Consider the following 48,304-nt stretch of genomic DNA (forward strand, 5'->3'; position numbering starts at 1 on the left):
TTGCGCTGACCGCGCAGAACCTGCTGGACCGCGGCCATGGCGAGTTCACCGAGGTCGAGACGCGCCAGCACATCGGCCGCAACCTGATGCTGCAGCTGAAGCTGCGCTTCCCCTGATGACGGCTCCCCTGCTCGACCGTCGCCGCTTGCTGCTTGCGGCCCTGGGCGCCGCGTCGGCCGGCGCGCGCGCGGCCGCCGACGATGGCCCGGGCGTCGAATACCAGGTCAAGGCGGCCTTTGTCTGCAAGTTCGGCAACTACATCGACTGGCCGCCGCAGGCGCTGGGCGCGGCCGGCGACCCGTTCCGCATCGGCGTGCTTGCGAGCGCCGCGGTGGCGGAGGAATTCCGCCGCACGGGCGCCGCGGCCTCGGTGGCGGGCCGGCAGATCGAGGTGCGGAAGCTGGCACGCGGTGACTCCCCCGACGGGCTGCAGCTGGTGTTCGTGTCGAAGGCGATGTCCGCGCACGCCGCCGAGCTGCTCGCGGCCTTGCAGGGGCGGCCGGTGCTGACCGTCACCGAGTTCGACCGCGGCGGCACCACCGGCATGATCAACTTCGTCGTCGTCGAGGACAAGGTGCGCTTCGACATCCTGTTACCGACGCTCGCGCAGAGCGGCCTCAAGATCAGCGTGCGCCTGCTCGGCGTGGCACGCCGGGTTGAAGGCGCGAGGACATAGCATGTTCAGGCTATCGCTCCAGCGCAGGCTGCTCGGCGTCACGATGCTGACGTCGCTGGTGGCGTTGCTCGTGGCGCTGGGCGCGATGGTGGCCTACGACCTGCGCGCCTACCACGAGGGATGGGTGGCCGACCTCAAGGCCCAGACCGAGCTGCTCGGCCGCGCCACGGCACCCGCGCTGGAGTTCGACGACCACAAGGTCGCCAGCGAGAACCTCGCGCTGCTGCGCCTGCAGCCCAAGATCAAGGCGGCGGCCGTCTACAGCGCCGACGGGGAGCGGTTTGCGTCCTATGTCGGAGCGGGCGTGGATGCCACACTGCCGGCGCACGCCGAGGACGCCGGCGTGCGCCGCACCGGCGGCGATCTGATCGTCGTGCAGGCGATCCAGCAGGATGGCCGAACCATAGGCAGCGTGCTGCTGCGCGCCGAGTACGCGCTCTACGACCGCGTGCTGACCTACATCGGCATCTCCGCCGCCGTCGCCGTCGTGGCACTGGGCATCGCGATGCTGTTGTCGCTGCGCCTGCAGCGCGCCGTGGTGCAGCCCATCCTGGCCATGAGCGACGTGGCGCGCGACGTCATGCAGCGCCAGGACTATTCGCGCCGCGCGCCCAAGGTGACCGATGACGAAGTCGGCGTGCTGGCCGAGTCCTTCAACGGCATGCTGGGCGAGATCGAGCGCCGCTCGCACGAGGTGCTGCGGCTCAACGAGGAGCTGGAGACGCGCGTGCGCGAGCGCACCGCCCAGCTGGAATGCTCCAACGAGGAGCTGAAGCACGCAACCGACGTCGCCGAGAAGGCCAACCGCGCCAAATCGGAGTTCCTGTCCAGCATGAGCCACGAGTTGCGCACGCCGCTGAACGCCATCATCGGCTTCGGGCAGCTGCTGGGCACCGACGTCACCGACGCCAACCCCGAGCGCCGGCGCGAGTTCGTCGACCACATCGTCGGCGCCGGCAAGCACCTGCTGACGCTGATCAACGAAATCCTGAACCTGGCCCGCATCGAGAGCGGCCATGTCGAGCTGTCGCTGGAGCCGGTGCTGATGGACGAGGTGCTGGCCGAATGCCGCAAGATGATCGAGCCGCTGGCCCAGCAGCGCGGCATTGCCACGCAGTTCTCGAGCGGCGGCGGCTGGGTCGCGCTGGCGGACCGCATGCGGCTCAAGCAGGTGCTGCTCAATCTTGTCAGCAATGCGATCAAGTACAACCGGCCGAACGGCTCGGTGTATGTGGGCTGCGATGCGCTCGGCCCGCACCAGCTGCGCATCACCGTGCAGGACACCGGCCGCGGGTTGCGGCCCGAGCAGGTGCAGGCGCTGTTCCAGCCCTTCAACCGCCTGGGCCAGGAGGCCGGCCCCGAGCAGGGCACCGGCATCGGCCTGGTCGTCACGCGCCGGCTCGTCGAGCTGATGGGCGGGCAGATCAGCGTGCACAGCAGCCCGGGAGAGGGCAGCGTGTTCACGGTCGACCTGCAGGCCAGCGAGATGCCCGTACTGCCGCGCGCCGAGACCGACTGGGGTGCGCTGACCGAGCTGGCAACGCCGCGCGGCGGGGCGCCGGTCGCCACGGTGCTCTACGTGGAGGACAACCCCGCCAGCCGCAAGCTGGTGGAGGAGCTGCTGCGGCCACGCACCGACCTGCGCCTGCTGTCGGCGGCCGACGGCCGCACGGGGGTGAACATCGCGCTGGCGGAGCGGCCCGACGTCATCCTGATGGACAACAACATGCCGCTGATGAGCGGCCGCGAGGCGCAGGCCCTCTTGAAGCGGGACCCGCGCACGGCCGACATCCCGGTCATCGCGCTGACGGCGAATGCGATGCCGGACGCCGCCGCCTCGGGGCTGGCGGCCGGTTTCTTCCGCTACCTGACCAAGCCGCTGGATGCGGGCCAGCTGATGAACGCGCTGGACAGCGCGCTGGACGTGACACGCCAGCGCCGCAGCTGAAGCCTCAGGCCCTGGCCAGCGCCTGCACCGCGGCCGCGTCCAGCGCGCCGCCATAGATGCGGAAGTCCTGCAGCCGGCCGTTGAAGTACGGGTCCGCGCCGTACTGCGCGCGGCCCAGCCAGTTGTGCGTCGTGTTGCCGAGCTGGTAGGGCGCCAGGTCCATCGTCGTGATCGAGGACGCAGCCAGACCGTCCACGTACAGCGTGCAGGTGCGGTCGCGCAGCGTGACGGCCAAGTGCACCCAGCGGCCTTTCGGCAGCGCACCGGTCGACACCGTCTGCTCGCCGAAATAGCTGGTGTTGGTGACGCTGACACGCATGGCGTCGGGACTGACCAGCAGCGCGAGGTAGGTGATGTCCGTCGATCCGAAGTCGAACACGCGCGCGTTGCCGCGGGTCACGCCGTTCCACCAGACCCAGGCGGTCAGCGTCACGTCGCCGGTGCGCGCCAGCAGGCCCACGGGCATTTCAAGGTGACCCGAGCTGCCGTCGAGCACCAGCGCCTGCCGGTTGGCCTGGCGGCCGGCGCCCCAGGATGCGCCGCCCTTCAGCGCGGCGTTCAGGCCGCGGCCGCTGGTGTCCCGCGCACCGGTGCCCTGGCCGTCGTCGAGCGGCAGGTTGATCAGCAGCGGTGCATCGAGGTCGACCGTCGATGTGGCGGATGTCGACAGCGTCGCACCGGCGCCGTCCAACGCGCGGATCTGGTACTGCCAGCGGCCGCCGGTGGCCGACGCGTCGGTCCATGTGTTCAGCTCGCCCGCCGGCACGCGGGCCAGCTCGGTGTAGGCGCTGGAGCCCGCAGCGACGCGCATGACGGCATGCACCGCCGCGTCGGCGCTGCCCCACCACGACAGCTGCGCCGCGCCGCCGCGCACGATGGCCTGCACCCCGCTGGGCGGCACGCGGGACTTCTCCGCATCGCGCGAATAGGTCAGCGTGCCGAAGCTGAGGTCGTCGCCGAGCCAGGTGTTGCCCTCGGGCCGCAGCTGCGCGGCCAGCGCCGTCACCGACGGCGCTGCCAGGCCCTTGCGCTTCACGTAGTGGTTGTAGATCGCCTCCCAGCAGGGGCGCAGGTTGGGCCGCCCACCGTCGGAGACGGCCGTGCGCGTGCCCTGCCGGTTGCTGTAGGTATAGAACGGCAGCGTGTAGAACGCACCCGCGGCGTCGCGCAACTGGGCCTTGGCGACGTACTCGGCACCGGCCAGCAGCCGGTTGTCATCCATGCCGTACAGGTCGTCGCCCTGGTTCCACGCCATCTCGCACAGGTAGCCCGCCATGCCCAGGCTCAGCGTTGCATGGCCCTGGTCGCGGCCGCTCTCCTGCCATTGGCCCATGTGGCCGGGGTGGCGGGCGTAGACCATGTGCTGCGACGCGCCGTTGCCACGGCCGTTGCTGACGAAGTAGTCGAGCGCCTCCTGGTAGACGTCCGCGCGGTCGCAGAAGACGCCGAACGACAGCATGCCCACCAGGCACACGAGGTCCCAGTTGGCCCAGTGGTTGGTGACGTTGGAGCCGGCGTGGGTCTTCAGGAAGGTGCTGGTCAGCGGGTAGAAATGCTTCAGCAGCCACTGCTGGCAGGCGGCGAGATCGCTGGCGCTCCAGCCGGGGTAGGTGCGCAGGATCTCCGCCGCGTTGGCCCACTGGTAGCCGTAGATGCCGGCGGCGAGGTAGTGGTCGTTGTTGCCGGTCAACGTCGTCATCGTCGAGACCCAGGCGTTGACATAACGCACCGCCTGATCGGCATAGGCCTTGTCGCCGGAGACCTTCCAGCGCAGCGCCAGCTGGTAGGCGCGCTGGGCATCCTCGACCATCGCGCGGAAGTTCTCGCCCTCGCCACCGCGCACCACGGTGGCCAGTGGCTGTGGGTCGCGGCCCAGCTGCGCGCGGCCGCTGGAGGTCAGCGCCCGGTAGCCGCCGACCCAGGGCTCGCGGCCGGCGTTGAGCTGGGTGCGCATGCGCGTGAAGTCGGCCTCGGTGTGCAGCAGGCCGGGGTGGACGAAGGTGCGTGCAGTGCTGGTGCTTGCGACGGCCGCCATGTCGGCCGTCGCGGGGGCCGCCACGGTCGCCGCGCTCGCGGCGCTGCCCGACGCCGTGGCCGCGCCATCGGCCGCGGCCACGGCGTCGGCACCCGCCCCACCGCTGCCACCGCCGCAGCCGGCCACGCCCAGCGTGCCACCGGTCAGGAGAGCCCGCTGCATCCATTGCCGGCGGTTGCCGGTGGCAGCGAGAAACGCATCAAGGTCGAAGTCCATCACGGTGAAACAGCCCAGGGCTAGGTTGACAGGCGCCGCGTTGGCGAGCGGCGCATTCTGTTGTCAATCCCTGCAACGGATGGGCACGGTTTCACTCTGTGACGCTTGGCGTGGTGCCGCATCAACGGCCCCGCCTGCCCCGCACCAAGGCCGTGCTACTTCGGCACCGCGTCGGCGCGCCGGGCCGCCTCTTCGCGCAGGCAGGTGAGCATCAGCTCGGCACCGGGCGAGAGCTGGTGGCCGCGTCGCGTGACGATGCCGTAGGCGTCCATGCGCAGGCCGAGCTCGATGTCCAGCACGGTCAGCAGGCCGGCGTCCAGATAAGGCTGCACCAGCTCCTCGGGCAGCGCAACGATCATGTCGGACTGCATCAGCAGCTTGGTGACGACGGGCAGCGACAGGGTCTCCACCGCCTGCTGCGGCTGGTCGAGGCCGGCGCTCAGGAACAGCGCCGTGAGGCGGTCGCGCAGGATGCTGCCGCTGGGCGGCAGGATCCAGGCCTGCGCGGCCAGCTCGGGCAGGCTGAGGTCGTTGCGGCCCGCCAGCGGGTGGCCGGCGCGCACGATGAGGCTGTGCGGCTCGTCGGTCAACGGCTCGAAGCTGAGTTGCGCGGCGGACTCGCTGTCCAGCACGCGGCCGATGACGAGGTCGAGGTCGCCGTTCTGCAGCTGCTGCGTCATCAACCGGCTGGTGTCCACCGTGATGGCGACATGCACGCGCGGCTGGCGGGCCTTCAGCGCAACGACGGCGGCCGGCAGCAGCGTTGTCGACGGCGTCAGCACCGAGCCGACGGCGACGCGGCCGGACAGGCCCGACAGCAGCTCCATGACCTCCTGGTGGCCGGCGTCCAGCTCGGCCAGCGCGGCGCCGGCGCGGCGGATCATGACCTCGCCATACCAGGTCGGCGCGACGCCGCGCGGCAGCCGCTCGAAGAGCTTCACGCCCAGCGCATGCTCCAGGTCGGCCAGCAGCTTGGACGCCGCCGGCTGCGTCAGGTTGGCGCCCTGCGCCGCATGCAGGATGGAGCCGTGTCGCCCCAGCTCCACCAACAGCACGAGCTGGCGGGTCTTGAGATGGGAACGGACGAAACGGTCTGAGCGGGGATCCGACATGCCGCAATGATGGCAGGTGCGCCTGGTGACGGCGGCGATGCTATTCGTGATAAAGCTGCGAGCGCCCGCCGTCGATGAGGATGTCGGTGGCGTTGATGAAGCGCGCCTCGTCGCTGGCCAGGAACAGCGCCGTGTAGGCCACCTCCTCGGGCGTGCCGATGCGCTTGCAGGGCAGCAGGTCGATCTGGCGCTGCGCCTCCTCGGGCGGCACGCTGGCCAGCCATTCGACGACGCGCTCGGACAGGATGAGCCCGGGCGAGATCGAGTTGACACGCACGTTGCGCGCGGCGTACTCGATGCCCAGCGCCTTGGTCATGCCGATCAGCGCATGCTTGGCGACCGGGTAGGGAAACGCGCCTGGAACGATGCGATGGCCGTGCACCGAGGCGATGTTGACGATGCTGCCGCCACCGCCGGCCAGCATGCCGGGCAGCACGGCGCGGCTGCAGTGCAGCGCGCCTTCGAGGTCCACCGCGAAGCAGCGCCGCCACTGCGCCGGCGTCATCGCGAGCGGCTCGGCGAAGACGTTCATGCCGGCGTTGTTGACGAGCACGTCGATGCGGCCGAAGCGCTCAGTGCCCGCGGCGGCCATCGCCGCCACCGCCGCCTCGTCGGCGATGTCTGCGGCAATGAACATCGCGTTCGCCTCGCCCAGCTCGGCCACCAGCGCCTGCCCGTCAGCGTCCGCATTCAGCCCGTTCAGGATGACCTTGGCGCCCTCGGCGATGAACAGCCGGGCGACGGCCTTGCCGATCCCCTGGGTGGATCCGGTCACCAGCGCGACCTTGCCCTGCAGGCGCATGGTCATCGCTCAGTTCCGGCGCTCGCCCCGGGTCTTCAACTGGTCGAGCAGGACAGCAGCCAGCAGGATCAGGCCGCGCACGAGGTACTGGTAGAAGGCGTCGACGTTGAGCAGGTTCATGACGTTCTCGACCGTGCCCATGATGAGCACGCCGATGACGACGCCGAAGATGCGCGCCTTGCCGCCCTGCAGGGACACGCCGCCCAGCACGCAGGCAGAGATGACGTCCAGCTCGAAGCCGGTGGCCGCGTTGGGCTGGCCGCTGGTGATGCGGGCCGACAGGATCAGGCCGGCCAGCGCGGTGACGACGCCTTGCAGCAGGAAGATCCACACGCGCAGCCGCTCCACGCGCACGCCGGCCAGGCGCGCGGCCTCGGGGTTGCCGCCAATGGCCAGCGTGTTGCGGCCGAACACCGTGTGGTTGAGCAGCACGCCGAAGATCAGGAAGCAGAAGGCTGTCATCCAGATCGGCAGCGGCAGGCCGAAGAAGGCGGTGTCGCCGAAGCTGATGAAGCCCTCGTCGGCGATGCCGACCGCCTGGCCCTGCGAGGCGATGAAGGCCAGGCCGCGCACCATCAGCATGGTCGCCAGCGTGGCGATCAGCGCGTTGACGCGCAGGTAGGCGATCAGCACGCCGTTGCCCGCGCCGATCAGCGCGCCGGCCATCAGCCCGCCGCCGATGGCCAGGCCCACGCTGCCGGTGCGCTCCAGCACCATCGCCCCCAGCACGCCAGCGAAGGCGATCGTGGAGCCGACGGACAGGTCGAAGTCACGCGAGGCCAGGCACAACATCATCGTGCAGGCGACCATGCCGATCTGCGCGACCGACAACAGCAGGCCCACGATGTTGGCCGACGAGAAGAAGTTCTCGACGCTGAAGGACAACACGACGAAGAGCAGCAGGTAGCCCAGCGTCATGCTGTGCTCCTTGAGCAGGGCACGGGCGGGAGAGGTCATGGCGGGGCGCGGGGCGGATTGGGGGAGGCTGGTCGTGTTCATGATCAATGCAGCGGTGCGGCGGGCACGCCGGAAATGCCATCGGGCAGGGCCAGCGCGAGGGCGGCGGTCTCGCTGGCGGTGTCGCGCGTGAGCTCGCCGCTGATGCGGCCGTCGCGCATGACGATGAGGCGGTCGGCGATGCCCAGCACCTCGGGCAGTTCGCTGGAGATGACGATGACGCAGCAGCCCGACGCGGCCACGTCGTGAATGATCTTGTAGATCTCGTTCTTGGCGCCCACGTCGATGCCGCGCGTGGGCTCGTCGAGGATGAGCACCTTCAGCCCCGGCTCGGCCAGCCAGCGCGCGAGGATGACCTTCTGCTGGTTGCCGCCCGACAGCAAGCGGATCTCCTGCTCGCGGCTGGGCGTCTTGATGCGCAGCTTCTTGATGAAGTCGTCGGCGCGCTGCGCCTCCTGGCCGTGGCGCAGGAACACGCCGCCCAGCAGGCCATGGCGGCGGCAGCTGATGTTGATGTTCTCGGCCACCGAGCTGTGCGCCAGAATGCCCTGCTCCTTGCGGTCCTCCGGGCAGAGCACGATGCCCGCGGCGATCGCGTCCGCGGGGCTGCTGGCGGCCACGGTATGGCCGTCCAGCAGCACCTCGCCGCCACGGCGCGCATCGGCGCCGTACAGCAGCCGCATCAGCTCGCTGCGGCCGGCGCCGACCAGGCCGAAGAAGCCCAGCACCTCGCCGCCGCGCATCGCGAAGCTCAGCGGTTCGGGCAGGCGCTCGCTGTGCAGGCCGCGCGCCTCCAGGCGCATGGGGCCGTGCTGGCGCGCGCGGTAGTCGTAGATGTCCTGCAGCTCGCGGCCCACCATGTCGGCGATCAGCCGCTCGCGCGGCACGTCGGCCATCACCTCGTGCGTGACGATCTTGCGGCCGTCGCGGAAGATGGTGCAGGCGTCGCACAGCTCGTACAGCTCTTCCAGCCGGTGCGAGATGTAGATCAGCGTGCGGCCCTCGGAGCGCAGGCGCTTGACCAGGCGGAACAGGATCTCGGTCTCGCGGTGCGACAGGCTGCTGGTCGGCTCGTCGAAGGCGATGACCTTGGCGTCCTGCATGACGGCCTTGCAGATCTCCACCATCTGGCGCTGCGCGATGGACAGCTCGGACAGCCGCATGGCCGGGTCCAGCTCCACGCCGATGGCGGCAAGCTGTTCGGCCACCATGCGGCGCGCGGCCTTGTGGTCGACGAACCCCATGCGCGTGGGCAGCCGGCCCAGCAGCACGTTCTCGGCCACGGTCAGCTCGGAGACGTACTGCAGCTCCTGGTGGATGATGGCCACGCCGGCGGCGATGGCGTCGCCCGCGGACGTGAAGTGGCGCTCCTGGCCGTCGATGAGCAGCCGGCCGCCGTCGGGCTTGTACTGGCCGCCGAGGATCTTCAGCAGCGTGCTCTTGCCGGCGCCGTTCTCGCCGAGCAGACCCATGACCTGGCCTGGCCGTGCCTCGAAGCTGACCCCGTTCAGCGCCTTGACGCCGGGGAACACCTTGCTGATGTTGTCGAACTGCAGGGAAGACATGTCAGTTTCTATTGCCGCAGCTGCGGCTCGTATGCCTGGAACTTGGGGGCCGAGCGTCGGGCCGCGCCCAAGCCGGCCCCGCGGGGGACCGGCCAAGGTACGCCTTGGACGAGGGGCTGGGTCACAACCCCATCTGCTTGCGCAGCTCGGCCTGGTTCTTGCGCGTCATCAGCGTGCCGCTGGTCAGCGTGACGGGCGGGGGCGCCTTGCCCTGGGTGGCCCATTCGAAGACCGCGACGGCCGTCTCGTAGCCGTGGCGCTTGGGGCTGATCAGCACCGTGCCGTAGAAGGCCGTCGGCGTGGGCTTGGTGAACTCGTTGAGCGCCGTCTGGCTGCCGCCGATGCCAATGGCCAGCATCGCGTCCTGCTTGATGCCACGGCCTTCGCCGGCGCGCACGGCGCCCAGCGCGGCTTCGTCGTTCAGCCCGAACGCCACCCAGCGCTTGAACTTGGCGTTCTTCGTGAACGCGATGTTGGCGGCGTTGAAGGCGCTCTCGGTGTCGGTCTTGGCCTGCGGCGCATCGACGATGTTGGCGACCGGCACGCCGGCGGCCTTCAGCGCGTCCACGGCACCCATGGTGCGGTCCTTGGCGGTGGGCAGCTGGTCGAAGGCCACGCGCAGCACGCCGACCTCGTCGAGCTTCCAGCCGCGCGCCTTCATCTCCTCCAGCAGGCCCACGCCCACCTGCTTGCCGATCTCGTAGCCCGAGATGCCCATGTGCGGGATGTCGGCGATGGGCTTGCCGGCGCCGTCGACGAGCTGGTCGTCCACCGACATGACCTTGAGGTTGTGACGCTTGGCGGCGCGGTTGACGGCCACGCCCAGCTTCACGTCGGGCGCGCAGATGACGAAGCCGGCGGCCTTCTGCGCGGCCAGGTTGTCGATGGCGGCCATCATCTTCTCGCCGTTGGGGATGCCGATCTTCACCAGCGTGAAGCCCTTGTCCTTGGCGGCCTGCTCGGCGAAGCGCCATTCGTCCTGGAACCAGGGCTCCTCGGCCTGCTTGACGAGGAAGCCGATCTTGACCGGCTCGGCGGCGTGCAGCGCGAAAGGCGTGGCCAGCAGGGCCAGGGTGAGGGCGCGTCGTTGCATCTTCATGGTGTGTCTCCTTGGTCTTCAAACAGGGCGTCCGCGACGCCTAGCGCCTGGGGCAGGCGCAGCCCGAACAGGCTGCCGGACAGCGGCTGCGCGGCGAGCGCATCGCGGCCCAGGTCCGTGCGGGCGGTGGTGAGCATCAATTGGTCGCCGCCCTCGCCGCCGATGGCGGGGCAGCTCGTGTGGGCGGCCGGCGCGGTGAACACCGCCATCAGCTGCCCCTCGGGGTCGTAGCGCGCCACGCGGCCCGCGCCCCATTGCGCGTTCCACAGGCAGCCTTGGGCGTCGATGACGGAGCCGTCGGGGGAGGCGCCGGCATGGTCGATCTGCGTGAACGGGCGGATGTTGGCGACCTGCGCGGTCTCGGCGTCGTAGTCGCACCGCTGGATGCGCCGGGACATCGAGTCGCAGAAGTACATCGTGCGACCGTCCAGGCTGAAGCAGATGCTGTTGGCGATGGCCACCGCCGGCAGAGCCAGGCGGCGCAGGCCGTGGTCCGTCGAGTACTGGTAGAAGCTGGCGATGGGGCGCTTTTCCTTCGCCTCGTTCAGCGTGCCGAAGACGAAGCGGCCGCTGCGGTCGGTGCGACCGTCGTTGATGCGGGTGCGTGGCTCGGCGGCGTCGACGGGTGCGAGGGTCTGCAGCTGGGTCAGCTCCAGGTTCTCCCCCAGCGTCGCGATGGCCACGCGCTTGGCCAGGCCCAGCAGCACGCGGCCGGAGCGGCAGTGGGCGAAGCTGCCGAGGCGATCCGGCAGGCGGCAGAACTGCGGCCCCGACGCGCCGGGCTTCCAGGCATGGAGCGTGGCGGCCTCGATGTCGGTCCACCACCAGCGGCCGCCGTGCCACAACAGGCCTTCGCCGAGCGTGGCGTTGTGGGCCAGCACGAGGTCGAGCCTCGCCTCCGTCACCACGACATTCATGGCGTGATGACCACGCGGCGCACCGGCAGCAGGCGGGCGCCGCGCAGCTCGGCCACCTGGGCCTGGCCGTCGGCGAACTTGGGGCGGTGCGCGGCGTCGATGTAGACCGGCGCGTCGGCTCGCAGCGGCAGCACGCCCAGGCTGAGCTTGGCGCCCGGCTTGAGCCCGAACTGGCGCAGGCCGATCTGCCAGCGCTGGCCGTTGTAGTACCAGTCGTCCAGCATCCGCGTGCCGGCGAAGACGCGGCCGATGTCGCCGACGAAGTCCAGCTCCAGCAGCACGTCCTCGGCCTTGGGGGCGAGTTGCTGGGGCAGCTTCAGCGACCAGGTCGCCGCCGCGGCGAAGGCCTCGGGGATGGGCTGCAGCGCCGCGCCGGCGAGGCCGCCCTTGAGGATGCGCGGCGCATTGCGGGCCTCGCGCGTGGCGCTGACCTGCAGCGCCGGCTCGCCGGTGTCGGCCTTGAACTCGAGGTGCTGCAGCGGGCCGTCCTCGCGCACCAGCAGGCCGTTCGCACGCGGCTTGGCGAGCGCGGGGAAGACGGCCGCATGCAGCGGCTCGGTGGCCAGGCCGCGCAACTGCAGCTTGCCATCGGCCACCCAGGCCTGCTGGTCGCTGAAGACCAGGCGGCGCTGGCCTGCAATGTCGAGGATCTGCAGCTTGGCGACTTCCTCATGCGACAGCAGCAGCACGCTGACGGCGCGCCCGCCCGCCTTGCCGATGGGCAGCAGCTGCCCGCCCTCCGACGACATCGCCTTGACGCCGTCGGCGAGCGCGAACTCGGCCTGAACACCCGCCGTCGGCGCGAACACATGGACGATGCCCTGCGTGCCTGCATCCAGCCGCGCAACCGGCTGGGCCGTCGCATAGCGCAGCTTCACGCCGTCGAGGTCGAGGTTGATCGGCCAGACGAAGTAGGCGCCGCTCGGGATGTCGATCGGCTGGCTCGGCAGCGTGACGGCGCCGCCGGGCAGTTGCACCTCGAAGCGCACGCCGGCCTGCGCCGGCATCGGGTACTGCCGCACATGGTTGTTGAAGAACAGGAAGCCGGCGTCGCCCTTGCTGCGCACGGACCAACGCGGCGTCTGCAGGTCGTTGAGCGAGGCCGGCACGCGCTCGGGCTGGCGCACCGTCATCGTCGCGAGCTGGGCGCCATGGTCGCGCAGGAAGTAGTGGAAGGGGCGCAGCTTGGCGAGCACCGGGCGCTGCTGGCCGTCGGGGCCCAGCGGCGCCTGGAAGTCGTAGCTGATGCGCGGCGTGTCGTTGTAGCCGCCGCTGAGCGAGCTTTCCTCCAGGCCCGTACCGCCGGCGCCCACTGGGTTGCGGCCGCCGTGGAACATGTAGTAGCCCAGCAGATTGACGCCCGAGCCCAGCTGCACCGGCAGCATGGACGCGATGTCGTCGGGCGAGACCAGCGTGCGGCGGCGGTACATGGCCGGCAGGCCCGCGCCGTATTCCGCGCCCAGGAAGGGCACCTTGTCCTTGTCGGTCTCGGCGGTGCCCCGACCATGGGCCTGGGTCTGCGCGCCGAGGTCGCCGCTGACACGGGTGTCGAAGCGGAAGGCGTAGGTCTCCTTGGCCGGCAGCTCGGTCGTGCTCCTGGCCCAGGGTTCGTCGGGGTAGCCGCCGAACACCGGCGTGACTTCGCCCGACGGGTAGACCGCGCCGTCCCAGCCGGTCACGGTGTACAGCGGCACATCCATGCCGGCCTTCACGGCCAGGCGCTTGAGGGCGGCGATGTGCGCCTCGCCCTGGCCGGGGCCGTTGAGGTTGTATTCGTTCTCCAGCTGCACGCCGATGACCGGGCCGCCGTCTTTCCACAGCAGGCCCTTGAGCTGGCTGCCGATCTCGGTGTACAGGCGCTCGACGTGGCCCATGTACTCGGCGTCATTGCCACGCGTGGGCATGGCGTCGACGATCCAGTCGGGGATGCCGCCATAGCGCGCCTCGCCGTGCGCCCACGGGCCCAGGCGCACCACCACCTGCAGGCCGGCGGCCTGGGCGAGCTGCACGAAGCGGCGCAGGTCGCGGTTGCCCTTCCAGTCGAAACCGCCCGGCTGCCCCTGGTGGTGGTTCCAGAACACATAGCTGGCGACGATGTCGATGCCGGCGGCCTTCATCAGGCGCAGCTGCGCGTCCCATTGGGACGCAGGTGCGCGGCTGTAGTGGTACTCGCCCATGACCGGCAACCAGGGCTTGCCGCCCTGCAGCAGGTACTGGCTGTTGGCGGCCAGCGTCCCGCCCTTGGGCGAGCGCGCCGTGCCCAGTTTGAGGTAGCCGGTCTGCGGCGCGGGCGCCTCGGCGCGCGCGTCGAGTTTGAGCAGCGTCTGTGCGCCCGCCGCGGTGCTCAGGGCCGCGGACAGCAGTGCTGCGCCGAACAAGCGGTTCATGCCGATCCCTGGCTCAGAGCGCGTGCCAAGCCTGCACGAAGGCGTGGGCACGCTGGCCCACCTCGGCAGCAGAGAGGCCGGGGCTGTAGAGCGCCGAGCCGAGGCCGAAGCCGGCCGCGCCGGCCTTGACGTAGACGGCCATCGTGTCGGGGGCGATGCCGCCCACCGGCAGCAGGCGCAGCTCGCGCGGCAGCACCGCGCGCATGGCCTTCATGACGGTCGGCGTGACCAGTTCGGCCGGGAACAGCTTGACCGCGTCCGCGCCGGCGGCGACGGCGGCGAAGGCTTCGGTCGGCGTGGCCGCACCCGGCACGCAGAACAGGCCGCGCGCCTTGGCTTCGCGGATGACCGCGACATCGGCATGCGGCATGACGATGAGCTTGCCGCCCACGGCCTGCACGTCGGCCACGGCCTGCGTGCTCAGCACGGTGCCGGCACCAACGACGGTGTCGGCCGGCATGCGGCGCGCCAGGCGGCCGATGGAATCGAGCGCGTCGGGCGAGTTCAGCGGCACCTCGATGACGCGAAAGCCTTCGCCGTGCAGGGCGTCGGCAATCGACTCGACCTCCTCGGGCTTGACGCCGCGCAGGATGGCGACGAGAGGCAGGGCTTGCAGGGCGGCGTTCAGCATCAGATCAACTTCATGGTTTGCGCCAGCCGCCACAGGCCGGCGGGCGCGGTGTTGTCCAGCAGCAGCGGCGCGGGCTGGCCGAAGCGCGTGAGCGCCTGCACATAACGCGCGCACAGGGCTGGGTCGCCGACAAGGGCGATGCGGCCGGGCGCGGCGCCGCGCAGCTCGCTGGCGATCTCATGGCCGATCAGCAGGCCCGACAGGTAGTCCGGCAGCTGCTCGGGCGCGAGCTGCTTGAAGAGGCCCAGCGTGCGCACGGCGAACAGCTGGTGGGCCAGGCCCCCCTCCTCCCGCGCCGCGTCCATGCCTTGCAGGAAGGCCTCGGGCGCCGTCGGCGAGGCGCCATCGGCCGGCATCAGCCGGGCCAGCACCGAATGCTGGCGCAGCAGCGCGAACAGCTCGCCCGTCATGTGGGTGGCAAAACCGGTCACCCGGCCGTCGCGCACGCGCGCCCACTTGGAATGGGTGCCCGGCAGCACCAGGCAGGCCTCGTCGGCGAGCTCGGGATGCAGCGCAAGCGCGCCGACGATCTGCGTCTCCTCGCCACGCATGACATCGGGCTGGGCCGCGTCGTCGACCAGGCCGGGGACGATGCTTAAGCGCTCGTCCAGCTTCAGCACCTGGCCGGCCAGCGCCGCGGCATCGGCGGGGCAGCGCACATAAGGCGCCTCGCGCCAGCCGTACTGGCTGCCCACCATGCCGCAGGCCAGCAGCTGCAGCGCAGGGTGGTCGGCGCGCCAGTCGCCGATGAGATCGCCCAGCGCGCGGGCATAGGCCTCCGCGCCGTGCAGCGTCGCGGCGCCGTCGTTGGACTGACGCGTGGCCAGCACCTTGCCGCCGTCACCCAGCAGGAAGGCACGCAGCCGCGTGCTGCCCCAGTCCAGCGCGATGAGTTTCGCGTCAGGCATCACCACTCTGCGACGCTGCCGTCCGCGTGGCGCCAGACCGGGTTGCGCCAGTCGGGCGGGTTCTTGGCGGCCTCGATGACGCGCTCCTCGTCGATTTCGACACCCAGGCCTGGCTTGCGCAACGGGTTGATGAAGCCGTTCTCGATGCGGAAGTCGTCGGCGTTCTTGACGAAGTCCAGCAGCTCGGCACCCTTGTTGTAGTGGATGCCCATGCTCTGCTCCTGCAGCACGGCGTTGTGGGACACGAAGTCCACCGCCAGGCAGGACGCCAGCGCCACCGGGCCCAACGGGCAGTGCGGCGCGAAGGCGACGTCGTGCGCCTCGGCCATGGACGCGATCTTGAAGCACTCGGTGATGCCGCCGGCATGCGACAGGTCGGGCTGGACGATGGAAATGCCGCCGGCCTGGAAGACGCGCTTGAAGTCGAAGCGCGAGAACATGCGCTCGCCGGCCGCCAGCGGGATGCTGGTGTATTCGGCCAGGCGCGGGTACTGCTCGGCCTGCTCGGCCAGCACCGGCTCCTCGACGAACAGCGGGCGGTAGGGCTCCAGCGCCTTCAGCAGCGGCTTGGCCATCGGCGCGGCGACACGGCCATGGAAGTCGATGCCGAACTCGATGTCGTTGCCGAAGGCCTCGCGGATCTCCGCGATGCGGGCCACGGCTTCGTCCACCTTGCGGGCGCTGTCGACGATGGCGAGTTCCTCGGTGCCATTCATCTTGAAGGTGTCGAAGCCGCCTTCGCGCAGCCGCTTGATGTCGCGGATGACGTCGGCCGGACGGTCGCCGCCGACCCAGGAATAGACCTTCATCTTGTCGCGTACCAGGCCGCCGAGCAGCTCGTAGACCGGCTGGCCCATGACCTTGCCCTTGATGTCCCACAGCGCCTGGTCGATGCCGGCGATCGCGCTCATCAGGATGGGGCCGCCGCGATAGAAGCCGGCGCGGTACATGACCTGCCACAGGTCGTTGATGCGGGACGGGTCCTGGCCGACGAGGTACTCGGACAACTCATGCACGGCCGCCTCGACAGTGCGCGCGCGGCCCTCGATGACGGGCTCACCCCAGCCGACGACGCCTTCGTCGGTTTCGATCTTCAGGAACATCCACCGCGGCGGGACGCGGTAGGTCGTCAGCTTCGTGATTCGCATGGCTCAAGGCTCGTTCAGGAACGGCCGCGAGCTTAGGAGGGGCTGCTAGTTCTGAAATATCGTTTCTTTGGCGGTTTCTATATGTAGTTCACATAGAAACCTATCTACTTGCTGGACGGGCCGCCCTGAGCGTGACAAGCGCCTCACTGCCATCGGGGTAAACCCTTGCGTATCCTGGTGTTAACCCTTAGAATGAACTCGTTTCAATAAAGACCAAAGGGAAAGAAATGGAACTGCTGCTTGTCACTCTCGCCTTCTCCGTTGTGGCCGTCGTGGCCCAACTCGGCGACGTCGCTACGACCAAGTTCGGCGCTCAAAACGCCTGATTCACGAGGAATAACGTCAGATAGCTGTTCAGGCCGGGTCCTCACCCGCTGTTTGGACGGTTGACGCATCACCACGTGATGCATTTTTTGCGATGTCGATAGGCGTTGATTTCTCAACGACGTGTCGGCAACGCCGAATGGGGAGTCGGATGCAAAGTCCGATGCAGGCCTAGCGCCTCCCCTGAGCCAGCCGGTTGATTCCTGACGGCGGGCCGCTCCGAACCCACCAGCATCCCGTGTTGCGGCGTTTCGCCGCCACACGGCCAATGTCGTTCGCGCGAGCCTGATCGTTAAGGCCGATTCATGTTCAAACGCAACTGAGAGTCATTCGCATTAGCGCTAAAGTCGAATTTTGACTTCCTCAGTGCCGTCTTCAGCGGCAGGCCTTTCGCATGAAGCACAAGACCCTCGCCGCCCTCCTCCCGCTGGCAGCGGCGACCGGCGCGGTGTTCGCCCAGGTGGACACCGTCGTAGAGCCCCGTCCCACCGCCGAAGCCACGCTGCCCGTCGTTCGCGTGACGGCCAAGGCCGCGGGGGCCCAAAGCAGCAGCGGCGCCGCACGCCTGGAGATGACGCTGCGCGACACGCCGCAGTCCATCACGGTCATCAGCGCCCAACAGATCCAGGATTTCGGCCTCACCGAGATCACCCGGCTGCTCGACCTGACGCCCGGCGTGCTCGTCGAGCGCGTCGAGACCGACCGCACCTATTTCAGCGCGCGCGGCTTCGACATCACCAACGTCCAGGTCGACGGCCTCGGCCTGCCCTTCGCCAACGGCGCGCAATGGGGTGCGCTGGACACCGCCGCCTTCGAGCGCGTGGAGGTGCTGCGTGGCGCCACGGGCCTGTTGGCGGGGACCGGCAACCCGTCGGCGACGGTCAACTTCATCCGCAAACGCGCCAGCGACAAGCGCTTCGCCGCCAGCGCCGCGCTGACGTTGGGCTCCTGGAACCAGCAACGCCTGCAGACCGACCTGAGCAGCGGCCTGAACGCCGACAGTTCGCTGCGCGGCCGCCTCGTGCTCGTCGACGAGGACAAGGACAGCCACCTCGACCGCTACGGCCAGCACCGCAGCGTCGCCTACGGCGTACTGGAGCTCGACCTCGGCACCAGCACGCAGCTGACCGCCGGCATCCACGCCCAGCGCAGCAAGGCGCGCAGCCCGATGTGGGGCGCCCTGCCGCTGGTGGACAGCACCGGCCGGCGCGTCGACTACCCGCGCAACACGAGCAGCGCCGCCGACTGGGCCTGGTGGACCAACCGCGACACCGAAGTCTTCGCCGAGCTCAGCCACGACCTCGGCAGCGGCTGGCAGACCCGCGCCACCGTCTCGCGCAAGCGCCGCAGCACGCCCAGCGAGCTGCTCTACGTCTATGGCGCGCCCGACACCGGCCTGATGGCCTACCCCTCGGCCTTCGACGGCAAGTACGTCGACACGGTGGCCGACCTGTTCGTCTCCGGCCCCTTCACGCTGGCCGGCCGCCGGCACCAGCTGATGTTCGGGCTGAATGCCGGCCGCCAGACGCTGGACGAGCTGTCGCGCTACGCCGCCAACATCGGCGCCCCGGTGCCGCCGCTGCAGGGCTGGGACGGCAGCTTTCCCAAACCGGCCTTCGGCGCCTCGACGGGCTACTCCGACACGACGCGCCGCCGCCAGAGCGCCTACGCCGCCACGCAGTTCAACGCGAGCGACGCGCTCAAGATAGTTGCCGGCTTCAACGCCACGCGCGTGAAGAGCAGCGGCATCAGCTACGGCGTCGCGCAGGACTACCAGCACGATGCCGTGAAGCCTTACCTCGGCGCCGTGCTGGACCTGAACGCCACCTACAGCGCCTACGCCAGCTATGCCGAGGTCTTCAACCCGCAGCTGGAGGCCGACATCAACCGCAATGCGCTGGACCCGCTGGAGGGCAGCAACCTCGAGGCCGGCCTGAAGGCCGCCTGGCTGGACGGCCAGCTGACCGGCGCGGCCGCGCTGTTCCGCACGCGCCAGCGCAACGTGCCCGTCATCGCCGGCCAGCACCCCGACTTCAGCAACTACTACACCGGCATCGCCGCCTCCAGCACCGGCTATGAACTGGAGCTGTCCGGCCGGCTGAGCCCCGATTGGAGCCTGTCCGGCGGCTGGACGCAGCTGCGCCTGAAGGGCAGCAACGGCGAGGACGTGAACCGCTACATCCCGCGCCGCGTGCTGCGCCTGGCCTCGACCTACCAGGCCCTGCCCCGGCTCAAGCTCGGCGCCGCGCTGCGCTGGCAAAGCGGCATCAGCGACGCCACCGGCGCCGTGCAGCAGAAGGCCTACGGCGTGCTGGACCTGAACGGCAGCTACGAGTTCAACCGGCAGTGGAGCGCCAGCCTGGCCGTCAACAACGTCAACGACGCGAACTACCTGGGCAGCCTGAAATGGGACCAGGCCTATTACGCCGCGCCGCGCAGCGTCAACGCGGCGCTCAGTTGGAAGTATTGAGCGGGGCGCTGTGCCGGTCGACCCACTGATACAGCGCACCGCGCGCCACCCCGCGCTGTAGCTTCACGCCCGCGCGGCCGGCGGCTGCAATGGCGGCATGAATGAGATGCTGCCGCTGCTGACCTACTGCGTGCTGATGTCCAGCACACCCGGGCCCAACAACATGATGATGGTCGCCTGCGGCGCCCACCACGGCTACCGGCGCACGCTGCCGGCCATCCTCGGCATCAACGCCGGCGGCGCGGTGCAGACCTTCGCCACCTGCATGGGCCTGGGCGCGTTGTTCACCGCCTGGCCGGCCCTGCATGTCGCGCTGAAGCTGGCCGGCACGCTCTACCTGCTGGTGCTGGCCTGGCGCCTCGTCGGCAGCCCGGTCGCCCAGGACCGCCCGCCCGAGCAGGTGAGCTTTGCGCAGGCGGCGATGTTCCAGGCTGTCAACCCCAAGAGCTGGGTCAAGGCGGTCACCATCGCGTCGGTCTTCATGCCCGTGCAACTCGGCGTGGTGCAAGGCGCGCTGCTCGTCAGCCTCGTCGGCGCGGTCATCGGCTTTCCCTGCATCTCGATGTGGGCGCTGTTCGGCGTGGGCATCGGCCGGGTGCTGTCCAGCCCGGTGCGGCGGCGCGTCTTCAATGCCATCATGGCCGCCTCCCTGGCCGTGCTCGCCTTGATGTTGATGCGCTGATGTTCTCGCTGGACCGCGATTCCCCCACCCCGCTGGCCGACCAGATCGAGCAGCGCCTGCATGCGTTGATCGCCAGCGCCCAGCTGCCGCCGGGCGCGCGGCTGAACTCCATCCGCCAGCTCGCGTCGCGCCTGGGCGTCAGCCCCAACACCGTCGTCATCGCCTACGACCGGCTGGTCGCCGCCGGCCTGATCGACTCGCGCGGCACGGCCGGCTTCTTCGTCGCCGAGGGCCCGGCCGATGCGATGCCCGACGCCGTGCGCGTGGAGGCCGGCGAGGAGCAGGAGGCCGTCTGGCTGGCCCAGCAGGCCAACGACCAGAAGGCCGGCGTGCTGCTGGCCAGCAGCGGCGCGCTGCCGGCCACCTGGCTGGAGGACGCCATCCCCGCGGCCGCCGTGCAGCGCGGCCTGGCCCGCGCCAGCGCCGGCATGGCCGCGCGCTGCCCGCCGCAGGGCCTGCCGGAGCTGCGCGAGCGCATTGCCACGCTGCTGCGCAGCCAGGGCATCGCCGTCGACGCCGGCCGCGTGCTGACGACCTACGGCGGCACGCATGCCATCGACCTGATCTGCCGCACGCTGCTGCGCCCGGGTGACGCCGTCGCCGTGGAGACGCCGGGCTATTTCCTGCTCTTCGACCGGCTGCGCCAGGCCGGCGTGAACATCATTCCCGTGGCGCGCCGGCCCGATGGCATCGACCTCGAGCAGCTCGACGCCGCCTGCACCCAGCACCGCCCGCGCCTGCTCTTCATCCAGAGCGTGCTGCACAACCCGACCGGCTGGGGCAGCAGCGCCGCCAACCTGCACCGCGTGCTGATGCTGGCACAGCGCCACGGCTTCCTGATCGCCGAGGACGACGTGCAAGGGCACTTCCACCCCCAGGTTCCGAACTCGCCGACGCGGCTGGCGCAGCTGTCGGGGCTGGACCGCGTCATCTACTACTCCAGCTTCTGCAAGGCCATGAGCCCGGCGCTGCGGCTGGGCTACATGGCCGCCGAGCCGGCGCTGATCAAGGCGCTGATGCGCGAGAAGATCGTCTCGGTGCTGACCACCTCCACGCTCAACGAGCTGGTGCTGCTGGAGGTGCTGGCCGCGGGCCGCTGGCGCAAGCACCTGGACCGCCTGCAGCAGCGCCTGAGCACCGCCCGCGCCGCCGCCACGCAGCAGCTGCGCCAGGCCGGCGTGCTGCTGGAGCACCCCGGCGAAGGCGGCCTCTTCCTTTGGGGCGCCGTACCGGCCGGCGTCGATGTGGACAGCGTCGTGAAGGGCGCCTTCCGCCAGGGCATCCTGCTCGTGGGCGGCGCCACCTTCGCCGCCGACGGCGCGCGCGACCCGCACATCCGCTTCAACGCCGCCTTCAGCCAACAACCGCGCCTGGCCGACTACCTGCGCGACCAGCTCAGCGCCGCGGCCAGTGCGCAGCGGGCGCTGGAGCGGGCCCGCGGCCAGCGCCTGCCCCTCTGACGCGCCGACCTCTGCCGCGCTTGCGCTCCATCAAGCCGCGCCGGCCGCGCGGGCCGAACAATGCGCGCATCTTCAAGAACAGCAGCCGCGGCCATGTCACAGGCCGTACTGGCGCCGCAGATGAGCATCGACACGCCCTTCCCCTATGACGGCCCCGCCGCGCTGCGCGAGCCCGTCGAGGCCGCGCTGCGCCGCGTCATCGACCCCGAGCTCGCGCTGACCATCGTCGACGTGGGCCTGATCTACGGCGTCGCCATCGACGCCGCGCAGGCGCGCGTCACGATGACCATGACGTCGCCGGCCTGCCCGGTGACCGACGTCATCCTCGACGATGTCCACGACGAACTCGCCCGGGTGCTGCCCGACGGCATGGCCATAGACACGCAGCTCGTCTGGGAGCCGGCCTGGAACTCCGACCGCCTGAGCCCGCGGGCCCGGCTGTTCATGGGCTGGTGATGCGAGCGCCGGCCCTGCTGCCTGCGCTCGCGGTGGCCGCGCTGCTGGGCGGCGTGGCCGGTGGCCTGGCGCGGCTGGGCCTGACACCCTTCGGGCATGGCGCCTGGTTGGGCCGTGCGGCCGAGATGCACGGCGCGCTGATGATCTGTGGCTTCCTCGCCAGCGTCATCGCGCTGGAGCGCGCCGTCGCGCTGAAGCAGCGCTGGGCCTTCGCCGTGCCGCTGCTGTCCGGCGGCGCGGGGCTGCTGCTGCTGGCGGGGCAGCGCGACATGGCCGCGGGGCTGGGCGTCATGGCTTCGCTCGGCTTCATCGGCGTCAACGTGCAGATCCTGCGCCGGCAGTGCGTGGCCCACACGCTGCTGCTGATGGCCGGCGCGCTGTGCTGGCTGGTCGGCAACCTCGCCTTCGCATTGCAGCGGCCCGGGTTCGACGCGTTGCCCTGGTGGTTCGCGCTGCTGGTGCTGACCATCGCCGCCGAGCGTTTGGAGATGACGCGCATGATGCGGCGCCGGCCGGCCGCCGAGATGCTGTTGTACGGCGTGCTGGCGCTGCTGCTCATCGGCGCCGCCGTCTCGGGTGCGCTGTACGGCGCGGCGCTGGCGGCGCTGGCCGCCTGGCTGCTGCGCCACGACATCGCGCGCCGCACCGTGCGCGCCGAGGGCCTGAGCCGCTACATGGCCGTCTGCCTGCTGGGCGGCTACGGCTGGCTGGCCGTCGCCGGCCTGGCCTGGGCCGCCACCAGCCTGGGCTGGCCGGCGCGCGACGCCGCGCTGCATGCGCTCGGCCTGGGCTTCGTGTTCAGCATGGTCATGGGCCATGCGCCGGTCATCCTGCCGGCCATTGCCGGCATCAAGCTGCGCTACGGCCCCTGGTTCTACGCGCCGCTGGCGCTGCTGCACCTGTCGCTGCTGCTGCGTCTGGTGCCGGGTCATGCCGATCCCGCGCTGCGAGCGCTCGGCGGGCTGCTGAACATGGCGGCGCTGGCCTTGTTCGCGCTGGTCCTGGTGGGCGCGGCGCTGGCATGGCGCCACCTTCGTCGAATGGCTTGACGTGCGTCAACCCCGCGGCGGCGCACCGGGCGCAATATGCATCTGCCGTGCCGGTTTGACAGTCGGTCACCCCACAGCCACAACCCCTCCGCCCCTTGATGGTCGCCCTAACCCACAAATCGTAGACGCGGGAGCACTCATGTCGGAACCCCACAGCGGCACCCTGCCGAGCAAGGCGCGAACGGAGGAGTGGCGCAGCTTCCTCTTCCTCTCGATCGTCATGGCGCCGGTGATCGCCGGCACGGTGATCGTCAGCTACGGCTTCGCCGTCTGGGTGTTCCAGATGTTCGCCGGCCCACCCACCAGCTGAACGCATCCCACCCATGAGCGACGAACTGCACATCACCAGCCTGGTGGTCCACGCCATGCCCAGCCACTGCACCGCGGTCGATGCGCTCATCAACGCACTGCCCGGCGCCCAGATCCACGGCGCGGACGCCAACGGCAAGCGGGTGGTCACGCTGGAAGCACCCACATCCGCCGAGATCCTGGACCAGGTGGCCACGATCCGGCAAGCACCCGGCGTGCTCAGCGTGGCCATGGTCTACCAGCACGCCGAATCGCTCGAATCCCTGAACACGGAGCTCCCCCATGTCCACCACACGACGTGACTTCGTCCGGCAGACCGCCGCCACCGCGGCCGGCACCGTCGCCGGCATCCCCATCGTGCAAGCCCAGAGCGGCAACGCGCTGGCCGATGCCTCGAAGCTGACCTGGTCCAAGGCGCCCTGCCGCTTCTGCGGCACCGGCTGCGGTGTCACAGTCGCCGTGAAGGACAACCGCGTCGTCGCCACGCAAGGCGACCCCGAGGCCGAGGTGAACCGCGGCCTGAACTGCATCAAGGGCTACTTCCTGTCCAAGATCATGTACGGCGAGGACCGGCTGACGACGCCGCTGCTGCGCATGAAGGACGGCCAGTACGCCAAGGACGGCGAGTTCCAGCCCGTGTCCTGGGACAAGGCCTTCGACGTGATGGCCGAGAAGTTCAAGGCCGCGCTGAAGGCCAAGGGCCCGACGTCGGTCGGCATGTTCGGCTCCGGCCAGTGGACGGTCTGGGAGGGCTATGCCGCCTCCAAGCTGATGAAGGCGGGCTTCCGCACCAACAACCTCGACCCCAACGCCCGCCACTGCATGGCCTCGGCGGTCACCGGCTTCATGCGCACCTTCGGCATGGACGAGCCGATGGGCTGCTACGACGACATCGAGGCCGCCACCGCCTTCGTGCTGTGGGGCTCCAACATGGCGGAGATGCACCCCGTCCTGTGGACGCGCGTGACCGACCGGCGCCTGTCCGGGCCCGACGTCAAGGTGGCCGTGCTGTCCACCTTCGAGCATCGCTCCTACGAGCTGGCCGACATCGAGCTGACCTTCAAGCCGCAGACCGACCTGGCGATCCTGAATTTCATCGCCCACCACATCATCTCGACGGGCCGCGTCAACAAGGACTTCGTCAACAAGCACACCAACTTCAAGCTGGGCAATGCCGACATCGGCTACGGCCTGCGGCCCGACCACCCGCTGCAGAAGGCCGCCAAGAACGCCGGTGACCCGACCGGCTCCAAGCCCATCAGCTTCGACGAGTACGCCAAGTTCGTCTCGACCTACACGCTGGACTACACGGCCAACCTGACCGGCGTGCCCAAGAACCGCCTGCTCGCGCTGGCCGAGCTGTACGCCGACCCCAAGGTCAAGGTCATGTCGTTCTGGACCATGGGCTTCAACCAGCACACCCGCGGCACCTGGGCCAACAACCTCGTCTACAACATCCACCTGCTGACCGGCAAGATCGCCACGCCCGGCAACAGCCCGTTCTCGCTGACCGGCCAGCCCTCGGCCTGCGGCACCGCGCGCGAGGTGGGTACCTTCTCGCACCGGCTGCCGGCCGACATGGTGGTGACCAACCCCAAGCACCGCGCCCATACCGAGGAACTCTGGAAGGTGCCCGCCGGCACCATCCCCGAGAAGCCCGGCTTCCATGCCGTGCTGCAGAACCGCATGCTCAAGGACGGCAAGCTCAATGCCTACTGGGTCATGGTCAACAACAACATGCAGGCGGCCGCCAACCTGATGCAGGAGGGCTACCCCGGCTACCGCAACCCCGAGAACTTCATCGTCGTCTCCGATGCCTATCCGACCGTCACGGCGGTCGCGGCCGACCTGATCCTGCCGACGGCGATGTGGGTCGAGAAGGAAGGCGCCTACGGCAACGCCGAGCGCCGCACGCACTTCTGGCACCAGCTCGTCAACGCCCCCGGCGACGCGCGCTCCGACCTGTGGCAGTTGATGGAGTTCTCCAAGCGCTTCAAGATCGAGGAGGTCTGGCCCGAGGAGCTGATCGCCAAGCAGCCGGCCGTGCGCGGCAAGACGCTGTTCGACGTGCTCTACCGCAACGGCCAGGTCGACAAGTTCCCGCTCGCCGACATGGACAAGGCCTACGAGAACGCCGAGTCCAAGGCCTTCGGCTTCTACGTGCAGAAGGGCCTGTTCGAGGAGTACGCCGCCTTCGGCCGCGGTCACGGGCATGACCTGGCCCCGTTCGACGACTATCACAAGGTGCGCGGCCTGCGCTGGCCGGTCGTCGACGGCAAGGAGACGCGGTGGCGCTATCGCGAGGGCACCGACCCTTATGTGAAGGCGGGCAGCGGCTACCAGTTCTACGGCCACCCCGACGGCAAGGCCGTGATCTTCGCGCTGCCCTACGAGCCGCCGGCCGAGTCGCCCGACAAGGAGTTCCCGTTCTGGCTGTCCACCGGCCGCGTGCTGGAGCACTGGCACTCGGGCTCGATGACGCGCCGTGTGCCCGAGCTGCACCGCGCCGTGCCCAACGCGCTGTGCTTCATGCACCCCGAGGATGCCAAGGCCCTCGGCGTGCGGCGCGGCAGCGAGGTCGAGGTGGCGTCACGCCGCGGCAAGATGCGCACGCGTGTCGAGACGCGCGGGCGCAACAAGCCGCCGCGAGGTCTCGTCTTCGTGCCCTGGTTCGACGCCAGCCAGCTGATCAACAAGGTCACGCTGGACGCCACCGATCCGATCTCGCTGCAGACCGACTTCAAGAAGTGCGCGGTCAAGATCACCAAGGTCTGAAGAGGCAAGAAGATCATGAACGTCCTCCGACACCTCACCCTGCTGCTGTGCCTGTGCGCCGGCCTGGCCTCGGCGCAAACGCAGCCGCCGGCCCGCAGCTTCACCGATGCGGCGCGCGGGCCCACGCCCATCACCGAGTCGACCAAGCCGCCGCCGCTGGCCAACGCCATCAACGACGACGTGCGCCGCACCCGCAACTACGCGATGCAGCCGCCCACCATCCCGCACCGCGTGGACGGCTACCAGATCGACAAGAACTTCAACAAGTGCCTGGACTGCCATGCGCGCGCCAGGACCGAGACGTCGCAGGCCGTCCCCGTCAGCATCACGCACTACATGGACCGCGACGGGCGCGTGCTGGGCCAGGTCTCGACGCGGCGCTACTTCTGCATGCAGTGCCACGTCGCACAGGACGCCGCCCGCCCGCTGGTGAACAACACCTTCCAGGACGTCGACACGGTGATCCAGCAGTCGCTGAAGAAGTCGCAGAGTGCCGACAAGGCACCCAAGAAGTAGGCGCATCGCGAAGGCAGCAGCATGTTGAAACTCCTCAAGCGCTACTGGGTGGTCATCCGCCGGCCCAGCGTCCATTTCAGCCTCGGTTTCCTGACCATCGGCGGCTTCATCGGCGGCGTGATGTTCTGGGGCGCCTTCAACACGGCGATGGAACTCACCAACACCGAGAAGTTCTGCACCGGCTGCCACGAGATGCGCGACAACGTGTTCGCCGAGCTGAAGAGCACCATCCACTACACCAACCGATCCGGTGTGCGCGCGGTCTGCTCCGACTGCCACGTGCCGCACAACTGGACCGACAAGATGGCGCGCAAGATGAAGGCCTCCAAGGAGGTCTGGGGCAAGATCTTCGGCACCATCGACACGCGCGAGAAGTTCCTGGACATGCGCCTGGAGCTGGCCCAGCACGAGTGGTCGCGGCTGAAGGCCAACGACTCACTGGAGTGCCGCAACTGCCACAACTACGACTCCATGGACTTCACGCGCCAGAGTGCGCGCGCCCAGGCCATGCACTCGACCTACCTGGCCAACAAAGAGAAGACCTGCATCGACTGCCACAAGGGCATCGCGCACCGGTTGCCGCACATCCCGCCGGGCGACGCGCCGAGCGACACGCCGGGCCAGAAGGTGCCCCACGGCGACGCGTCTGCCGGCTCCGGCGATGCCAAGCCCTGACGGCAGCATGCGCCTCAGCGCCCGCGAACTGCGCTGCCGGCGCGGGGGCCGGCGCGTGTTCGCCGGCCTGAGCTTCGAACTGCATCCCGGCGAGGTGCTGGAACTGCGCGGCGCCAACGGCAGCGGCAAGACCAGCCTGCTGCGCCTGCTCGCAGGCCTCGCGCAACCCAGCGGCGGCGAGCTGCACTGGCAGGGGCGGCCGCTGCTGCCGGGTGACGCCACCTACGCCTGCGACATGGCCTACCTCGGGCACCTGAACGGCGTCAACGCCGACCTCAGCGCCATCGAGAACCTGCGCTTCGCGCAACGCCTGGCCGGCCCGGCCGACACCGCCGCCGACCCGGCTGCGGCGCTGCAGGCCTGGGGTCTGGCCGCACTCGCAGCACAACCGGCACGCCGCCTGTCGCAAGGCCAGCGGCGGCGCCTGGCGCTGGCACGCGTCTGGATGGGCCGGCGCCGGTTGTGGCTGCTGGACGAACCCTGCGCCGCACTGGACACCGCCGGCGAACGCCTCTTCGACACGCGCTTGGCCGAGCACCTGCAGGCCGGCGGCGCGGCTGTCGTCGCCACCCACCACGACCTGACCCTGACAGCCGGCGTGCGCCGCCTCGACCTGGATGCCAGTGCCCCATGCTGACCGCAGTGTTCCTGCGCGAACTGCTGCTGGCGTTGCGGCGGCCGGCCGACGCGCTCGCGGCGCTGCTGTTCTTCGTGCTCGTGTGCAGCCTGTTTCCGCTGGCCATCGGCCCGGATGCGGCACTGCTGCGTGTCATCGGCCCGGGTGTCGTCTGGGTGAGCGCGCTGCTGGCGGTGCTGATCTCGCTGCAGCGCCTGTTCGAGCCCGACCTGGCCGACGGCGGCCTGGAGCAATGGCTGCTGTCGCCGCACCCGCTGACAGCGCTGGTCGCCGCCAAGGTGGCAGCGCACTGGTGCATCGCCTGCCTGCCGCTGGTACTGGCCGCGCCGCTGCTGGCGCTGCAGTACGGGCTGGGCGGCGATGCGGTCGGCCTGCTGGTCGTCGCGCTGCTGCTGGGCACGCCGACGCTGGTGCTGCTGGGTGCGCTCGGCGCGGCGTTGACGCTGGGCGTGCGCGGCCATGTGCTGCTCGCACTGGTGATGCTGCCGATGAGCGTGCCGCCACTCGTGTTCGGCTGCGCGGCGGTGTCGGCCGGGCAGCAGGGGCTGCCGGCCGGCGCGTCGCTGAGCCTGCTGGGCGCCTGCCTCGCGCTGGCGGCCTTCCTGTGCCCCTGGGCCAGCGCGGCCGCGCTGCGGCTGGCGCTGGAGTGACGACATGAACCACGACGTGACGACGGGCCGCCTGCCCCTCACCCCCCGCCGCCCAGCGCCGCGCTGGCGCCGCCTGGCCTCGCCGCCGGTGTTCCACGCCTTCGCCGGCCGGCTCGTGCCGTGGTGCGCCGGCCTCGCCGCGGTGCTGGCGCTGGCCGGCCTGTGGGTGGGCTTCGCCGTCGCGCCGACCGACCACCAGCAGGGCGAGGTCTACCGCATCATCTTCATCCACGTGCCCGCCGCGTGGATGTCCATGTTCATCTACCTCGTCGCGGCGCTGCATGCCGGCCTGGGCCTGGTGTTCGGCACGCGGCTGTCGCCGTTGATGTCGCGCGCGCTGGCGCCCACCGGCGCGCTCTTCACCGTCATCGCGCTGTGGAGCGGCGCCGCCTGGGGCAAGCCGACCTGGGGCGCCTGGTGGGTGTGGGACGCGCGGCTGACGTCGGAGCTGATCCTGCTGTTCCTCTACCTGGCCTACCTCGGCCTGGTGTCCGCCTTCGAGGATCCGCGCCGCGGCGACGGTGCCGGCGCCATCCTGCTGCTGGCCGGCGTCGTCAACGTGCCCATCATCTATTTCTCGGTGCGCTGGTGGAGCACGCTGCACCAGGGTTCGTCGATCCGCTTCGATGCCGCGCCGACGATGACGCACACGATGCTGGCCGGCATGCTCCTGATGGCGCTGGCCTGCTGGGCCTACACGATGGCCGTGGCGCTGGCGCGCGTGCGCTGCCTGATCACCGAACGTGCGGCGCTGGAGGCGCAGTCATGAACCACCCCGACCACGGCTTCTACCTGCTGCTGGCCTACGGCGCCAGCGGCCTGTTGCTGCTGGCCGAGGCGTTGCTGCTGTGGCGGCGCTGCCGCCGCGCCGCGGCGCTCGAAACCGGCGAGGCCGAATGACGCCGCGCCGCCGCCGCCTGCTGTTCGTCGGCCTGGGCCTGGCCGCCGTTGCCACCGCGACCGCCCTGGTGCTGAACGCGCTGAACAGCAACGTGATGTTCTTCTACAGCCCCACGCAAGTGCAGGCCGGCGAGGCGCCGCGCCTGGGCGCGTTCCGGCTCGGCGGGCTGGTCGAGTCCGGCTCGCTGCAGCGCGGCGCCGATGGGCTGGACCTGCGGTTCACCGTCACCGACGGTGCGCGCAGCATCCCGGTGCGCTACCGCGGCCTGCTGCCCGACCTGTTCCGCGAGGGCAAGGGCGTCATCGTCGCCGGCCGGCTGCAGGACGGCGCCGTCTTCACCGCCACCGAGGTGCTGGCCAAGCACGACGAGAACTACATGCCACCCGAGGCCGCCGCGGCGCTGAAGGCCGGCGCCAAGGCCGACGGGGCGCCGCGATGATCCCCGAGGTCGGCGTCTTCGCGCTGGTGCTGGCGCTGCTGGTCGCGACCGTGCAGGCCGTGCTGCCCATGGCGGGCGCGCACTGGGGCGTGGCCGGCTGGATGCGCGTCGCGCGGCCGGCCGCGGCGCTGCAATGCCTGTTCGCGTGGCTGGCCTTCGCCTGCCTGGCGCAGGCCTTCCTCACCGGCGACTTCTCGGTGCGCTACGTCGCCGCGAACTCGCACTCCGAACTGCCGGCCATCTACCGCTTCACGGCCGTGTGGGGCAGCCACGAGGGCTCCATGCTGCTGTGGCAATGCCTGCTGTCGGGCTGGACGCTGGCCGTTGCGCTGTGCAGCCGCCAGCTCCCTCCCGCCTACGTGGCGCGCGTGCTGGCCGTCATGGGCATGATCAGCGTCGGGCTGCTGGCCTTCCTGCTGTTCCTGTCCAACCCCTTCGAGCGGCTGCTGCCCGCCGCGGCCGAGGGGCGCGACCTGAACCCGCTGCTGCAGGACCCCGGCATGGTGCTGCACCCGCCGCTGCTCTACATGGGCTACGTCGGCTTCTCGGTGGCCTTCGCGTTCGGCATCGCGGCGCTGCTCTCGGGCGAACTGAATGCTGCGTGGGCACGCTGGTCGCGGCCCTGGACGCTGGCAGCCTGGAGCTTCCTGACGCTGGGCATCCTGCTCGGCAGCGCCTGGGCCTACTACGTGCTCGGCTGGGGCGGCTGGTGGTTCTGGGACCCGGTCGAGAACGCCTCCTTCATGCCCTGGCTGGTCGGCACGGCGCTGGTCCACTCGCTGATCGTGACCGACCAGCGCGGCGCCTTCCGCGGCTGGACGGTGCTGCTGGCGATCGCGGCCTTCTCGCTGAGCCTGCTGGGCACTTTCCTCGTGCGCTCGGGCGTGCTGACGTCGGTGCACGCCTTCGCAGTGGACCCGGGCCGCGGCCTGTACATCCTGTGCTTCATGGTCGCCGTGGTGGGCGGCTCGCTGCTGCTGTACGGCTGGCGCGCGCCCACCGTCCGCGGCGGCGGCTGGTTCGCGGCGCTGTCGCGCGAGTCGCTGCTGCTCGTCAACAACGTGCTGTTCAGCACCGCCGCGCTGGCCGTGCTGATCGGCACGCTCTACCCGCTGCTGCTGGACGTGCTGGGCGGCGACAAGATCTCCGTCGGCCCGCCCTACTTCGAGGCCGTGTTCGTGCCGCTGGTCGTGCCGGCGCTGATGCTGATGGGCGTGGGCACGATGGCGCGCTTCAAGCGCAGCACCTTGCCCGAGCTGGGCCGCCGGCTGCGCTGGGCGCTGGCCGCCAGCGGCGCGAGCGCGCTGCTGCTGGCCGCGCTGCTGCCGCGCGGTAGTGCGGCGGCCTGGACGCCGCTGTCGGCCTTCGGCCTGCTGCTGGCCACCTGGTGCGTGTGCAGCACGCTGGCGCATGCCTGGCAACGCCTGGCCGGCGCGGATGAGAACGGCACCGACTGGCGCCACCGCATCACACGCCAGCCGCGCGGCTGGTGGGGCATGCTGCTGGCGCACGGGGGCATCGGGCTCTTCGTGTTCGGCGTCACGCTGGCCAACGGCTTCGAGAGCCGGCGCGAGCTGAGCCTGACGCTCGACCAGACCGTCAGCGTCGGCGGCTTCGACTTCCAGCTGCAGCACGTCGACCGCACCACCGGCCCCAACTACGACGCGCAGCGCGGCCATGTCGCCGTCAGCCGCGACGGCCAGCTGTTGACGCTGCTGCGGCCCGAGAAGCGCCAGTACCGCGCCCAGGCCATGCCGCTGAGCCAGGCCGCCATCGACACCGGCCTGACGCGCGACCTCTTCGTCGCGCTGGGCGAGCCCGTCGACGCGCGCACCTGGACGGCGCGCATCCAGGTCAAGCCCTTCATGAGCTGGATCTGGATCGGCTGCGCGCTGATGGCCGCCGGCGGCCTGCTGGCGCTGACCGACCGCCGCTACCGCGCCACCGCCCGGCGCCGCCAGCCGGCCGCGTCGGGCGCCACGCTACCCGGCCGCGCACCGGAGGCCGCCTGATGCGCTTCCTGCTGCCGCTGCTGGCCTTCCTCGCCCTGGCCGTGGTGCTGGGCCTGGGCATGCGGCGCGACCCGCGCGCGCTGCCGTCGGCGCTGGTGGACCAGCCCGCGCCCGCCATCGGCCTGCCGCTGCTGCACGATCCACAGCAACGGCTGGACACCGCGCCGTTGCGCGGCCAGGTATGGCTGCTGAACGTCTGGGCCTCCTGGTGCGAGCCCTGCCGCGCCGAACTGCCGGCGCTGAAGGTGCTGGCCGCGCGCGACGCCGTGCCGCTGTACGGCCTGAACTACAAGGACCGCGATGCCGCGGCGCGCGCGCTGCTGGCCCAGGTCGGCAACCCCTACATCGCCTCCGCCGTCGACGCCGACGGTCGCGTGGGCATGGACTTCGGCGTGCACGGCGTGCCCGAGACCTTCGTCATCGACGCCGCCGGCCGCGTGCGCCTGCGCCACACCGGGCCGGTCACGGCCGAGGTCTGGCGCGACAAGCTGATGCCCGCCGTCAGGACGCTCAGATGAAAGCCCTGCTGCTCGCCTTCATGCTGTGCGCCACGCTGGCGCGGGCCGATGCGCCGGCCGAGCTGGAAGCCCGCGAGGCCCGGCTGGCCGCGCAGCTGCGCTGCGTCGTCTGCCAGAACCAGACCGTGGCCGAGTCGAACGCGCCGCTGGCCGCCGACATGCGCCGCGAGATCCGCACGCAGCTGCAGGCCGGCAGCAGCGACGGCGACGTGATCGCCTTCTTCGAGCAGCGCTACGGCGCCTTCGTGCACTACACGCCGCCGCTGCGGCCGTCGACCTGGCTGCTGTGGGCCGGCCCCTTCGTCGGCGCCGCGGCGGGCATCGCCACGCTGCTGGCCGCGCTGCGCCGTCGCGGCCGGCAGGCGCCGTCTGCCGCATTGAGCGCGGCCGACAAGGCCCGGGCCGAGCGGCTGCTGGCCGAGGAGACCACGCCATGAGCCCGATCTGGACGTTGTGGGGCACGGCGCTGGCGCTGCTGCTCGTCGCGCTGGCCGGGCTGCTGTGGCCGCTGCTGCGCGAGAGCATCGCCCAGCCCGAGGGGCGTGCCGGCATCGAGGCGCGCCTGCGCAGCCTGTACCGCGCCCAACGCGACGAGCTGGACCGCCAGTCACTGCCACCCGCCGATCACCGGCAGGCGGTCGACGAACTGCAGCGCCGCCTGCTCGACGACATCGACCGCGCGGCCGCCACGCCGCAGGCGCGCGCGGCCGACGGCCCGTGGCAGAAGCGCGCGCCCGCCGCCGTGCTCAGCGTGCTGCTGCCGCTGGCGGCGCTGGGGCTGTACCTGCAGGTGGGCGATCCGCGCGCCGCCGCCACGCTCGCGCAAGCGCAGCCCGACACGCACGCCGGCAAGGGCATCGACGCCGATGCCATGGTCGCGCGGCTGGCCGAACGCCTGCAGCAGACGCCGGACGACCTGGAAGGCTGGATGGTGCTGGCCCGCTCCCGCGAGGTGCAGGAGGACTTCCCCGCCGCCGCGCAGGCCTACCAGCGCGCGGCCGATCTGGCGGCGCGCCAGCGGGCGCCGGCCGAGCTGCAGGCGCGTCTGCTGGCGGACCGGGCCGACGCCCTCGCCTCCGCCCGCGGCGGCGCGCTGGACGGCCCGGTGCAGGCCGCGCTCGATGCTGCGCTGGCCCTGCACCCGGACCAGCCCAAGGCCCTCGCCCTGGCCGGCACCGCGGCCGCACGGCGCGGCGACCGCGACGCCGCGCGCCGCCACTGGCAGCGCCTGCTGCCGCTGCTGGAGCCCGACTCCGACATCGCGCTGCGGCTGCAGAACGACATGGCCGGCCTGGATGGCGCGCGCGCCACTGCGCCGCTACCCAACGGCATCACCGGCACCGTCCGCGTTGCCGCAGCACTGCAGGGCAAGGTGCAGCCCGGCGACACCGTCTTCATCGTCGCCCGCTCCGCGGCTGCGGGGCCGGCGCCGCTGGCCGTGCTGCGGCTGCCGGCCTCCGCATTGCCGGCCGACTTCGTGCTCGACGACCGTCATGCGATGTCCCCCACCGGCCCGCGGCTGTCGCAGGCCGTCGACCTGACGATCGAGGCGCGTGTGAGTCCTTCGGGCACGGCACAGCGGCAGCCGGGGCAGCCGGGCAGCCGGGCGCTCGCGGTGCGTGCGGGCAGCCAAGGCGTGGCGCTGGTCATCGACACATTGGGCGCGCGTCCTGCCCCTTGATTCACGCATTCCAAAACCCCACGGCGGTTGTGCTTTCCGGAGGCGCCGCGCGATCGATCGGTTAGGGTTGCCGCTGGACTGACGAAGCAGGAGTGCTCATGGGTACGAGCGTGCGGCACCGTCGCATCCGCGTTGGCGATGTGGACACCTTCTATCGGGAGGCGGGGCCGCCAGGGGCGCCGGTCGTGCTGCTTCCGCACGGCTATCCCTGTTCGTCCTACGAATTCCGCAACCTGATGCCGCGCCTGGCGGACCGCTGGCGGCTCATCGCGCCGGACTACCCGGGCGCCGGGTACAGCGGCACGCCGGAAGGCTTCGACTACAGCTTCGACGGCATCGCCGCGTTCCTCGACGACTTCGTGCGCGAGCTGGGCCTGCACCGCTTCGCTCTCTACCTGCACGATTTCGGCTCGCCCATCGGCGCGCGGCTGGCCATCCGGGCACCCGAGCGGGTGGCGGCGCTCATCATCCAGAACGGCGACATTCCCTACGAAGACGCGCTCGGTCCGAAGTACGCGGAGATCGAGCAGACCTGGACGCTGCCGGCCGCCGAGATGCGCGCCAAGCTGGCGGCATCGATCACCGAGGAGACGTTCAAGGAAGAGTTCCTGAACGCGGTCCGGCCGGAGCTGGCAGATCGCATTCCGCCCGACCTGTGGCAGTTGCACTGGTCGCTGATGACGCCCAGGCGCAAGGAGATCGCGATCGGCCTGATCGCCGGCCTGAAAGAGAACCGCGCCTGGTTCCCGCAGCATCGCAAGTACCTGGCCGAGCACCGCCCGCCCACGCTGATCGTCTGGGGACCGCAGGACGCCTACATGCCCGAGAAATCAGCCCGCGCCTACCTGCGTGACCTGCCTGATGCCGAGTTGCATCTGCTCGACGGCGGGCACTGGCTGCTGGAAACGAACCTGGACGACGTCGTGGCGCGGGTGCGTCACTTCCTCGGGCGTGTCCATGGCGTGTGTAACGGGGAGTAGTAGGGGCTATCAATTTGGCAATACCAATGATGTGAATTGCTAGACTGGTAATACCAAATTGAATCGCGCCGCCGCGATCCGGCCGGCGCGCCATGCTGAGGCGCCGGTTCGACCATCCACGTTGACGTCAGGCGCCGGCTCGCGTGACTCGATCACGCCCCGCCCACGAACCCCTCACTGGATCACATCGATGGCCACGATTCAGGCGTCCTCTTCCAACGCCGCGCAAGCCCTTCACTCGATCCGGCGAACGCTGGGCATCGCGGTGTTCGTCGGGGCGCTCGCCAGTTGCGGCGGCGGTGGGGCGTCCACCGACAGCAGCCCGACGCCCGCGGCGGCACCGGCGTCTTCGCCGTCATCGTCCCCATCGGGCGCGGCCGGCACCGCCAGCGCCGGCTGCGGCAGCGCCGCCAAGCTGAGCACCGGCGAGCAGACCATCAGCTCCGACGGCATGCAGCGGACGTACTGGCTGGAGCTGCCCACGGACTACGACCGCAACAAGACCTATCCGGTCATCATCGGCCTGCACTGGCGCGGCGGCAGCGCCACCGAGGTGCGCACCTGGAACGGCTTCTTCGGGCTCAAGCCGCTGTACGGCAACAACGCGATCTTCATCGCCCCGCAAGGCCTGGATGCAGGCTGGGCCAACAGTGGCGGGCGCGACATCCGCTTCATGCGCAACCTGATCAGCCAGGTCCAGCAAGGCATCTGCACCGACCCGCAACGCGTGTTCGCCACCGGCTTCAGCTTCGGCGGCATGATGTCCAACGCCATCGGCTGCGAGATGGGCGACGTGGTGCGCGCCATCGCCCCCTTGTCAGGGTCGCTCTGGAGCGGGTGCGGCACGTCGACCCACCGGGTGGCGGCGATCTTCGACCACGCGATGGACGACAACACCGTCCCCTACTCGGCAGGGGAGGATGCCCGCAACACCTTCGTGGCCCGCAACAGCTGCAGCGCCACCACCGTGCCCATCGGCACCAACGGCTGCGTGGAGTACCAGGGCTGCAGCGCCGGCAAGCCGGTCGTCTGGTGCGGCCACGCGACCGGTGGCCACTGGCCGCCCAGCTTCGCGGCCAGCGAGACCAAGGCGTTCTTTGATCGGTTCTAGCGCGACCGGCGTGAACCGCCGGGACTAGGGCGGCGCCACCTCGCACTGCACCCCCGCTTCTGCCAGCAGCACAGGGAAAGGCTCGGGCGGCGCCTGGTCGGTGAACAGCCTGTCGACCTCGTCGAGCCGGGCCAGCTTGACCATGGCCGGCCGGTTGAACTTGGAGTGATCGGCCGCCAGCCACACCTGCCGCGAGTGCTCGATGATCGCCCGCGCCACCGTGACCTCGCGGTAGTCGAAATCACGCAAGGTGCCGTCGTCCTCGATGCCGGAGATGCCGATCAGCCCGATGTCCACCTTGAACTGGCTGATGAAGTCCACCGTGGCTTCGCCGACGATGCCGCGGTCGCGGGAGCGCACGACGCCCCCTGCCACGATGACCTCGCAGGCGGGGTTGTCGCTCAGGATGGCGGCGACGTTGAGGTTGTTGGTGATGACCCGCAAGCCCTTGTGATCCATCAGCTCGCGAGCCACCGCCTCGGCCGTCGTGCCGATGTTGATGATCAGCGAGCAGTCCTGCGGCACGACCGCCGCGATCGCCCGCGCGATGCGCTGCTTGCTGTGCTCGTTGAGCTGCTGGCGCTGCCGGTAGGCGATGTTTTCCGTCGTCGACGTCGGCATGCGCACGCCGCCATGGAAGCGCGCGAGCAGGCCTGAAGCGGCGAGCTGCTTCACGTCGCGCCGCACCGTCTGCAGCGTCACGCCGAACTTTTCGGCCAAGGCCTCCACGGAGACCGCGCCGCGGTTGCGCACCTCCTGGATCAACAAGGCCTGTCGGGGGTTGGGGGTCATGCGCGCAAGGCGGGAGGTCAAGTTGGGGAGGCGAGCGTAAACGCCCGGCCGGAAGTGCCATAGCGGGTGCATCCGCTCTTGCGCAGCGTTCGTTTGTGGCATAAAAAGAAAAGCTGCGAACGCAGACGAACAAAAACGAACTTGCAAAAGCGTTTTTATCGCGCCTGAGCGTGCGGCCATCCACAACGATCGGAGACAGCTTGAACGACTCCTCGGCGAGCGCGACACCCACGGTCGCAGTGCCCACCCTCTCCGATGCGGCGCTGGCGTGCGACGTGCTCATCGTCGGCGGCGGCATCAATGGCGCCGGTATCGCGCGCGACCTGGCCGGGCGCGGCCTGTCGGTGGTGCTGTGCGAGAAGAACGACCTGGCCGCCCATACCTCGTCGGCTTCCACCAAGATGATCCACGGCGGCATCCGCTACCTGGAGTACTACGACTTCCTGCTGGTGCGCAAGGCACTGGCCGAGCGCGAGGTGCTGCTGCGCAGCGCCCCGCATATCATGCGGCCGCTGCGGCTGGTGGTGCCGCACGACCCGAGCATGCGGCCGGTGTGGATGATGCGCATCGGCCTGTTCCTCTACGACCATCTCGCGCGGCGCGAGTTCCTGCCCGGCTCACGCACCATCCGCCTGCGCGGGCACCCACTGGGCGCGCCATTGAACCCGCGCTATTCGCGCGCCTTCCTGTACTCCGACGGTTGGACCGACGACGCCCGGCTGGTGGTGCTCAACGCGCTGGATGCCGCCGAGCGCGGCGCCCAGGTGTTGCCGGGCTGGCGCTGCACGGATGCCCAGCGCGACAACGCCCATTGGCAGGTCACGCTTCAGGACGGCGCGGGCAACACCCGCCCCGTGCGCGCTCGCGCCCTCGTTAACGCCGCAGGGCCGTGGGCCGCCCAGTTCCTCAGGGAGCATGCGCACGCGAACGCGTCCATGATCAAGCCACTGCGGCTGGTCAAGGGCAGCCACATCGTGGTGCCCAAGCTGTTCGACCACGACCATGCCTACGCGCTGCAAGGCGCCGACAAGCGCGTCATCTTCATCATTCCCTACGAGGGCGACTTCACGCTCATCGGCACCACCGACGTCGAGCACAAGGGCGCGGTCGGTGACGCGAAGATCGACGACGACGAGATCCGCTACCTGTGCGAACAGGCGAGCCGCTACATGGTCAAGCCGGTGGTGCCGAGCGACGTGGTGTGGAGCTACTCCGGCGTGCGCCCGCTGATCGAGGATGACGCCGAAGACCCCTCGGCCGTGACGCGCGACTACCTGCTCGAACTCGACACCGACCGCGCGCCACTGCTGACCGTGTGGGGCGGCAAGATCACGACCTTCCGCAAGCTGGCCGAGGATGCGGCGGACGGGCTGTGCAAATGCCTGGGCGTGAAAAGCGCCGCGTGGACGGCGGGCACCTACCTGCCCGGTGGCGACCTCAGTGCCTGGATCGGCCCGGCCGCGCGGCCCGACGTCGACTTCGCCCGCTTCGAACAGAAGCTGGGGGAGCGCCACCCGGCGCTGCCAGCCACACTGCGCCATCGGCTGGCTCGTGGCTATGGCGCTCGCATCGACAAAGTTCTGGGGGCCGAAGGCCTGGGTGAAGAGGTCGCACCGGGCTTGCACGAATGCGAGCTCGTCTACCTGCATGACCACGAATGGGCACGCACGCCCGATGACGTGCTGTGGCGCCGCACCAAGCTCGGGTTGCACCTGACCGAAGCACAACGCCAGGACGTCGCCCGCTGGTGGGCGGCGCGATGGCCGGGCGAAACGACAACGACCCCCACCGCAGACAGCGTGAGGACGACGACATGGAGTTGACGCTGGAGCGGGTCGACAAGGTGGTGGGCCCCGAGACCCATCTCTACCCACTGGACCTGAAGCTCGTGCCCGGCGCCGTCACGGTCCTGCTCGGCGCCACGCAGGCCGGCAAGACGACGCTGATGCGGTTGATGGCGGGGCTGGATGTGCCCACGCATGGCCACGTCCATGTGGACGGCAAGGACGTGACCGGCATGCCGGTGCGCCAGCGCAACGTCGCGATGGTCTACCAGCAGTTCATCAACTACCCGTCGATGAGCGTGTACGACAACATCGCCTCGCCGCTCAAGCTGCGCCGCGAGAAGAACATCGCCGGCCGTGTGCAGGCCCTGGCCGCCAAGCTGCGCATCGAACCCTTCCTGTCGCGCCTGCCCGCGGAGCTTTCCGGCGGCCAGCAACAGCGTGTGGCACTGGCCCGCGCGCTGGCCAAGGCCGCACCCTTGATGCTGCTCGACGAGCCGCTGGTGAACCTGGACTACAAGCTGCGCGAGGGACTGCGCGACGAGCTGACACAGCTCTTCGCCGACGGCGACTCCACCGTCGTGTACGCCACCACCGAGCCCACCGAGGCCCTGCTGCTGGGCGGCTATACCGCCGTGATGGATGCCGGCGAAGTGCTCCAGCACGGCCCCACGGCCGAGGTGTTCCACCGGCCGCGGTCGATCCGCGTCGCGCGCGCCTTCAGCGACCCGCCGATGAACCTGATTCCCGGCACCGCCGCCGCGTCGGGCGTGAGCCTGCCGGCGGGTGTACAGATCACGGTCTCCCTGCCCGCCGCCCGCAGCGCCACGCTGACCGTCGGCGTGCGCGCCAGCGCCCTGCACGTGCAAAGCCGCCCCGGCGACGTGGCGCTGCCCGGCACGGTGGAGCTGGCAGAGATCTCGGGCTCCGACACCTTCGTGCACGTGGACACGCCGGTCGGAGAACTCGTCGCCCAACTGACCGGCGTGCACTTCTTCGAACTGGGCGCCAGCCTCACGCTGCATCTGAGCCCGGCCCAGGTCTACGTGTTCGACGCCAGCGGCGCGCTGCTGCTGGCGCCGGCCAAGGAGCTGACCTGATGGCCCGCATCGAACTCGACCTGGCCCACGCCTACCGCCCCAACCCCCAGGCGGATGAAGACTACGCGCTGCTGCCGCTGAAGATGGTCTTCCGCGATGGCGGCGCGTATGCGCTGCTCGGTCCCTCGGGCTGCGGAAAGACCACGCTGCTCAACATCATCTCCGGCCTCGTCACGCCGTCGCAGGGCACGGTGCAGTTCGACGGCATCAACGTCACGCGGCAGACGCCGCAGCAGCGCAACATCGCCCAGGTGTTCCAGTTCCCTGTCATCTACGACACGATGACGGTGGCCGAGAACCTGGCCTTCCCATTGAAGAACCGCGGCGTGCCGCGCGACAGGATCAAGCAGCGCGTGGGCGTCATCGCCGAGATGCTGGAGCTGAGCGGCCAGCTCGACATGCGTGCTGCCGGCCTGGCGGCCGACGCCAAGCAGAAGATCTCGCTCGGCCGCGGCCTGGTGCGCGAGGACGTGAGCGCCGTGCTGTTCGACGAGCCGCTCACCGTCATCGACCCGCACCTCAAGTGGCAGCTGCGCCGCAAGCTCAAGCAGATCCATCACGAGCTCAAGCTCACGCTGATCTACGTCACCCACGACCAGGTCGAGGCGCTGACCTTTGCCGAGGAAGTGGTGGTGATGACGCGCGGCCGCGCGGTGCAGATCGGCACGGCCGGCCAGCTCTTCGAGCGCCCGCAGCACACCTTCGTCGGGCATTTCATCGGCTCGCCGGGCATGAACTTCCTGCCCGCCGACATCGTGCCCGGCGCTCCTGCCGGCGCGACGATGCTGGGTGTGCGCCCCGAGTACGTGACGCTGGCAGAACCCGGTGCGGCCGGCGCATTGCAGGCCGTCGTCACCCAGCGGCAGGACGTCGGCACCTACTGGCTCGTCACCGCCAGGTCGGGCGACAGCGTGATCCGGGCGCGCCTCAGCCCCGACATCACGCCCGCCGCCGTCGGCGCGACCGCGTGGTTCAGCGTCAAGGGCAGCCACACCTGCTACTACAAGGACGAGGAGCTGATGGCATGAAGCCGGTCAACCAGAAGGCGTGGTTCCTGATCCTGCCGGTCATCCTGTGCGTGGCGTTCTCCGCCATCCTGCCGTTGATGACGGTGGTGAACTACTCGGTGCAGGACATCATCTCGCCCGAACGCCGCGTGTTCGTCGGCACCGAGTGGTTCAAGGCGGTGATGCGCGACGAGGACCTGCAAGGCGCACTGCTGCGCCAGGTGGGGTTCTCGCTGTCGGTGCTGCTCGTGGAGATCCCGCTGGGGATCTGCCTGGCGCTGTCGATGCCGGCCCAGGGGTGGAAGTCTTCCGCGGTGCTGGTGCTGGTGGCCATCTCGCTGCTGATCCCGTGGAACGTGGTCGGCACCATCTGGCAGATCTACGGCCGCACCGACATCGGCCTGATGGGCGCGGCGCTCGCCTGGCTGGGCGTGGAGTACAGCTACACCGGCCATGCGACCGACGCCTGGCTTACGGTGCTGGTGATGGACGTGTGGCACTGGACGCCGCTGGTCGCCCTGCTGTGCTTCGCCGGCCTGCGCGCCATCCCTGACGCCTACTACCAGGCCGCGCGCATCGACGGCGCCAGCAAGCTGTCCGTCTTCCGCTTCATCCAGCTGCCCAAGCTGCGCGGCGTGCTGATGATCGCCGTGCTGCTGCGCTTCATGGACAGCTTCATGATCTACACCGAGCCCTTCGTGCTGACGGGCGGCGGCCCGGGCAATGCCACGACCTTCCTGTCGCAATACCTGACGCAGAAGGCGGTGGGCCAGTTCGACCTCGGCCCCGCCGCCGCCTTCTCGTTGATCTACTTCCTCATCATCCTGCTGCTGTGCTTCATCCTCTACAACTGGATGCAGCGCGTGGGCACCACCAGCCCGCAAGGAGCCTCCCATGGATGAACGCCGCTTCAGGAAGCGCTCGATCTTCCTGTTCGCCTACCTGCTGTTCGCCATCCTGCCCGTGTACTGGATGGTCAACATGTCGTTCAAGACGAACACGGAGATCCTGTCGACCTTCAGCATGTTCCCGCGGGACTTCACCTGGGAGCACTACAAGACCATCTTCACCGACGAGAGCTGGTACTCGGGCTACATCAACTCGTTGATCTACGTGGCCATCAACACGGTGATCTCGCTGCTGGTGGCCCTGCCGGCGGCCTACGCGTTCAGCCGCTACAGCTTCCTCGGTGACAAGCACGTCTTCTTCTGGCTGCTGACCAACCGCATGACGCCGCCGGCCGTCTTCCTGCTGCCCTTCTTCCAGCTCTACACCACGCTGGGCTTGATGGACACGCACATCGCCGTGGCGCTCGCGCACCTGCTGTTCAACGTGCCGCTGGCGGTCTGGATCCTGGAAGGCTTCATGAGCGGCATCCCGCGCGAGATCGACGAGACGGCCTACATCGACGGCTACTCCTTCCCGCGCTTCTTCCTGACCGTCTTCGTGCCACTCATCAAGGCCGGCGTGGGCGTGGCGGCGTTCTTCTGCTTCATGTTCAGCTGGGTGGAGCTGCTGATGGCCCGCACGCTGACGAGCGTGAATGCCAAGCCCATCGTCGCGACGATGACGCGCACGGTCAGCGCCTCCGGCATGGACTGGGGCGTGCTCGCCGCCGCCGGTGTGCTGACCATCGTGCCCGGCGCGATCGTCATCTGGTTCGTGCGGCACTACATCGCCAAGGGCTTCGCGATGGGCCGCGTCTAGCGCCCCGCGATCGACCGAGAGGAGACAAGCATGTTCGAGTGGATGGCCTGGACGCTGCCGGTGGCAGTGTTCTTCTGCAGCATCGTGCTGATGCTGATCGGCATGACGGTCTGGGAGCTGAAGTCACCCACCACCAGCCGCCGCGGCTGGCTGCCGATGGAGACGACCCGCGGGGACCGCCTGTTCGTCGGCCTGCTGGCGGCGGCCTACGTCAACCTGGCCTTCGTCGCCTTGAGCGAAAAGATGGTCGCCTGGTTCGGCCTTGTGGACGAACCCTCCATCTGGATCAGCTTCGTGCTCTCCATGGCACTGCTCGCGCTGATCATGCGGAAAGGCTGAAACGCGTTTTTCGAAAAGGCGGCCGGCCATCTCTTCCCGACCGGCATGCCAGTGCAAGCAATGGGAAGCCATCTCAGGAGACAGACATGAAATTGCGCTTGAATGCCGTGGCCTTTGCCGCTGCTGCTCTGGTTGTGGGTCAGAGCGCATGGGCCGGCGAGGCCGAAGCCAAGAAGTGGATCGACACCGAGTTCCAGCCCTCCACGCTGAGCAAGCAGCAGCAGGCGGCCGAGTTGAAGTGGTTCATCGACGCCGCCAAAAAGCTGCAGGCCAAGGGCGTGAAGGAGATCTCGGTCGTCTCGGAGACGATCACCACGCACGAGTACGAATCCAAGACGCTCGCCAAGGCCTTCGAAGAGATCACCGGCATCAAGGTCAAGCACGACCTGATCCAGGAGGGCGACGTCGTCGAGAAGTTGCAGACCTCCATGCAGTCGGGCAAGTCCATCTATGACGGCTGGATTTCGGACTCCGACCTGATCGGCACGCACTACCGGTACGGCAAGGTCATGAACCTGACCGACTACATGGCCGGCAAGGGCAAGGAGTGGACGAACCCCGGGCTGGACCTCGCCGACTTCATCGGCACCAGCTTCACCACCGGCCCGGACAAGAAGCTCTATCAGCTGCCCGATCAGCAGTTCGCCAACCTGTACTGGTTCCGCGCCGACCTGTTCGCCCGGCCAGACCTGAAGCAGAAGTTCAAGGCCAAGTACGGCTACGAGCTGGGCGTGCCACTGAACTGGAGCGCCTACGAGGACATCGCCGACTTCTTCACCAACGACGTGAAGACCATCGATGGCAAGCCCATCTACGGCCACATGGACTACGGCAAGAAGGACCCGTCGCTCGGCTGGCGCTTCACCGATGCCTGGCTGTCGATGGCCGGCACGGCCGACATCGGCATCCCCAACGGCAAGCCGGTCGACGAGTGGGGCATCCGCGCTTCGCCCGACGGTTGCACGCCCCTCGGCGCCAGCGTCTCACGCGGCGGCGCCACCAACTCGCCCGCGGCCGTCTACGCACTCACCAAGTACGTCGACTGGATGAAGAAGTACGCCCCGAAGGAAGCCACCGGCATGACCTTCGGCGAGGCCGGCCCCGTGCCGGCCCAGGGGCAGATCGCCCAGCAAATCTTCTGGTACACCGCCTTCACGGCCGACATGACCAAGCCCGGCCTGCCGGTGGTCAATGCAGACGGCACGCCCAAGTGGCGCATGGCCCCGGGCCCGAACGGCCCGTACTGGAAGCAGGGCATGCAGAACGGCTACCAGGACGTGGGCTCCTGGACCTTCTTCGAGGCGCACGACGCCGACAGGACCGCCGCCGCCTGGCTGTACGCGCAGTTCGTGACCGCCAAGACCGTTTCGCTGAAGAAGACCATCGTGGGCCTGACGCCCATCCGCGAGTCCGACATCCGCAGCAGCGCCATGACCGACCTGGCACCCAAGCTCGGCGGCCTGGTGGAGTTCTACCGCAGCCCGGCACGCGTCGCATGGACGCCGACCGGCACCAACGTGCCCGACTACCCCAAGCTCGCACAGCTCTGGTGGAAGAACGTCGCCGTCGCCGTGACGGGCGAGAAGACCCCGCAAGCCGCGATGGACAACCTGGCCGAGGAGATGGACCAGGTCATGAGCCGCCTGGAGCGCGCCGGCATGGCCCGCTGCGCGCCCAAGCTCAACAAGAAGGAAGACCCGAAGAAATGGCTGTCCGACAAGGGCGCGCCGTGGCAGAAGCTCGCCAATGAGAAGCCCAAGGGCGAAACGATTGCCTACGACACGCTGCTGAATGCGTGGAAGTCGGGCAAGGTGCGCTGAGCCTCATTGCCGCGCATCCGTCACGGTAGCGACCGCGCGTCAGACCCGGCCGAGCGCCGGGTCTGTTTGCTTTCTCTCATTGCAAAAGCGCGCTGAGCCACTTCGGGCACTGCCCGCGCGGCCGGGGCCACGGGCCGGGGGCCAACCGCGCCGGCGCCGACAACGCGGAGTTGTCCGACACCCGGCCGGCCGTCGCTGGCCTACGGTGGGCGTTCAACACTGTGGGACTCCCCATGTCGGATGGCATCAACACCAGCGAGACCGATGAAGTCCGAGACCGCGCCAGGAAGTTCGGCGTCACTCCTGGCGAACCCGAGGTCGCGGTGAAGGCGGTCGACAACGAGGCCACGGCCGAGGAAGCCCACCTCAAGTCAAAGCGGTGATGCGGTGCGGGTGGCGACCTGGAACATCAACAGCGTGGTGCGGCGCACCGACCAACTGCTCGACTGGCTGGCGCGAACGCAGCCCGACGTCGTCGCCCTGCAGGAGCTGAAGGCCACCACGGAGAACTTCCCCGTCCAGGCGGTGAAGGATGCAGGCTATCGCTCACTGGTGGTCGGCGAGCGCAGCTGGAACGGCGTCGCGCTGCTGTCCCGCCATGAACTCGTTCCCGTCATCAAGGCCTTGCCGGGCGACGCGAGCGACAAGCAGGCGCGCTACCTGGAGGCCGCCATCAACGGCATGTTGTTCGCCTGCCTGTACTTGCCAAACGGCAACCCGCAGCCTGGCCCCAAGTTCGACTACAAGTTGCGCTGGTTTGAACGACTGAAGAAGCGCACAGCCGAACTCTTCGCGACCGGCCAGCCCGTCGTGCTGCTGGGGGACTGGAACGTCGTCCCCACCGACGCTGACATTTACAAACCCGACAGCTGGCGCAAGGACGCGCTGCTGCAGCCCGAGTCGCGCCAGGCGTTTGCCGACGTGTTGGCCCAGGGGTGGACGGATGCCATCAAGGCGGTTTATCTCGACAAGGTGCCGTTCACGTTCTGGGACTACTTTCGCAAGCACTGGGAGCGCGATGCAGGCCTGCGCATTGACCACATCCTGGTCAGCAGCGCCCTGCGGGTGCTGGACGCCGGCGTGGATCGCGATGAACGCGGTGCCGAGCACCCGAGCGACCACGCCCCCGTCTGGGCAGAGATCGAGCTGGCTGAGAAGCGTCGCAAGAAGCCGGCGGCCAAGCCGGCGGTCAAGCGTGCGGCGGCGAAGAAGTCGAGGCCGGCCCCGAAGCCCTCCGCGCCAAGCGACGCCCCTCTGGCGGGCTGACCGAGTGTCTTGTCAGCCAGTTCTTTGTCCCCCCGCTCTACCTGCTGCTGCCGTCCTCGGCGCACTGACCAGCGCCGGCCGCGCCGTGGCATTGCCAGTGCCGCCGATGGATAAATCTGCTGAAGGTCTATGTGCTGGCGTTGGCCAGAAGCTTCGGCGTCGAGGATGTATTCCGAGCAGTGGGCGCAATGACAAAAGAAAAGGGGCGCTCGATGCGCCCCTTTGTCTGCCGTGTCTTGGACTTTATTTAAAATGATCGAAAAATTTAAGAGTGTCAGACATTGCCCCTGCGGAGAGAAATTTCGAAAGACTGTCAAACGGCCTGAGTTTGACATCTTTGAGCAGGCGAACAAAAACAAAGATTGTCAGTGCCCGGTTGGCAGCGAACTCGGTCACTGGGGGCGGGGCGTCGTGTGACCGGTTCTGAGCCGGGTTCGGTCTTCCAGGTGCCGGCCGCCTGAGGTTCTGAGTGGCTGGTCTGACTGCATGAGCGGCCGTTCGATGCTGCTGGCTGCGCTTACTACGCCCGAATGACCGCTCCCGCGTCCAGCGACCGTCTCAAATCGACCCCCAGCAGCCGGTGGGCCTGCGGAATTCAGCGCCACAAAGCAGTCGCCGACCTACGCCCAATAGCAATCCAGCGATTGGGGGGAGCAAACAGGACGACCGGAGGCGCTGGCGAGCGAAACCTGACAACGCTTCGAATTAGACCGAAGTCCTGAGTTGCTGAAGCGCGCCCAGAGCCATGGCTCGGAAGTGGAAAACAAGCACGTCGATGGGTTCGACGAATCCCGAATGCGTCCAATCCTTGGCGAGTTGATAGAGCGAGCCGAGCAGAGCCCGAGCGAGCATCCGTGGGTGCAAAGTGGCGTTCTTGCCCACAGCCAGATCGGCGAAGACCAGACGCTCTATCAACGCGGTGGTCTTGTCTAGCTCGGCGCCGTACCGCTCATCCACATAGGTGCTGACGCCTTCGATCTCGATCAGAGTCACACGCGCAACTGCAGGGTTTGACAGGATGGCTGCGAAGTACGACCGCGCAGCGGCCTGAATCCGCGCGGCCGGCGTCGGCTCGCAGGCCTGAACGGCCTGAAGAGCAAGCATGCGCATGTGTTCCATTGCTTCCCCGCACGCGTCGCAAAGCAACACCTCGTTGCTGGCGAAGGACTCGTAGAAGTAGCGCGGGGTGAGGCCTGCCTGCTCACACACGGCGCGCACGGTCGCCGCCCGAAATCCGACAGTGCCATAGACACCGATGGCCGCGCCGATCAAGCGCCGCCGTCGATCCTCGAGCCGTTCATGGTGGGAGCTGCCTGCATAGCGGCGCTCGCCATTGCCGCGCGAGTTCTCTCGTTCGACGTTTGCAGACCGATCCCTTGACTTGCCTTTTTCCATGTCTCGATCTTATGGCTTCATGCCTGGCCCCTGGGCGACGGGCATCGTTTTGCCTGGAGCCTGCTCCTGTCGAAGGGCAATGGTCTGGCACTTGACTGCGATGCCTGTGTCGTCGCACAATCTGATAACCGTCATTATCAGATAGTTCGAAATCTTTAGCGTGTGGAGACAGAATGACACGACGAGACGTCAAGTTCCGTTCGCAGGGGCAGGAATGTGCAGGATGCTTCTATCCCGCTGCAGCCGAAGCGACCAACCCGAGACCCTGCGTCGTGATGGCTCACGGCCTTGGTGGGATCAAGGAAATGCGGCTCGGTGCCTATGCGGAGCAGTTCGCCGCGGCCGGCTACCACACGCTGGTATTCGACTATCGCCACTTCGGAGCGAGCGACGGGCAGCCGCGCCAGTTGCTGGACATCAGCAAGGAACTGCAGGACTGGCAAGCAGCCATCGCGCATGCGCGCACCCTGCCCGAAGTCGATGCGAACAAGATCGCGATCTGGGGCTCGTCGCTCAGCGGCGGTCACGTGCTTGCGACGGCCGCCCGGGAACCTGAGCTGGCCGCGGTGATTTCTCAGGTCCCACATTTCAGCGGCGTTGCCGGCGTGCTGGCGCTGGGCTTCATGCCGTGCGTTCGCCTGACATTCCACGGCATCTATGACGCTTTGCGAGGCCTGCTCGGAATGCCGCCACACTACGTACTGTCCAGCAATGAGCCGGGCAAGCTGGGGCTGATGACAGGCCCCGGCGATGACGAGGGCTATCTGAAGCTTGTCCCGCCAGGCCAGCCCTTCGACCAGCGGGTGGCGGCGCGCTTCGCACTATTCATCGGTCTGTATTCACCGGGTCGCCATCTGGCCAAGTTGACCATGCCCAATCTCGTGCAGGTGGCCATGGAGGATCGCGTCACGCCGCCAGGTCCCGCGATCCGTGCAGCAGCCAACTCGCCCCTCACTACGCTCAAGCGGTACCCAAAAGGGCACTTTGAACCGCCCCGGGAATCGCGGAGGCCCGTTGGTTTAAGTCAGACGGTCGCGGCCTGACCAGC

General features: G+C 69.2%; 47 protein-coding genes (1 of these 47 cut by a window edge). 34 read left to right on the forward strand and 13 right to left on the reverse strand.

Going from position 1 to position 48,304, the window contains the following annotated elements:
* The 3 genes in view from ASD35_RS09075 to ASD35_RS09085 are tightly spaced (at most 1 nt apart) and all read left to right on the forward strand, a layout consistent with a single transcriptional unit that may run on beyond the window.
* On the forward strand, positions 1-116 hold the 3' portion of the coding sequence (locus tag ASD35_RS09075) for a TonB-dependent siderophore receptor (protein WP_056874518.1). It extends 1,759 nt beyond the left edge of the window; only the last 116 of its 1,875 coding nucleotides appear in the window; its start codon lies beyond the left edge, outside the window; it ends in the stop codon at positions 114-116.
* On the forward strand, positions 116-676 hold the full coding sequence (locus ASD35_RS09080) for a YfiR family protein (RefSeq protein WP_056874519.1): 561 nt from the start codon (positions 116-118) through the stop codon (positions 674-676). Before ASD35_RS09075 ends, ASD35_RS09080 begins: the two co-directional genes overlap by 1 nt.
* 1 nt (position 677) lies before the next feature.
* The gene (locus ASD35_RS09085) at positions 678-2,624 is read left to right on the forward strand and encodes an ATP-binding protein (protein WP_056874520.1); all 1,947 of its coding nucleotides are present in this window, start codon (positions 678-680) and stop codon (positions 2,622-2,624) included.
* A 4-nt stretch (positions 2,625-2,628) separates the two neighbouring features.
* On the opposite strand, the gene ASD35_RS09090 is transcribed toward ASD35_RS09085, so the two are convergent.
* The 11 genes from ASD35_RS09090 to dgoD all read right to left on the reverse strand — a co-directional run bounded on the left by ASD35_RS09090 (position 2,629) and on the right by dgoD (position 16,401).
* Positions 2,629-4,875, reverse strand: coding sequence for a LamG-like jellyroll fold domain-containing protein (locus tag ASD35_RS09090; RefSeq protein ID WP_056874521.1), 2,247 nt, complete (start codon positions 4,873-4,875; stop codon positions 2,629-2,631).
* A gap of 155 nt (positions 4,876-5,030) precedes the next feature.
* Positions 5,031-5,987: a LysR family transcriptional regulator gene (locus ASD35_RS09095; RefSeq protein ID WP_056874522.1), complete on the reverse strand. Its 957-nt coding sequence runs from the start codon at positions 5,985-5,987 to the stop codon at positions 5,031-5,033.
* Between the two features lie 40 nt (positions 5,988-6,027).
* The gene (locus tag ASD35_RS09100) at positions 6,028-6,795 is read right to left on the reverse strand and encodes an SDR family oxidoreductase (protein WP_056874523.1); all 768 of its coding nucleotides are present in this window, start codon (positions 6,793-6,795) and stop codon (positions 6,028-6,030) included.
* Positions 6,796-6,798: 3 nt separating this feature from the next.
* Positions 6,799-7,746, reverse strand: a complete 948-nt coding sequence (gene araH / locus ASD35_RS09105) for an L-arabinose ABC transporter permease AraH (RefSeq protein WP_235538277.1) — start codon at positions 7,744-7,746, stop codon at positions 6,799-6,801.
* A gap of 44 nt (positions 7,747-7,790) precedes the next feature.
* Entirely contained in the window at positions 7,791-9,311 is a 1,521-nt protein-coding gene (araG, locus tag ASD35_RS09110; RefSeq protein WP_056874525.1) for an L-arabinose ABC transporter ATP-binding protein AraG, read from the reverse strand.
* A 121-nt stretch (positions 9,312-9,432) separates the two neighbouring features.
* Positions 9,433-10,404, reverse strand: a complete 972-nt coding sequence (locus ASD35_RS09115; protein ID WP_056874526.1) for an arabinose ABC transporter substrate-binding protein — start codon at positions 10,402-10,404, stop codon at positions 9,433-9,435.
* Positions 10,405-10,406: 2 nt separating this feature from the next.
* Entirely contained in the window at positions 10,407-11,327 is a 921-nt protein-coding gene (locus tag ASD35_RS09120) for an SMP-30/gluconolactonase/LRE family protein (RefSeq protein ID WP_056874527.1), read from the reverse strand.
* Positions 11,324-13,714, reverse strand: a complete 2,391-nt coding sequence (locus ASD35_RS09125; RefSeq protein ID WP_056874528.1) for a beta-galactosidase — start codon at positions 13,712-13,714, stop codon at positions 11,324-11,326. The genes ASD35_RS09120 and ASD35_RS09125 overlap by 4 nt, the downstream gene beginning before the upstream one ends.
* A 13-nt stretch (positions 13,715-13,727) precedes the next feature.
* Positions 13,728-14,345, reverse strand: a complete 618-nt coding sequence (locus ASD35_RS09130) for a 2-dehydro-3-deoxy-6-phosphogalactonate aldolase (protein ID WP_056874529.1) — start codon at positions 14,343-14,345, stop codon at positions 13,728-13,730.
* Complete coding sequence (locus ASD35_RS09135) at positions 14,345-15,253, reverse strand: 2-dehydro-3-deoxygalactonokinase (protein WP_056874530.1); 909 nt, start codon at positions 15,251-15,253, stop codon at positions 14,345-14,347. Before ASD35_RS09135 ends, ASD35_RS09130 begins: the two co-directional genes overlap by 1 nt.
* Positions 15,253-16,401 carry a galactonate dehydratase gene (dgoD, locus tag ASD35_RS09140; protein WP_056874531.1) on the reverse strand — a complete coding sequence of 383 codons (1,149 nt, stop codon included), beginning with the start codon at positions 16,399-16,401 and terminating at the stop codon, positions 15,253-15,255. Before dgoD ends, ASD35_RS09135 begins: the two co-directional genes overlap by 1 nt.
* 718 nt (positions 16,402-17,119) lie before the next feature.
* On the opposite strand from dgoD, the gene ASD35_RS09145 reads away from it, so the two are divergent.
* From ASD35_RS09145 to ASD35_RS27765, 21 genes are all read left to right on the forward strand, one after another.
* Positions 17,120-19,195: a TonB-dependent siderophore receptor gene (locus ASD35_RS09145; RefSeq protein WP_056874532.1), complete on the forward strand. Its 2,076-nt coding sequence runs from the start codon at positions 17,120-17,122 to the stop codon at positions 19,193-19,195.
* A gap of 97 nt (positions 19,196-19,292) precedes the next feature.
* Positions 19,293-19,877: a LysE family translocator gene (locus tag ASD35_RS09150; protein WP_056874533.1), complete on the forward strand. Its 585-nt coding sequence runs from the start codon at positions 19,293-19,295 to the stop codon at positions 19,875-19,877.
* Positions 19,877-21,337 carry a PLP-dependent aminotransferase family protein gene (locus ASD35_RS09155; RefSeq protein ID WP_056874534.1) on the forward strand — a complete coding sequence of 487 codons (1,461 nt, stop codon included), beginning with the start codon at positions 19,877-19,879 and terminating at the stop codon, positions 21,335-21,337. Before ASD35_RS09150 ends, ASD35_RS09155 begins: the two co-directional genes overlap by 1 nt.
* A gap of 120 nt (positions 21,338-21,457) precedes the next feature.
* The gene (locus ASD35_RS09160) at positions 21,458-21,793 is read left to right on the forward strand and encodes a metal-sulfur cluster assembly factor (protein ID WP_157275462.1); all 336 of its coding nucleotides are present in this window, start codon (positions 21,458-21,460) and stop codon (positions 21,791-21,793) included.
* A complete protein-coding gene (locus tag ASD35_RS09165; protein WP_056874536.1) occupies positions 21,793-22,842 on the forward strand; it encodes a hypothetical protein in 1,050 nt (349 codons plus the stop codon). Before ASD35_RS09160 ends, ASD35_RS09165 begins: the two co-directional genes overlap by 1 nt.
* Positions 22,843-22,981: 139 nt before the next feature.
* Positions 22,982-23,152, forward strand: coding sequence for a periplasmic nitrate reductase, NapE protein (gene napE / locus ASD35_RS09170; RefSeq protein WP_056874537.1), 171 nt, complete (start codon positions 22,982-22,984; stop codon positions 23,150-23,152).
* A gap of 13 nt (positions 23,153-23,165) precedes the next feature.
* Positions 23,166-23,453 carry a chaperone NapD gene (locus ASD35_RS09175; protein ID WP_157275444.1) on the forward strand — a complete coding sequence of 96 codons (288 nt, stop codon included), beginning with the start codon at positions 23,166-23,168 and terminating at the stop codon, positions 23,451-23,453.
* Positions 23,434-25,926, forward strand: coding sequence for a periplasmic nitrate reductase subunit alpha (napA, locus tag ASD35_RS09180; RefSeq protein WP_056874538.1), 2,493 nt, complete (start codon positions 23,434-23,436; stop codon positions 25,924-25,926). The genes ASD35_RS09175 and napA overlap by 20 nt, the downstream gene beginning before the upstream one ends.
* A 15-nt stretch (positions 25,927-25,941) precedes the next feature.
* Entirely contained in the window at positions 25,942-26,442 is a 501-nt protein-coding gene (locus ASD35_RS09185) for a nitrate reductase cytochrome c-type subunit (protein WP_056874539.1), read from the forward strand.
* Between the two features lie 21 nt (positions 26,443-26,463).
* A complete protein-coding gene (locus ASD35_RS09190) occupies positions 26,464-27,117 on the forward strand; it encodes a cytochrome c3 family protein (RefSeq protein WP_056874540.1) in 654 nt (217 codons plus the stop codon).
* Entirely contained in the window at positions 27,104-27,754 is a 651-nt protein-coding gene (gene ccmA / locus ASD35_RS09195; RefSeq protein WP_235538278.1) for a cytochrome c biogenesis heme-transporting ATPase CcmA, read from the forward strand. Before ASD35_RS09190 ends, ccmA begins: the two co-directional genes overlap by 14 nt.
* Positions 27,748-28,404, forward strand: a complete 657-nt coding sequence (ccmB, locus tag ASD35_RS09200; protein ID WP_056874542.1) for a heme exporter protein CcmB — start codon at positions 27,748-27,750, stop codon at positions 28,402-28,404. The genes ccmA and ccmB overlap by 7 nt, the downstream gene beginning before the upstream one ends.
* Positions 28,405-28,408: 4 nt before the next feature.
* The gene (ccmC, locus tag ASD35_RS09205; RefSeq protein WP_082580017.1) at positions 28,409-29,173 is read left to right on the forward strand and encodes a heme ABC transporter permease CcmC; all 765 of its coding nucleotides are present in this window, start codon (positions 28,409-28,411) and stop codon (positions 29,171-29,173) included.
* Positions 29,170-29,304 carry a heme exporter protein CcmD gene (gene ccmD, locus ASD35_RS27070; protein ID WP_157275445.1) on the forward strand — a complete coding sequence of 45 codons (135 nt, stop codon included), beginning with the start codon at positions 29,170-29,172 and terminating at the stop codon, positions 29,302-29,304. Before ccmC ends, ccmD begins: the two co-directional genes overlap by 4 nt.
* On the forward strand, positions 29,301-29,744 hold the full coding sequence (gene ccmE, locus ASD35_RS09210) for a cytochrome c maturation protein CcmE (RefSeq protein WP_056874543.1): 444 nt from the start codon (positions 29,301-29,303) through the stop codon (positions 29,742-29,744). The genes ccmD and ccmE overlap by 4 nt, the downstream gene beginning before the upstream one ends.
* The gene (locus ASD35_RS09215; RefSeq protein WP_056874544.1) at positions 29,741-31,756 is read left to right on the forward strand and encodes a heme lyase CcmF/NrfE family subunit; all 2,016 of its coding nucleotides are present in this window, start codon (positions 29,741-29,743) and stop codon (positions 31,754-31,756) included. Before ccmE ends, ASD35_RS09215 begins: the two co-directional genes overlap by 4 nt.
* Positions 31,756-32,274, forward strand: a complete 519-nt coding sequence (locus ASD35_RS09220) for a DsbE family thiol:disulfide interchange protein (protein ID WP_056874545.1) — start codon at positions 31,756-31,758, stop codon at positions 32,272-32,274. The genes ASD35_RS09215 and ASD35_RS09220 overlap by 1 nt, the downstream gene beginning before the upstream one ends.
* Complete coding sequence (locus ASD35_RS09225; protein WP_056874546.1) at positions 32,271-32,711, forward strand: cytochrome c-type biogenesis protein; 441 nt, start codon at positions 32,271-32,273, stop codon at positions 32,709-32,711. Before ASD35_RS09220 ends, ASD35_RS09225 begins: the two co-directional genes overlap by 4 nt.
* Entirely contained in the window at positions 32,708-33,955 is a 1,248-nt protein-coding gene (gene ccmI / locus ASD35_RS09230) for a c-type cytochrome biogenesis protein CcmI (protein ID WP_082580018.1), read from the forward strand. The genes ASD35_RS09225 and ccmI overlap by 4 nt, the downstream gene beginning before the upstream one ends.
* 98 nt (positions 33,956-34,053) lie before the next feature.
* The gene (locus tag ASD35_RS09235; protein ID WP_056874548.1) at positions 34,054-34,935 is read left to right on the forward strand and encodes an alpha/beta fold hydrolase; all 882 of its coding nucleotides are present in this window, start codon (positions 34,054-34,056) and stop codon (positions 34,933-34,935) included.
* Between the two features lie 190 nt (positions 34,936-35,125).
* Positions 35,126-36,046, forward strand: a complete 921-nt coding sequence (locus ASD35_RS27765; RefSeq protein WP_200956015.1) for a PHB depolymerase family esterase — start codon at positions 35,126-35,128, stop codon at positions 36,044-36,046.
* Positions 36,047-36,070: 24 nt separating this feature from the next.
* Here ASD35_RS27765 and ASD35_RS09250 read toward each other — a convergent pair whose 3' ends face one another.
* Entirely contained in the window at positions 36,071-36,838 is a 768-nt protein-coding gene (locus ASD35_RS09250) for a DeoR/GlpR family DNA-binding transcription regulator (protein ID WP_056874551.1), read from the reverse strand.
* Between the two features lie 200 nt (positions 36,839-37,038).
* Between ASD35_RS09250 and glpD the strand changes: the two genes are divergently transcribed.
* The 9 genes from glpD (at position 37,039) to xth (ending at position 45,861) form a co-directional block, all read left to right on the forward strand.
* Complete coding sequence (gene glpD / locus ASD35_RS09255; protein ID WP_369819197.1) at positions 37,039-38,661, forward strand: glycerol-3-phosphate dehydrogenase; 1,623 nt, start codon at positions 37,039-37,041, stop codon at positions 38,659-38,661.
* On the forward strand, positions 38,652-39,722 hold the full coding sequence (locus ASD35_RS09260) for an ABC transporter ATP-binding protein (protein ID WP_056874552.1): 1,071 nt from the start codon (positions 38,652-38,654) through the stop codon (positions 39,720-39,722). The genes glpD and ASD35_RS09260 overlap by 10 nt, the downstream gene beginning before the upstream one ends.
* On the forward strand, positions 39,722-40,750 hold the full coding sequence (locus tag ASD35_RS09265) for an ABC transporter ATP-binding protein (RefSeq protein WP_056874553.1): 1,029 nt from the start codon (positions 39,722-39,724) through the stop codon (positions 40,748-40,750). Before ASD35_RS09260 ends, ASD35_RS09265 begins: the two co-directional genes overlap by 1 nt.
* Positions 40,747-41,631 (forward strand): carbohydrate ABC transporter permease, encoded by an 885-nt coding sequence (locus tag ASD35_RS09270; protein ID WP_056874554.1) that lies wholly within the window; start codon positions 40,747-40,749, stop codon positions 41,629-41,631. The genes ASD35_RS09265 and ASD35_RS09270 overlap by 4 nt, the downstream gene beginning before the upstream one ends.
* Positions 41,624-42,436 carry a carbohydrate ABC transporter permease gene (locus tag ASD35_RS09275; protein WP_056874555.1) on the forward strand — a complete coding sequence of 271 codons (813 nt, stop codon included), beginning with the start codon at positions 41,624-41,626 and terminating at the stop codon, positions 42,434-42,436. Before ASD35_RS09270 ends, ASD35_RS09275 begins: the two co-directional genes overlap by 8 nt.
* A 30-nt stretch (positions 42,437-42,466) precedes the next feature.
* Positions 42,467-42,775 (forward strand): DUF2160 domain-containing protein, encoded by a 309-nt coding sequence (locus ASD35_RS09280; protein ID WP_056874556.1) that lies wholly within the window; start codon positions 42,467-42,469, stop codon positions 42,773-42,775.
* 86 nt (positions 42,776-42,861) lie between these two features.
* On the forward strand, positions 42,862-44,595 hold the full coding sequence (locus ASD35_RS09285; RefSeq protein WP_056874557.1) for an ABC transporter substrate-binding protein: 1,734 nt from the start codon (positions 42,862-42,864) through the stop codon (positions 44,593-44,595).
* Positions 44,596-44,828: 233 nt separating this feature from the next.
* Entirely contained in the window at positions 44,829-44,978 is a 150-nt protein-coding gene (locus tag ASD35_RS27075) for a DUF3606 domain-containing protein (RefSeq protein WP_157275446.1), read from the forward strand.
* A 10-nt stretch (positions 44,979-44,988) separates the two neighbouring features.
* Positions 44,989-45,861, forward strand: coding sequence for an exodeoxyribonuclease III (gene xth, locus ASD35_RS09290; RefSeq protein ID WP_235538279.1), 873 nt, complete (start codon positions 44,989-44,991; stop codon positions 45,859-45,861).
* A gap of 705 nt (positions 45,862-46,566) precedes the next feature.
* On the opposite strand, the gene ASD35_RS09295 is transcribed toward xth, so the two are convergent.
* Positions 46,567-47,256, reverse strand: coding sequence for a TetR/AcrR family transcriptional regulator (locus ASD35_RS09295; RefSeq protein WP_082580020.1), 690 nt, complete (start codon positions 47,254-47,256; stop codon positions 46,567-46,569).
* 173 nt (positions 47,257-47,429) lie between these two features.
* Between ASD35_RS09295 and ASD35_RS09300 the strand changes: the two genes are divergently transcribed.
* Complete coding sequence (locus ASD35_RS09300) at positions 47,430-48,299, forward strand: alpha/beta hydrolase (protein WP_082580021.1); 870 nt, start codon at positions 47,430-47,432, stop codon at positions 48,297-48,299.
* Positions 48,300-48,304 lie beyond the last annotated feature (5 nt).

Source organism: Pelomonas sp. Root1444, from assembly GCF_001426885.1.
Lineage (GTDB): Bacteria > Pseudomonadota > Gammaproteobacteria > Burkholderiales > Burkholderiaceae_C > Pelomonas.

Bases quoted from the DNA above. Each gene is read 5' to 3' on its own strand.
- ASD35_RS09080 (WP_056874519.1), top strand. From the start codon at position 116: ATGACGGCTCCCCTGCTCGACCGTCGCCGCTTGCTGCTTGCGGCCCTG.
- ASD35_RS09085 (WP_056874520.1), top strand. From the start codon at position 678: ATGTTCAGGCTATCGCTCCAGCGCAGGCTGCTCGGCGTCACGATGCTG.
- ASD35_RS09090 (WP_056874521.1), bottom strand. From the start codon at position 4,875: ATGGACTTCGACCTTGATGCGTTTCTCGCTGCCACCGGCAACCGCCGG.
- ASD35_RS09095 (WP_056874522.1), bottom strand. From the start codon at position 5,987: ATGTCGGATCCCCGCTCAGACCGTTTCGTCCGTTCCCATCTCAAGACC.
- ASD35_RS09100 (WP_056874523.1), bottom strand. From the start codon at position 6,795: ATGACCATGCGCCTGCAGGGCAAGGTCGCGCTGGTGACCGGATCCACC.
- araH (WP_235538277.1), bottom strand. From the start codon at position 7,746: ATGACCTCTCCCGCCCGTGCCCTGCTCAAGGAGCACAGCATGACGCTG.
- araG (WP_056874525.1), bottom strand. From the start codon at position 9,311: ATGTCTTCCCTGCAGTTCGACAACATCAGCAAGGTGTTCCCCGGCGTC.
- ASD35_RS09115 (WP_056874526.1), bottom strand. From the start codon at position 10,404: ATGCAACGACGCGCCCTCACCCTGGCCCTGCTGGCCACGCCTTTCGCG.
- ASD35_RS09120 (WP_056874527.1), bottom strand. From the start codon at position 11,327: ATGAATGTCGTGGTGACGGAGGCGAGGCTCGACCTCGTGCTGGCCCAC.
- ASD35_RS09125 (WP_056874528.1), bottom strand. From the start codon at position 13,714: ATGAACCGCTTGTTCGGCGCAGCACTGCTGTCCGCGGCCCTGAGCACC.
- ASD35_RS09130 (WP_056874529.1), bottom strand. From the start codon at position 14,345: ATGCTGAACGCCGCCCTGCAAGCCCTGCCTCTCGTCGCCATCCTGCGC.
- ASD35_RS09135 (WP_056874530.1), bottom strand. From the start codon at position 15,253: ATGCCTGACGCGAAACTCATCGCGCTGGACTGGGGCAGCACGCGGCTG.
- dgoD (WP_056874531.1), bottom strand. From the start codon at position 16,401: ATGCGAATCACGAAGCTGACGACCTACCGCGTCCCGCCGCGGTGGATG.
- ASD35_RS09145 (WP_056874532.1), top strand. From the start codon at position 17,120: ATGAAGCACAAGACCCTCGCCGCCCTCCTCCCGCTGGCAGCGGCGACC.
- ASD35_RS09150 (WP_056874533.1), top strand. From the start codon at position 19,293: ATGAATGAGATGCTGCCGCTGCTGACCTACTGCGTGCTGATGTCCAGC.
- ASD35_RS09155 (WP_056874534.1), top strand. From the start codon at position 19,877: ATGTTCTCGCTGGACCGCGATTCCCCCACCCCGCTGGCCGACCAGATC.
- ASD35_RS09160 (WP_157275462.1), top strand. From the start codon at position 21,458: ATGAGCATCGACACGCCCTTCCCCTATGACGGCCCCGCCGCGCTGCGC.
- ASD35_RS09165 (WP_056874536.1), top strand. From the start codon at position 21,793: ATGCGAGCGCCGGCCCTGCTGCCTGCGCTCGCGGTGGCCGCGCTGCTG.
- napE (WP_056874537.1), top strand. From the start codon at position 22,982: ATGTCGGAACCCCACAGCGGCACCCTGCCGAGCAAGGCGCGAACGGAG.
- ASD35_RS09175 (WP_157275444.1), top strand. From the start codon at position 23,166: ATGAGCGACGAACTGCACATCACCAGCCTGGTGGTCCACGCCATGCCC.
- napA (WP_056874538.1), top strand. From the start codon at position 23,434: ATGTCCACCACACGACGTGACTTCGTCCGGCAGACCGCCGCCACCGCG.
- ASD35_RS09185 (WP_056874539.1), top strand. From the start codon at position 25,942: ATGAACGTCCTCCGACACCTCACCCTGCTGCTGTGCCTGTGCGCCGGC.
- ASD35_RS09190 (WP_056874540.1), top strand. From the start codon at position 26,464: ATGTTGAAACTCCTCAAGCGCTACTGGGTGGTCATCCGCCGGCCCAGC.
- ccmA (WP_235538278.1), top strand. From the start codon at position 27,104: ATGCCAAGCCCTGACGGCAGCATGCGCCTCAGCGCCCGCGAACTGCGC.
- ccmB (WP_056874542.1), top strand. From the start codon at position 27,748: ATGCTGACCGCAGTGTTCCTGCGCGAACTGCTGCTGGCGTTGCGGCGG.
- ccmC (WP_082580017.1), top strand. From the start codon at position 28,409: ATGAACCACGACGTGACGACGGGCCGCCTGCCCCTCACCCCCCGCCGC.
- ccmD (WP_157275445.1), top strand. From the start codon at position 29,170: ATGAACCACCCCGACCACGGCTTCTACCTGCTGCTGGCCTACGGCGCC.
- ccmE (WP_056874543.1), top strand. From the start codon at position 29,301: ATGACGCCGCGCCGCCGCCGCCTGCTGTTCGTCGGCCTGGGCCTGGCC.
- ASD35_RS09215 (WP_056874544.1), top strand. From the start codon at position 29,741: ATGATCCCCGAGGTCGGCGTCTTCGCGCTGGTGCTGGCGCTGCTGGTC.
- ASD35_RS09220 (WP_056874545.1), top strand. From the start codon at position 31,756: ATGCGCTTCCTGCTGCCGCTGCTGGCCTTCCTCGCCCTGGCCGTGGTG.
- ASD35_RS09225 (WP_056874546.1), top strand. From the start codon at position 32,271: ATGAAAGCCCTGCTGCTCGCCTTCATGCTGTGCGCCACGCTGGCGCGG.
- ccmI (WP_082580018.1), top strand. From the start codon at position 32,708: ATGAGCCCGATCTGGACGTTGTGGGGCACGGCGCTGGCGCTGCTGCTC.
- ASD35_RS09235 (WP_056874548.1), top strand. From the start codon at position 34,054: ATGGGTACGAGCGTGCGGCACCGTCGCATCCGCGTTGGCGATGTGGAC.
- ASD35_RS27765 (WP_200956015.1), top strand. From the start codon at position 35,126: ATGGCCACGATTCAGGCGTCCTCTTCCAACGCCGCGCAAGCCCTTCAC.
- ASD35_RS09250 (WP_056874551.1), bottom strand. From the start codon at position 36,838: ATGACCCCCAACCCCCGACAGGCCTTGTTGATCCAGGAGGTGCGCAAC.
- ASD35_RS09260 (WP_056874552.1), top strand. From the start codon at position 38,652: ATGGAGTTGACGCTGGAGCGGGTCGACAAGGTGGTGGGCCCCGAGACC.
- ASD35_RS09265 (WP_056874553.1), top strand. From the start codon at position 39,722: ATGGCCCGCATCGAACTCGACCTGGCCCACGCCTACCGCCCCAACCCC.
- ASD35_RS09270 (WP_056874554.1), top strand. From the start codon at position 40,747: ATGAAGCCGGTCAACCAGAAGGCGTGGTTCCTGATCCTGCCGGTCATC.
- ASD35_RS09275 (WP_056874555.1), top strand. From the start codon at position 41,624: ATGGATGAACGCCGCTTCAGGAAGCGCTCGATCTTCCTGTTCGCCTAC.
- ASD35_RS09280 (WP_056874556.1), top strand. From the start codon at position 42,467: ATGTTCGAGTGGATGGCCTGGACGCTGCCGGTGGCAGTGTTCTTCTGC.
- ASD35_RS09285 (WP_056874557.1), top strand. From the start codon at position 42,862: ATGAAATTGCGCTTGAATGCCGTGGCCTTTGCCGCTGCTGCTCTGGTT.
- ASD35_RS27075 (WP_157275446.1), top strand. From the start codon at position 44,829: ATGTCGGATGGCATCAACACCAGCGAGACCGATGAAGTCCGAGACCGC.
- ASD35_RS09295 (WP_082580020.1), bottom strand. From the start codon at position 47,256: ATGGAAAAAGGCAAGTCAAGGGATCGGTCTGCAAACGTCGAACGAGAG.
- ASD35_RS09300 (WP_082580021.1), top strand. From the start codon at position 47,430: ATGACACGACGAGACGTCAAGTTCCGTTCGCAGGGGCAGGAATGTGCA.